Origin of the sequence: Polynucleobacter sp. MWH-Jannik1A5 (genome assembly GCF_018881795.1) — a bacterium.
Classification (GTDB): domain Bacteria; phylum Pseudomonadota; class Gammaproteobacteria; order Burkholderiales; family Burkholderiaceae; genus Polynucleobacter.
On sequence record NZ_JACVPQ010000001.1, the window covers coordinates 635,376 to 693,046 of the forward strand.

The 57,671-nt window shown below is 45.8% G+C and carries 55 protein-coding genes, 1 tRNA gene and 1 other RNA gene (1 of these 57 only partly in view); 26 read left to right on the forward strand and 31 right to left on the reverse strand.

Annotated elements, in window-relative coordinates; all coding sequences use genetic code 11:
• Positions 1-167 precede the first annotated feature (167 nt).
• Together ICN23_RS03120 and ICN23_RS03125 are read right to left on the reverse strand one after the other, a co-directional pair.
• Positions 168-244, reverse strand: a tRNA-Met gene (locus ICN23_RS03120).
• A 77-nt stretch (positions 245-321) separates the two neighbouring features.
• Positions 322-732, reverse strand: a complete 411-nt coding sequence (locus ICN23_RS03125; protein WP_216230866.1) for a hypothetical protein — start codon at positions 730-732, stop codon at positions 322-324.
• Between the two features lie 46 nt (positions 733-778).
• On the opposite strand from ICN23_RS03125, the gene ICN23_RS03130 reads away from it, so the two are divergent.
• The gene (locus ICN23_RS03130) at positions 779-1,390 is read left to right on the forward strand and encodes an MOSC domain-containing protein (RefSeq protein ID WP_216230867.1); all 612 of its coding nucleotides are present in this window, start codon (positions 779-781) and stop codon (positions 1,388-1,390) included.
• Between the two features lie 53 nt (positions 1,391-1,443).
• On the opposite strand, the gene ICN23_RS03135 is transcribed toward ICN23_RS03130, so the two are convergent.
• A complete protein-coding gene (locus ICN23_RS03135; protein WP_216230868.1) occupies positions 1,444-3,114 on the reverse strand; it encodes an MFS transporter in 1,671 nt (556 codons plus the stop codon).
• Positions 3,115-3,326: 212 nt separating this feature from the next.
• On the opposite strand from ICN23_RS03135, the gene ICN23_RS03140 reads away from it, so the two are divergent.
• The gene (locus tag ICN23_RS03140; protein ID WP_216230869.1) at positions 3,327-4,925 is read left to right on the forward strand and encodes a gamma-glutamyltransferase family protein; all 1,599 of its coding nucleotides are present in this window, start codon (positions 3,327-3,329) and stop codon (positions 4,923-4,925) included.
• Here ICN23_RS03140 and ICN23_RS03145 read toward each other — a convergent pair.
• Positions 4,912-5,541 carry a trimeric intracellular cation channel family protein gene (locus tag ICN23_RS03145; protein WP_216230870.1) on the reverse strand — a complete coding sequence of 210 codons (630 nt, stop codon included), beginning with the start codon at positions 5,539-5,541 and terminating at the stop codon, positions 4,912-4,914. The two genes, ICN23_RS03140 and ICN23_RS03145, sit on opposite strands and share 14 nt — an antisense overlap.
• Positions 5,542-5,639: 98 nt before the next feature.
• Here ICN23_RS03145 and maiA point away from each other — a divergent pair, with 98 nt between their 5' ends.
• The gene (maiA, locus tag ICN23_RS03150) at positions 5,640-6,320 is read left to right on the forward strand and encodes a maleylacetoacetate isomerase (protein WP_216230871.1); all 681 of its coding nucleotides are present in this window, start codon (positions 5,640-5,642) and stop codon (positions 6,318-6,320) included.
• Here maiA and ICN23_RS03155 read toward each other — a convergent pair.
• Genes ICN23_RS03155 through ICN23_RS03165 form a run of 3 tightly spaced genes read right to left on the reverse strand, consistent with a single transcriptional unit; the run spans position 6,291 to position 9,019 of the window.
• Positions 6,291-7,220, reverse strand: a complete 930-nt coding sequence (locus ICN23_RS03155; RefSeq protein ID WP_216230872.1) for an AEC family transporter — start codon at positions 7,218-7,220, stop codon at positions 6,291-6,293. The two genes, maiA and ICN23_RS03155, sit on opposite strands and share 30 nt — an antisense overlap.
• Positions 7,221-7,235: 15 nt before the next feature.
• Positions 7,236-7,760: a gamma carbonic anhydrase family protein gene (locus ICN23_RS03160; RefSeq protein WP_216230873.1), complete on the reverse strand. Its 525-nt coding sequence runs from the start codon at positions 7,758-7,760 to the stop codon at positions 7,236-7,238.
• 56 nt (positions 7,761-7,816) lie between these two features.
• The gene (locus ICN23_RS03165) at positions 7,817-9,019 is read right to left on the reverse strand and encodes an ammonium transporter (RefSeq protein WP_216230874.1); all 1,203 of its coding nucleotides are present in this window, start codon (positions 9,017-9,019) and stop codon (positions 7,817-7,819) included.
• Between the two features lie 137 nt (positions 9,020-9,156).
• Between ICN23_RS03165 and ICN23_RS03170 the strand changes: the two genes are divergently transcribed.
• Both ICN23_RS03170 and ICN23_RS03175 read left to right on the forward strand, forming a co-directional pair.
• On the forward strand, positions 9,157-9,519 hold the full coding sequence (locus ICN23_RS03170; RefSeq protein ID WP_216230875.1) for a Rap1a/Tai family immunity protein: 363 nt from the start codon (positions 9,157-9,159) through the stop codon (positions 9,517-9,519).
• 46 nt (positions 9,520-9,565) lie between these two features.
• Entirely contained in the window at positions 9,566-9,853 is a 288-nt protein-coding gene (locus tag ICN23_RS03175) for a glycine zipper domain-containing protein (RefSeq protein WP_216230876.1), read from the forward strand.
• A gap of 68 nt (positions 9,854-9,921) precedes the next feature.
• On the opposite strand, the gene ICN23_RS03180 is transcribed toward ICN23_RS03175, so the two are convergent.
• Positions 9,922-10,311 (reverse strand): OsmC family protein, encoded by a 390-nt coding sequence (locus ICN23_RS03180; protein ID WP_216230877.1) that lies wholly within the window; start codon positions 10,309-10,311, stop codon positions 9,922-9,924.
• Between the two features lie 46 nt (positions 10,312-10,357).
• A complete protein-coding gene (locus ICN23_RS03185) occupies positions 10,358-10,768 on the reverse strand; it encodes a rhodanese-like domain-containing protein (RefSeq protein WP_216230878.1) in 411 nt (136 codons plus the stop codon).
• A gap of 57 nt (positions 10,769-10,825) precedes the next feature.
• Here ICN23_RS03185 and ICN23_RS03190 point away from each other — a divergent pair, with 57 nt between their 5' ends.
• The 9 genes from ICN23_RS03190 (at position 10,826) to ICN23_RS03230 (ending at position 20,803) form a co-directional block, all read left to right on the forward strand.
• Positions 10,826-12,088 (forward strand): putative Na+/H+ antiporter, encoded by a 1,263-nt coding sequence (locus ICN23_RS03190; protein ID WP_216230879.1) that lies wholly within the window; start codon positions 10,826-10,828, stop codon positions 12,086-12,088.
• A 66-nt stretch (positions 12,089-12,154) separates the two neighbouring features.
• Positions 12,155-13,501, forward strand: coding sequence for a tRNA (N6-isopentenyl adenosine(37)-C2)-methylthiotransferase MiaB (miaB, locus tag ICN23_RS03195; RefSeq protein ID WP_216230880.1), 1,347 nt, complete (start codon positions 12,155-12,157; stop codon positions 13,499-13,501).
• Positions 13,491-13,961, forward strand: coding sequence for an rRNA maturation RNase YbeY (ybeY, locus tag ICN23_RS03200; RefSeq protein WP_216230881.1), 471 nt, complete (start codon positions 13,491-13,493; stop codon positions 13,959-13,961). The genes miaB and ybeY overlap by 11 nt, the downstream gene beginning before the upstream one ends.
• A 33-nt stretch (positions 13,962-13,994) precedes the next feature.
• Positions 13,995-14,834 carry an HlyC/CorC family transporter gene (locus ICN23_RS03205; RefSeq protein WP_216230882.1) on the forward strand — a complete coding sequence of 280 codons (840 nt, stop codon included), beginning with the start codon at positions 13,995-13,997 and terminating at the stop codon, positions 14,832-14,834.
• Between the two features lie 38 nt (positions 14,835-14,872).
• On the forward strand, positions 14,873-16,375 hold the full coding sequence (gene lnt, locus ICN23_RS03210) for an apolipoprotein N-acyltransferase (protein WP_216230883.1): 1,503 nt from the start codon (positions 14,873-14,875) through the stop codon (positions 16,373-16,375).
• A 59-nt stretch (positions 16,376-16,434) separates the two neighbouring features.
• A complete protein-coding gene (gene glyQ, locus ICN23_RS03215) occupies positions 16,435-17,325 on the forward strand; it encodes a glycine--tRNA ligase subunit alpha (protein ID WP_216230884.1) in 891 nt (296 codons plus the stop codon).
• 27 nt (positions 17,326-17,352) lie between these two features.
• Positions 17,353-19,491, forward strand: coding sequence for a glycine--tRNA ligase subunit beta (gene glyS / locus ICN23_RS03220; RefSeq protein WP_216230885.1), 2,139 nt, complete (start codon positions 17,353-17,355; stop codon positions 19,489-19,491).
• The gene (gmhB, locus tag ICN23_RS03225) at positions 19,488-20,054 is read left to right on the forward strand and encodes a D-glycero-beta-D-manno-heptose 1,7-bisphosphate 7-phosphatase (RefSeq protein ID WP_216230886.1); all 567 of its coding nucleotides are present in this window, start codon (positions 19,488-19,490) and stop codon (positions 20,052-20,054) included. Before glyS ends, gmhB begins: the two co-directional genes overlap by 4 nt.
• 14 nt (positions 20,055-20,068) lie before the next feature.
• Positions 20,069-20,803: a 1-acyl-sn-glycerol-3-phosphate acyltransferase gene (locus ICN23_RS03230; RefSeq protein WP_216230887.1), complete on the forward strand. Its 735-nt coding sequence runs from the start codon at positions 20,069-20,071 to the stop codon at positions 20,801-20,803.
• Between the two features lie 12 nt (positions 20,804-20,815).
• Here ICN23_RS03230 and rsmA read toward each other — a convergent pair whose 3' ends face one another.
• The 4 genes from rsmA to ICN23_RS03250 are packed head-to-tail and all read right to left on the reverse strand — an operon-like array spanning position 20,816 to position 26,554.
• Positions 20,816-21,592 carry a 16S rRNA (adenine(1518)-N(6)/adenine(1519)-N(6))-dimethyltransferase RsmA gene (rsmA, locus tag ICN23_RS03235; RefSeq protein ID WP_216230888.1) on the reverse strand — a complete coding sequence of 259 codons (777 nt, stop codon included), beginning with the start codon at positions 21,590-21,592 and terminating at the stop codon, positions 20,816-20,818.
• A 3-nt stretch (positions 21,593-21,595) separates the two neighbouring features.
• A complete protein-coding gene (gene pdxA, locus ICN23_RS03240; protein ID WP_216230889.1) occupies positions 21,596-22,603 on the reverse strand; it encodes a 4-hydroxythreonine-4-phosphate dehydrogenase PdxA in 1,008 nt (335 codons plus the stop codon).
• On the reverse strand, positions 22,578-24,023 hold the full coding sequence (locus ICN23_RS03245) for a peptidylprolyl isomerase (RefSeq protein WP_255532684.1): 1,446 nt from the start codon (positions 24,021-24,023) through the stop codon (positions 22,578-22,580). Before ICN23_RS03245 ends, pdxA begins: the two co-directional genes overlap by 26 nt.
• Before the next feature lie 8 nt (positions 24,024-24,031).
• Positions 24,032-26,554: an LPS-assembly protein LptD gene (locus ICN23_RS03250; protein WP_216230891.1), complete on the reverse strand. Its 2,523-nt coding sequence runs from the start codon at positions 26,552-26,554 to the stop codon at positions 24,032-24,034.
• Positions 26,555-26,587: 33 nt separating this feature from the next.
• Between ICN23_RS03250 and ICN23_RS03255 the strand changes: the two genes are divergently transcribed.
• The 10 genes from ICN23_RS03255 to ruvB all read left to right on the forward strand — a co-directional run bounded on the left by ICN23_RS03255 (position 26,588) and on the right by ruvB (position 36,190).
• Positions 26,588-27,589, forward strand: coding sequence for an aminoglycoside phosphotransferase family protein (locus tag ICN23_RS03255; RefSeq protein ID WP_216230892.1), 1,002 nt, complete (start codon positions 26,588-26,590; stop codon positions 27,587-27,589).
• A 13-nt stretch (positions 27,590-27,602) separates the two neighbouring features.
• Positions 27,603-28,319 carry an N-acetylmuramate alpha-1-phosphate uridylyltransferase MurU gene (murU, locus tag ICN23_RS03260; protein ID WP_216231892.1) on the forward strand — a complete coding sequence of 239 codons (717 nt, stop codon included), beginning with the start codon at positions 27,603-27,605 and terminating at the stop codon, positions 28,317-28,319.
• Complete coding sequence (locus tag ICN23_RS03265) at positions 28,312-29,679, forward strand: aminopeptidase P N-terminal domain-containing protein (RefSeq protein ID WP_255532685.1); 1,368 nt, start codon at positions 28,312-28,314, stop codon at positions 29,677-29,679. The genes murU and ICN23_RS03265 overlap by 8 nt, the downstream gene beginning before the upstream one ends.
• A 13-nt stretch (positions 29,680-29,692) precedes the next feature.
• Complete coding sequence (locus tag ICN23_RS03270) at positions 29,693-30,850, forward strand: FAD-dependent monooxygenase (RefSeq protein ID WP_216230894.1); 1,158 nt, start codon at positions 29,693-29,695, stop codon at positions 30,848-30,850.
• A gap of 129 nt (positions 30,851-30,979) precedes the next feature.
• A complete protein-coding gene (gene dusB / locus ICN23_RS03275; protein ID WP_216230895.1) occupies positions 30,980-31,996 on the forward strand; it encodes a tRNA dihydrouridine synthase DusB in 1,017 nt (338 codons plus the stop codon).
• A gap of 66 nt (positions 31,997-32,062) precedes the next feature.
• Positions 32,063-32,302 (forward strand): helix-turn-helix domain-containing protein, encoded by a 240-nt coding sequence (locus tag ICN23_RS03280; protein ID WP_216230896.1) that lies wholly within the window; start codon positions 32,063-32,065, stop codon positions 32,300-32,302.
• A gap of 46 nt (positions 32,303-32,348) precedes the next feature.
• Positions 32,349-33,929, forward strand: coding sequence for a bifunctional phosphoribosylaminoimidazolecarboxamide formyltransferase/IMP cyclohydrolase (gene purH, locus ICN23_RS03285; RefSeq protein WP_216230897.1), 1,581 nt, complete (start codon positions 32,349-32,351; stop codon positions 33,927-33,929).
• Between the two features lie 26 nt (positions 33,930-33,955).
• Positions 33,956-34,483 (forward strand): crossover junction endodeoxyribonuclease RuvC, encoded by a 528-nt coding sequence (gene ruvC, locus ICN23_RS03290; protein WP_216212680.1) that lies wholly within the window; start codon positions 33,956-33,958, stop codon positions 34,481-34,483.
• Between the two features lie 29 nt (positions 34,484-34,512).
• Positions 34,513-35,094 (forward strand): Holliday junction branch migration protein RuvA, encoded by a 582-nt coding sequence (ruvA, locus tag ICN23_RS03295; RefSeq protein ID WP_216212683.1) that lies wholly within the window; start codon positions 34,513-34,515, stop codon positions 35,092-35,094.
• Between the two features lie 25 nt (positions 35,095-35,119).
• Positions 35,120-36,190: a Holliday junction branch migration DNA helicase RuvB gene (gene ruvB, locus ICN23_RS03300; protein WP_216230898.1), complete on the forward strand. Its 1,071-nt coding sequence runs from the start codon at positions 35,120-35,122 to the stop codon at positions 36,188-36,190.
• On the opposite strand, the gene tyrS is transcribed toward ruvB, so the two are convergent.
• A complete protein-coding gene (tyrS, locus tag ICN23_RS03305; protein ID WP_216230899.1) occupies positions 36,187-37,419 on the reverse strand; it encodes a tyrosine--tRNA ligase in 1,233 nt (410 codons plus the stop codon). The two genes, ruvB and tyrS, sit on opposite strands and share 4 nt — an antisense overlap.
• A 76-nt stretch (positions 37,420-37,495) precedes the next feature.
• Between tyrS and ICN23_RS03310 the strand changes: the two genes are divergently transcribed.
• Positions 37,496-38,623: an anhydro-N-acetylmuramic acid kinase gene (locus tag ICN23_RS03310; protein WP_216230900.1), complete on the forward strand. Its 1,128-nt coding sequence runs from the start codon at positions 37,496-37,498 to the stop codon at positions 38,621-38,623.
• An 18-nt stretch (positions 38,624-38,641) separates the two neighbouring features.
• Here ICN23_RS03310 and erpA read toward each other — a convergent pair whose 3' ends face one another.
• From erpA to rplM, 4 genes are all read right to left on the reverse strand, one after another.
• Positions 38,642-39,016: an iron-sulfur cluster insertion protein ErpA gene (erpA, locus tag ICN23_RS03315; protein WP_088526457.1), complete on the reverse strand. Its 375-nt coding sequence runs from the start codon at positions 39,014-39,016 to the stop codon at positions 38,642-38,644.
• Between the two features lie 68 nt (positions 39,017-39,084).
• Positions 39,085-40,143, reverse strand: coding sequence for an N-acetyl-gamma-glutamyl-phosphate reductase (gene argC, locus ICN23_RS03320; RefSeq protein WP_216230901.1), 1,059 nt, complete (start codon positions 40,141-40,143; stop codon positions 39,085-39,087).
• Between the two features lie 112 nt (positions 40,144-40,255).
• On the reverse strand, positions 40,256-40,657 hold the full coding sequence (gene rpsI / locus ICN23_RS03325) for a 30S ribosomal protein S9 (RefSeq protein ID WP_011903720.1): 402 nt from the start codon (positions 40,655-40,657) through the stop codon (positions 40,256-40,258).
• A 9-nt stretch (positions 40,658-40,666) separates the two neighbouring features.
• Entirely contained in the window at positions 40,667-41,095 is a 429-nt protein-coding gene (gene rplM, locus ICN23_RS03330) for a 50S ribosomal protein L13 (protein WP_011903721.1), read from the reverse strand.
• A 421-nt stretch (positions 41,096-41,516) separates the two neighbouring features.
• Here rplM and ICN23_RS03335 point away from each other — a divergent pair, with 421 nt between their 5' ends.
• Positions 41,517-41,939, forward strand: a complete 423-nt coding sequence (locus ICN23_RS03335; RefSeq protein ID WP_216230902.1) for an OsmC family protein — start codon at positions 41,517-41,519, stop codon at positions 41,937-41,939.
• Here the strand turns inward: ICN23_RS03335 and rnpB are convergent.
• The 13 genes from rnpB to ICN23_RS03400 form a co-directional block, all read right to left on the reverse strand.
• An RNA gene (gene rnpB, locus ICN23_RS03340) (RNase P RNA component class A) lies at positions 41,940-42,246 on the reverse strand.
• 58 nt (positions 42,247-42,304) lie between these two features.
• Positions 42,305-43,363, reverse strand: coding sequence for a dihydroorotase (gene pyrC, locus ICN23_RS03345; RefSeq protein WP_216230903.1), 1,059 nt, complete (start codon positions 43,361-43,363; stop codon positions 42,305-42,307).
• Between the two features lies 1 nt (position 43,364).
• Complete coding sequence (locus ICN23_RS03350) at positions 43,365-44,717, reverse strand: glycerate kinase (protein ID WP_216230904.1); 1,353 nt, start codon at positions 44,715-44,717, stop codon at positions 43,365-43,367.
• 9 nt (positions 44,718-44,726) lie between these two features.
• The gene (locus ICN23_RS03355; protein ID WP_216230905.1) at positions 44,727-46,550 is read right to left on the reverse strand and encodes an ABC transporter ATP-binding protein/permease; all 1,824 of its coding nucleotides are present in this window, start codon (positions 46,548-46,550) and stop codon (positions 44,727-44,729) included.
• Positions 46,551-46,581: 31 nt separating this feature from the next.
• Positions 46,582-47,025, reverse strand: coding sequence for a dihydroneopterin triphosphate diphosphatase (gene nudB, locus ICN23_RS03360; RefSeq protein WP_216230906.1), 444 nt, complete (start codon positions 47,023-47,025; stop codon positions 46,582-46,584).
• Positions 47,026-47,046: 21 nt separating this feature from the next.
• Positions 47,047-48,846, reverse strand: coding sequence for an aspartate--tRNA ligase (gene aspS / locus ICN23_RS03365; RefSeq protein WP_216230907.1), 1,800 nt, complete (start codon positions 48,844-48,846; stop codon positions 47,047-47,049).
• 16 nt (positions 48,847-48,862) lie between these two features.
• Positions 48,863-49,516 (reverse strand): DUF502 domain-containing protein, encoded by a 654-nt coding sequence (locus tag ICN23_RS03370; protein ID WP_216230908.1) that lies wholly within the window; start codon positions 49,514-49,516, stop codon positions 48,863-48,865.
• 50 nt (positions 49,517-49,566) lie between these two features.
• Positions 49,567-51,153, reverse strand: a complete 1,587-nt coding sequence (ubiB, locus tag ICN23_RS03375; RefSeq protein WP_216230909.1) for a ubiquinone biosynthesis regulatory protein kinase UbiB — start codon at positions 51,151-51,153, stop codon at positions 49,567-49,569.
• Between the two features lie 2 nt (positions 51,154-51,155).
• Complete coding sequence (locus ICN23_RS03380) at positions 51,156-51,776, reverse strand: SCP2 domain-containing protein (protein WP_216230910.1); 621 nt, start codon at positions 51,774-51,776, stop codon at positions 51,156-51,158.
• A 53-nt stretch (positions 51,777-51,829) separates the two neighbouring features.
• Positions 51,830-52,741: a Tim44 domain-containing protein gene (locus ICN23_RS03385; RefSeq protein ID WP_216230911.1), complete on the reverse strand. Its 912-nt coding sequence runs from the start codon at positions 52,739-52,741 to the stop codon at positions 51,830-51,832.
• A 68-nt stretch (positions 52,742-52,809) separates the two neighbouring features.
• On the reverse strand, positions 52,810-53,553 hold the full coding sequence (ubiE, locus tag ICN23_RS03390; protein ID WP_216230912.1) for a bifunctional demethylmenaquinone methyltransferase/2-methoxy-6-polyprenyl-1,4-benzoquinol methylase UbiE: 744 nt from the start codon (positions 53,551-53,553) through the stop codon (positions 52,810-52,812).
• Positions 53,553-53,951 carry a gamma-butyrobetaine hydroxylase-like domain-containing protein gene (locus ICN23_RS03395; protein ID WP_216230913.1) on the reverse strand — a complete coding sequence of 133 codons (399 nt, stop codon included), beginning with the start codon at positions 53,949-53,951 and terminating at the stop codon, positions 53,553-53,555. The genes ubiE and ICN23_RS03395 overlap by 1 nt, the downstream gene beginning before the upstream one ends.
• Positions 53,951-57,671, reverse strand: partial view of an FAD/FMN-binding oxidoreductase gene (locus ICN23_RS03400; protein WP_216230914.1) — the 3' portion only. 119 nt of this gene lie beyond the right edge of the window; the window shows 3,721 of its 3,840 coding nt (coding positions 120-3,840); the start codon falls outside the window, past its right edge; its stop codon occupies positions 53,951-53,953. Before ICN23_RS03400 ends, ICN23_RS03395 begins: the two co-directional genes overlap by 1 nt.

Consider the following 57,671-nt stretch of genomic DNA (forward strand, 5'->3'; position numbering starts at 1 on the left):
AGGCAATATAAGCCAGAGTAGCAACTACCGCCCAAAATACTTGCTTGTTGGCCGCACCTAGTACGCAGGCAAACCAACCAAGCTGGAAGATAACGAAATTCCAAAATTTAGCCATACCCAGCATCCTAAGAAAAAGGCCACTGCCGAGGGGCAATGGCCTTTAGATTTGGTGGCGAATCAGGGATTTGAACCCCGGACCTGCGGATTATGATTCCGTCGCTCTAACCAGCTGAGCTAATTCGCCGAACTCGCTATTGTAAATGATCAGGGTTCATCTGTCTAAAGGAAGTGGTGGTGACTCCCCGAGCACCCATTTAGCCTTTATTTGATCTGAAACACGCTCACAGCCTCGTCTCGACCATACAAGACATTAAATTCGATCTTTTTTGCCAAAAAGAGCTTTTTCAGCACCTCATCCTTGTTGTCAAAAACAATGGCTGTTTGCTCGGGGTAGCGAGAAAAAGGGTCGCTGGTGACGTCCACCGCGACTCCATCAATCTTGATCTGTTTAATGGAGCGTTTGTAGAGCCTGTCAGGGCGAATAAAAATCAGGCGCTTTACATACTTATCCAACACAAGCTTTTGCCCCTGCTCATTCATCTTGTAGTAGTAGACCAACTCCTCTTTACCATTGGCGGTCATGTCACGCTCTTCATCCCATTTAGCAAAAGCAGCTTGACTGATGAATAGACTCAAAAATAGAGTGGAAACTACTTTATAAAAGTGCATCATTTACTTTCTTCAATAGATAACTTGATCTTATCAGTCATTTTTACTTATGCGTCTACTCACCATCTCCGCCGGCAAAGTCATGCCTTTGTTTGGCAATCATCACTCCGACTACAAATCCGTCGCTTCAGCAATTCGCAAGAAAGCGGTGAGTGCTTTAGACAACCCCGCTACCGTCGACATTACTACCCTTGGCGTTAAAGGCGATGAGCAGGCAGACCTATCAGTACACGGCGGTATTGAAAAAGCCATCTATGTTTATCCGGCAGAACACTACGCGTTTTGGAACGAACTATTGACTCGTGAGACTAAGCAGTCGGTTCATTTAGAACATGGAGCTATTGGCGAAAATTTCACAATAGAAGGCCTGTTAGAAACAGAGGTGTTTGTTGGTGATCGACTGCGGATTGGGGAATTGGAATTTGCAGTCGTCAAACTACGTGAACCCTGCTTTAAATTTAACGCCACAATGCGCTACAAAGGCGCCGCAAAGGCAATGCTGCAATCAGGCTTTAGTGGCTGGTATTTGCGGGTGATCAAAACCGGGGCGCTTACTGCTGGCGCTCAAATTGAACTCATTCCAGGATCAAGAGAAACCTCTATCGCCCAGCAAAATCACAAGCTCTTAAATAATCGCAATCAAAAAGATTTGTGGGAATAAAAAAACCCGACCATTTCTGATCGGGTTTTTTATTTGTTACAGACTAAAGAAGCTTAGTCACGTGCGTAGATATCTACGTCTTTGGTTTCTTTAACAAACAGTGTACCGATTACCAATGTCATCGCAGCGATGATGATTGGGTACCAGAGACCGTAGTAAATGTTACCGTTTTGCGCAACCAAGGCGAAGGAGATCGTTGGCAACAAGCCACCGAACCAACCGTTACCGATATGGTATGGCAATGACATAGAGGTGTAACGAATACGAGTTGGGAACATCTCAACAAGCATCGCAGCGATTGGGCCATAAACCATGGTTACCAAGATCACCAAGAACACCAACAAAGCCAATACAGCTACGTAGTTAATTTGTGAGGAATCAGCTTTAGCTGGGTAGCCAGCAGCATTCAACGCATCACGAATTTGCTTCTTGAACTCAGCATCCTTAGCTTTCAAATCTGCTGGAGCCATACCTTTTGCTGAGTAACCAGTGATTTCTGTATCACCGATCTTCACAACAGCTGTACCGCCGGCTGGGCCAGGGATTGTGCTGTAGCTTGCAGAGTTAGACGCCATCACTTGTTTTGCAATATCGCAAGAACTTGTGAACTTCGCTGTACCTGTTGGGTTGAACTGGAATGTACATTCATTGACATCAGCAGTAATCGTAGCTGGTGCAGTTGCCATCGCTTTTTCTAACGCTGGGTTAGCAAAGTGGGTCAAAGCATTAAATACGGAAACTGGTGTATTTGGGATGTAAGTAATGATTGCCAAGAGCAAGCCGCTCATGATGATTACTTTACGGCCAATCTTGTCAGACCATGCACCAAATACTACGAAGAACGGTGTGCCGATTACCAATGAAGCAGCAATCAACAAGTTCGCAGTCTTAGCATCTACCTTCAAAACTTGTGTGAGGTAGAACAAAGCGTAGAACTGGCCTGTGTACCAAACCACCGCTTGACCTGCAACCAGACCAAACAATGCCAAGATAACAATCTTCAAGTTCTTCCACTGGCCGAATGACTCGGACAAAGGAGCTTTTGACAACTTGCCTTCTTCTTTCATCTTCTTGAAAGCTGGAGACTCATTCATGGACAAACGAATCCATACAGAGATCGCCAACAATGCGATAGAAGCGATGAAAGGAATACGCCAGCCCCAAACATCAAAGTCTGGACCAGTGAATTCACGTGTGAACAAAATCACGAGCAAGGAGAGGAACAAACCTAAAGTAGCGGTTGTTTGAATCCAAGCTGTGTAGGCACCACGCTTACCGTGAGGAGCATGTTCTGCAACGTAAGTAGCAGCACCACCGTACTCACCGCCCAAAGCCAAACCTTGAAGCATACGCAATGCGATCAAGATAACTGGAGCAGCAACACCGATAGTTGCGTAGTTAGGCAGAATACCTACGATGAAGGTTGCGCCACCCATTAACAGGATGGTGACCAAGAACGTATATTTACGTCCGATCAAATCGCCTAAGCGACCGAACACCAACGCGCCGAATGGACGCACGATGAAACCAGCAGCAAACGCTAACAAAGCGAAAATGAAGGCAGAGCCAGCATCTAAGCCTGAGAAGAACTGCTTGGCGATAACGGCAGCCAAAGAACCGTAAAGATAAAAGTCGTACCACTCAAAAACCGTACCTAAAGATGATGCAAAAATAACTTTGCGTTCTTCAGCGGTCATTGGGGCTGCTTTAGTTGATGTTGACATCAGTAGCTCCTAACTATTTTTATTAAATAAAAAAACAACGGGTCGATTATGCTTTGAAAAAATTCAAAGAAATCCACTAGTTAGGGTAATTCCCCATCAAATAGGATCGGGGTTTTCCCGAGAAATCAGGAAACTAGAGGCAATTTCACAACAAGTACTAGCCTAGCGTCTAATGCATAGGCAGCAGTTTATATATTGGAGACACAATAACCATGCAACAAAAATGGGGAATTCGAGGAATGGCGGTAGCGCCACATTCACTCGCTTCTGAATCAGCCATAACAGTTCTGCGGGAAGGTGGTAACGCTTTAGAGGCAATGGTGGCGGCAGCCGCAACGATTGCAGTTGTCTATCCCCATATGAACTCAATAGGTGGCGACTCATTTTGGGTTGTTCACTCACCTGGCAAGGCTATGGGTGGCATCGATGCTTGCGGTGCTGCAGCTGGTTTAGCAACTAAGCAATGGTATGCGGAGCGAGGTATTACTAAAACCATTCCTTTTAGAGGGCCCGTTGCTGCAAATACAGTTGCCGGAACTATCTCTGGCTGGGGCGCCGCTCACAAACTCTCCAAACAAGGCTTGGGCGGCAAGATTCCCCTGTCTCGCTTATTGGCTGATGCCATTCATTACGCAGAAGCAGGTGTACCAGTTACTTATAGTCAATCCAGCTTGACTGCAAAGAAGCGTGAGGAGCTTAACTCCATCCCTGGATTTGCAAAAACTTTTTTAGTGGATGGCAAAGCACCTGCGGTTGGCAGCATCTTTAAACAAGAGCGCCTGGCAAAAACCTTGCGTCAAATTGCCACCAAGGGAACGGACGATTATTACCGCGGCGATCTTGCTGAACTCCTTGCAAAAGAGCTAATCAACATTGGCAGTCCATTGCGCCTCGATGATTTGCATCGTCATCACGCCAAACTCATTGATCCATTAGAGCTCAAGCATAGTCTGGGTAAGGTGTACAACATGATTCCACCTACTCAAGGTGTTGTGTCATTAATGATCATCGGGATCTTGGATCAGTTGAACTTAAAACGCTTTAAGGTCGATAGCGCTGAGTATGTACATCATTGTGTTGAGGCCACTAAGCAAGCATTCAAAATTCGCGATCAATTTGTCACTGATCCTGCGTACATGACAAAAAATGCACAGTCTTTCTTATCGCCTGCATTCTTAAAAAAACTTGCTAAGAATATTGACCCCAACAAAGCTTTACCTTGGGGCCAAGGCAAGGGACCGGCCGATACGATTTGGATGGGCGTCATTGATGGTGATGGCAATTGCGTCTCATTCATTCAAAGTATTTATCACGAGTTTGGCGCTGGCATTGTGCTGCCTAAATCTGGCGTGAACTGGCAAAACCGTGGCTGCAGTTTTTCACTTGACCCGAATACACTGAATCATCTTGAGCCCTATCGCAAACCATTCCACACATTGAATCCAGCGATGGCTTTATTCAAAGATGGGCGCTCGATGGTTTATGGAACGATGGGTGGTGATGGTCAACCGCAAACGCAATGCGCCGTCTTTACTCGCACTGCCACTTACGGCTTAGACCCACAAGATGTTATCAGCCGTCCACGCTGGTTGCTCGGTCGCACTTGGGGTCAAACAAGTGACAGCCTAAAACTCGAGTCCCGCTTTAGCCCTTGGGTAGCCAAAGAGCTTCATGCTTTAGGTCATGAGATAGAAATGCTCGATGCGTTTGATGAAACCGTAGGACATGCTGGCTGCATCATTCGTGATCCATCAGGCACATTGCGTGGCGGATGGGATCCTCGTAGCGATGGTGCGGTTAGCGCGTTTTAGTAATAAACATTTTAGGTACGCGCAGATCCCAATAAATGGCGGCTGCGCGTAGCCCAAAAATTCCGAACATACAAATCACAGATCCTTCAACCACATGCTGCGGCAAGAAGTTCAGCACCAAAACATAAGCAACACAACCCAAGGTCACCGGAATCGCATAAAGCTCATGGGACATGATTAGCGTTTTTCTGCCGGCAAGCACATCACGTAATAGGCCGCCACCGATCGCGGTAATTACACCTAAGATGACTGGTGCAACAGGCAAACCAAAATTCATATTCCATGCTTTATCAGCGCCCTGAATCGCAAATAGAGCAGCGCCAAAGCCATCGATATACAACATCCAACGATAAATTTGCGGTTGGGTAAAAAACGATTCTGCGAAAAATGTCAGCACGCTTGCGCCCAAGGCAAGCCATACATATATTTGATTGTCCGACCAGAAGGTGGGTACCTCCAAAATAATGTCGCGAATAGTACCGCCACCAATTGCGGTGATTAATCCGAGAACCAAAACACCAAATAGATCGACGCCACGATCTGCAATGGCCAATACTCCCGTCACAGCAAAGGCCATGGTTGCAATAATGCCGATCCAAAAATTAATATCTTCCATAGCAATGAGTCTAAAGCACTTTGCTTGAGTCCTATCTTGAATGGCCATTCTGAATATACTGTTAGTCATGAGTTCAGACATTCAGATAAGGCATTGATATGACCCCCAAGCTGTATAGCTTTTGGCGCAGCTCTGCTGCCTTTCGTGTGCGTATTGCCCTTAACCTAAAGGGCATGAAATTCGACACCATTCCAATCCACCTCAGTAAAAATGGTGGCGAGCAAATGAGTGAGGTATTTAGCAGCAAAAATCCCAATCGCTTAGTACCTCTTTTTGAGGAGGGTCAGAAAAGCATTCATCAATCCTTGGCAATTATTGAGTATCTTGATGAAATTCAGGCTGAGCCCGCACTATTGCCAAAAATTGCAATTGATCGAGCTTGGGTACGTTCAATAGCAATGGACATCACCAGCGACATTCATCCAATCAATAATGTTCGCGTACTCCGCTACCTCATCAAAAAACTCGGCCTTAGCAATGAAGCCAAGGATGAGTGGTACCAGCACTGGATCAGAGTTGGGCTCGAGAGCATTGAAAAACAATTAAGTCATGACACCAGAGTTGGAAGATTTGCTTATGGCGACAAGCCAAGCTTAATAGATGTCTGCTTGGTGCCTCAGCTATTTAACGCACTGAGCGCAAAAGTAGATGTGGAGCCCTACCCTACACTCATGAGCATTTTTCATGAGTGTATGAAGTTGCCTGCTTTTATTGATGCATCCTGGGAAAAACAAATAGATGCCGAAGGCTCAAACCCCGTTGCTCCACCACAGAAATAATGAGAGCGTGAACAAAGAGCTCACGGTAGTAATCAATACCACCCTAGAAATAATGCTGCCATCAGCTTTGTAATACTGAGCCAACATAAAAGGCCCAGTACCAGTGGGCAAGGCGCTCAAAATCACAATAGCACTTACCCATAAATCAGGTAAGCCCAAAATCGGACCCGCTATCATCCAAGCAATTAAGGGTTGCAGTATTAACTTTGCCAAACTAATACCCCATGCCCTCGATGGCGCGACAGCACTCTTTTGCATCAGAAATAAACCAATTGAAACTAAAGCGCATGGCGTAGAAGCAGCCGCTAAAAATGAAATCACTTGAGCAACCGGATCGTACAAAGTCAATTCACTAGAAGCCCATATCAAACCGGCGACTGGAGCTATGAGTAATGGATTGGTGCACAAGGATTTAATAACGCTTAAGACGATCTCATGAGACTTCTTATGCGACAAGATACCAATCTCAATAAATACTGTTGCCAATGCAAACATCACGAACACAATAAAAGTAGAAATAATGGCTGGAGCCAGCCCATCCTGACCAAGGGCAAGTGCGCACAATGGAATGCCCATGTATCCGGTATTTGAATAAGAAGCACTGAGGCCGTCAAAGCTGGCGGCAGCTAAGTCTCGATGACGTATCCAGCTCACTAGTAGCACTAAGGCAAAAACAATTAAGCAGCTCAGAAAAAAAGCGGTGATAAAACTGGGCTGCCACAGTGTTTGCCAGCCGCTATTGGCGGCGAAGTTAAATAGTTGCGCAGGCAAAGCCAACCAAACAACAAACCGGTTTAACTCAGTTGAGGCATTGATGCCTAGCTTACCAACGCGCCCGCCAACATACCCAATCAGTATGAGCAAGAAAACAGGTAGAACTACATTGAATACGTAGAGCAAAATTGATTGAGGGGGTTAGGCAATTTTTTTCAGCGTTTTGACATAACGCTGTGCATTTTTCACGTAACGTCCAGCGATGTCGTGAATCCCCGCTATTTGCTCTGCAGTCAATTCTTTTACCGCTTTTGCTGGGGTTCCCAAAATCATAGAGCCGTCCGGAAATTCTTTTCCCTCAGTCACCAGAGCGCCGGCACCCACCAAACAGTTTTTACCAATCTTGGCGCCATTCAAAATCACTGCACCAATACCAATCAAACTGCCGTCGCCAATCTGACAGCCGTGCAGCATCACTTGATGGCCAACAGTGACATGCTTACCAATCATGAGCGGATAACCGGGGTCGGTATGCAAAACAGATGCGTCTTGCACATTACTACCTTCGCCAATTTGAATGAGGTCGTTATCGCCACGGATCACGACTTTAGGCCAGATGCTTGCATCCTGATGAAGCTCTACTTTGCCGATCACTTCTGCACTCTCAGCAACCCAAGCGCCCTCAGCTAAGTGAGGAGCATTTCCGTCTAGTTCAAATATAGCCATGACTCATTATAGGTATGAATCAGGCTATAGATGAACGACTATGCACTAAAAGTGAATTACCAGTTAGGCTCGCGATCAGGTGTTGAAGAAATGCGGTGCACACTTAAATCGGCGCCTTCGAACTCTTCTTCTTGAGACATGCGAATACCTAAGGTCGCCTTCAGGGCGCCGTATACGACAAAACCACCGATCAGTGCGATACCTACACCTAAGGCGCTACCAATTAGTTGACCGGTAAAAGTAATGCCGCCGAGACCACCAAAAGCTTTGGTACCAAAAATACCGGCGGCTAGCCCACCCCAAAGACCGCATAGTCCATGCAGTGGCCAAACACCGAGAACATCATCTAATTTCCAGCGGTTTTGAACCAAGGTAAACATATATACAAACAGTCCGCCAGCAACTAAACCAACAAATAAAGCGCCAAGAGGATGCATTAAATCTGAGCCGGCACAAACTGCGACTAAACCAGCGAGTGGCCCGTTATAGGTAAAGCCCGGGTCATTACGGCCAACCACCCAAGCAGCCAATGTGCCACCAACCATCGCCATCAAGGAATTCATTGCAACCAATCCACTGATCTTGTCGATCGTTTGTGCACTCATCACATTAAAACCAAACCAACCTACCGCCAAAATCCATGCACCCAATGCCAAGAAAGGAATGCTTGATGGTGGATGAGCGGAGATTTGACCTTCTTTGGTGTAACGACCACGACGTGCACCTAGCAGAATGACTGCAGGCAAGGCAATCCATCCGCCCACGGCATGGACTACAACTGAACCAGCAAAGTCATGGAACTCTTCACCAGTTAAGCCTTTAATCCAAGCCTGAATACCGTAATGTTGATTCCAGGCAATACCTTCGAAGAAGGGGTAAATAAAACCCACCAAGATAAAGGTAGCAATAAGTTGAGGATTAAATTTTGCGCGCTCTGCTATGCCGCCTGAAATAATGGCAGGGATTGCAGCAGCAAAGGTGAGCAAGAAGAAAAACTTCACTAATTCGTAACCATTCTTCTCAGCGAGCAACTCGGCGCCAGAGAAAAAGTTCACACCATAAGCAATGCTGTAACCAATAAAGAAATACGCAATAGTTGAGACTGCAAAGTCCACCAAGATTTTTACCAACGCATTGACTTGGTTTTTCTTGCGAACAGTCCCCAGCTCCAAGAACGCAAAGCCCGCATGCATGGCAAGAACCATGATTGCACCGAGCAAGATGAATAAAGCATCGCTACCTGTTTTCAAAGTTTCCATGAAATTTCCCCTCGTATTTTTTGCATCATTATGGGGAATATAAAAACCCAAAGAAGTGCGAGCTGCACCCATTTAGTGCATTAAGTACCCATATTTATGGTTTATCATCGTTTTTACATACACCTAAGGGAGAACCCATGAAGAAATTCCTCATTGCATTGGCCGCTTTAGCCGCTTTTTCAGGCTTTGCACAAGCACAAGAAACCATCAAAGTATTAAGCACACAAGAACTTGCTAATGTTTGCAAACTCCCTGCAAGCCCAGAATCACGCAGCTTCTGTATCGGCTTTACCACTTCTGTTTATGAAACTTATTTAGCCACTCGCCATCCACAACGTGCAAAGCCATTTATTTGCGTTAAGCAACCAGCTCCATCACGTGATGAAGTGATTGGTGATTTTGTAAAGTTTGCGCAAAGCAATCCACAAGTAGCTGACAAACCAGCTGCCGGTGTTTTCTTGGGCTTCTTAGCTTCACGCTTCCCTTGCGCTAGAAAATAATTTCAGCGACTAGCCAAACTAATACACTTTTAAAGGATCAGTTGATATGAAAAAAATTATCGCGATTACCGCAGCAACTCTAGCAATCGCCGGTTGCTCAAATATGAGCAATACTGAGCAACGTACACTCTCAGGCGCGAGCATTGGCGCAGCAGCTGGTGCCGTTGGCACTGCAATCTTCCACGGCAATCCTATCTGGGGTGCAGTTGGTGGTGCAGCCGTTGGCGCAGCTTCTGGTTATGTATACGACGCTTATAAGAAAAATGAAGGTGCCAATTACAATGCTGGCTATAACGCAGGTAAAAATAACCAGCCAGCTAAGGCGCCTAATTAAGTCGACCTACTAAGCTTTAAAGCCCGGCCCATTCAGGCCTAAGCGCAGTAAAACAAACCCAGCTCGTATTAATTTACCAGCTGGGTTTTTATTTGGATCTGCCCAGCCAATGCTTTATGAATAGGGCACTTATCTGCAATCTCCATTAAGCGCTCTTTTTCTTCTGAGCTTAAGTTTCCTTGTAACTGAATCTCACGTGAAAATGTTTCAACATCATTTGTGCGTTCGATATCTACCGTCACAATGGCATTTTCTAAATTCATTGCTTTGCGACCAGCATACATTTTTAAAGTCATCGATGTACAAGCCGCTAAGGCAGCGCCAAGATATTCGTGAGGACTTGGCCCTGTTCCGGAGCCTCCTTTAGCGGTTTCTGCGTCAGACAAAAAATGCAATTCGCCAGCAGTCAATTTTTGCTGCAGAGGGCCTTCGCCAAACTGTGAGACAACTTTTCTCATAAAGATCCTAAAAAAATAATGGGTCGAAACATCATTAAGAGTGACTTTAACCGGAATGAGGCTTGCTTGCCCTTTCCATAGTCGGTAGTTGCGCTTTCTTCCAGGCACTAAAACCACCCTCTAAATGACAAATGTTTGGCACACCCATTTTCTGCAGCATCTGCGTAGATAGAGCAGAACGCCAAGCAGAGGCGCAATACAAGACTAGCTGCTTGCCTTCGCCAAAGATCGGCTTGTAATAGGGGCTATCAGGATCAACCCAAAACTCCAGCATCCCCCGAGGGGCGTGAAACGCATTGGGGATCATGCCCTCGCGTTCTAATTCACGGACATCGCGAATATCGATGAACACCACATTAGGGTCCACTAACAATTGCTGCGCTTTTTCCAAGGAAAGAGTCTCGATTTCAGCCATGGCGCTCTGAATGAGCTCTTGATATCCAATCTTTAATTTCACGAAATCTCCTAAATTAACAATATCTCATTCATACCAAGCACCTGCTACCATTCTGCTATGAACTTTACCCCCACTGAACTTGGTGCAAGCATTATTTTTGCAATCGCAGTTTTGCATACTTTTTGTACCGGCTATTTTGAATCTATTGCTAAAAAGTCTCCGCGTCATGCCGGCCTTTGGCATCTTCTGGGTGAAGTTGAAATTGTCTTTGGTTTTTGGGCGGCCATCCTGGTTATTTTCATTTCGCTAGATGACGGTTTAAGTACTGCTAAAGATTTTTTAAATAAACGCAATTTCACAGAACCGCTCTTTGTTTTTGCCATCATGATTGTCGCTGGCACAAAACCTATCTTGTATTTTGCAACGAAAATACTGCATGTTTTAGCGATGGCACTGCAATATCTATTGCGCATCAGAAGTGCTCCTGCTTTATATTTTTTAACTCTGGCGATCACCCCACTTCTAGGCTCAGTCATCACCGAGCCAGCTGCTATGACCCTGGCGGCCTTCTTACTGCGTGATTTGGTCTATCGCCATAAATGCTCGACAGCCCTCCTATTTGGAACGCTTGGTGTTCTCTTCGTCAATATCTCCATTGGCGGAACACTCACCAACTTTGCTGCACCACCAGTACTGATGGTGGCCTCTACTTGGAGTTGGAGTTCAGCATTTATGTTTGCTAACTTTGGCATAGAGTCTTGTATTGCCATTTTTATTAACGCTCTAGTAGTCACACTTTTATTTCATCGCCAACTCATTGAGCCTGATACAGAAAAGAAAGAAGTCCAAATTCCATTGGCCGTAATTTTGATGCATCTGCTCTTTTTATTTGGTGTAGTCGTATTTGCGCATGATCCAATTATTTTTACTTGGATTCTGTTGTTCTTTATTGGCTACACCACGGCTTATCCAAAACATCAAAGCCCACTGATTCTGAAAGAAGCCTTACTGGTCGGTTTTTTCTTAGGCGGCTTAGTCGTACTAGGTTCACTACAGGGTTGGTGGCTACAGCCTATTCTAGAAATGATGAGTCCTACTGCAGTCTTTTATGGCAGCCTAGTGTTAACCGCTTTCACCGATAATGCAGCGCTTACCTATCTAGGCTCCTTAGTGACTGGGACATCTCCAGAATTCAAGCTGGCTTTGGTGGGAGGCGCTGTTGCAGGCGGCGGTCTTACCGTCATTGCCAATGCGCCTAACCCAGCAGGTATCGCTATCCTGCGGCAGCACTTTCCAAATGGCGCAGTCTCAGCACTCTATTTACTAATTGCTGCAATTCCGCCCACGCTAGTGGCCGTTCTAGCTTATCGACTCATCTAGGGCCTAAGTCAGGCTTAGGCGGTAAAATCTGAGCTTCGCCCCCAGTTATAAACCTGAGAACGGCATATGAAAAAGCTCTATATCAAAACCTTCGGCTGTCAAATGAACGAGTATGACTCGGGCAAGATGGCCGACCTATTACATGCCGATGAAGGCATGGTTATGACAGATCGACCAGAAGATGCTGATGTTGTTCTTCTGAATACTTGCTCCATTCGAGAAAAAGCTGAAGATAAAGTCTTTTCAGATTTAGGTCGACTTCGCGAGCTCAAGAAAACCAAGCCCAACCTATTGATTGGTGTTGGTGGTTGCGTGGCAAGCCAAGAAGGTCAGCAAATTGTTAGTCGAGCACCCTACGTGGATGTGGTCTTTGGCCCCCAAACATTGCATCGTCTATCCGACCTCATTGCAGAGCGCCGTAAAACTGGGATCTCTCAAGTAGACATTTCCTTTCCGGAGATTGAAAAGTTTGATCATCTTCCGGCATCACGCCAAACTCGTGGCTCAGCCTATGTATCAATCATGGAGGGCTGCTCCAAATATTGCAGCTACTGCGTTGTACCCTATACACGTGGCGAGGAAGTCTCCAGGCCTTTTGATGATGTACTCACTGAAGTAGCTGGACTTGCCAGTAAGGGCGTCAAAGAAATTGTGCTTCTTGGTCAAAACGTCAATGCGTATTTAGGCAAGATGGGTGATACCGAAGAAATCGCTGACTTTGCTCTGCTTATTGAATACATTGCGGAAATTCCTGGGGTTGAACGGATCCGATTTACCACCAGCCACCCTAAAGAATTTACACAACGTCTCATTGATGTATATGCAAAAGTACCTAAGCTGGTGAGTCACCTGCATCTACCCGTACAACATGGATCTGATGCCATGTTGTCAGCAATGAAACGTGGGTACACCGCACTAGAGTTCAAAAGCATTATTCGCAAAATGCGAGCCGCTCGTCCTGACCTCACGCTATCAAGCGACTTCATTGTGGGGTTTCCAGGTGAGACTGAAGCAGACTTTGAGAAATTACTCAAGATGGTCAAAGAGTTAAATTTTGACAACAGCTTTTGCTTTATCTTTAGCCCACGCCCAGGCACACCAGCCGCCAACCTGCACGATGACACGCCTTACGAAGTCAAACTAAAGCGCCTTCAAACATTGTTGGCCCTTGTAGAGGGACAGGCTAATCAAATTAGTCAGCAAATGCTGGGCAATACTGAGCGAGTATTAATTGAGGGACTTGCTAAAGATGGCATCAATTTGCAAGGACGTGCTGAAAATAATCGTGTAATTCATTTCACAGCGCCCGATCAAGACATCGAGAATCTGATTGGTCAAATAGTAGACATTCGTATTACCGAAGTTCTTAACTACACCCTAAGAGGGGAATTGGTGGAAGCGCATGTTAGTTAAGAAAAAAGTTGCTTCACCCAAGCTGGCAATTGATCTGCAATTCGCTAGCCCAGCAATTGAATCCACTCTTGGAAAAATTGCTTCACCTACTTTGATAAAAAAATGGGTTAAAAGCGCAACACCGCTTGGCGGTCTGATCACTCTTCGCTTTGTTAATGCTACAGAGGGTAAAAAGTTGAACATGGCTTTTCGTCAAAAAGATTACGCAACCAATGTATTAACTTTTCCTTACGATCTTTCAAAAAATGAGCTAGTTGCAGATATTATTTTTTGTCTTCCCGTCTTACAGAAAGAAGCGAAAGAGCAGGGTAAGTTGCTGAATGCCCATTTGGCACATTTGATTGTGCATGGCTGCCTCCATGCCCAAGGCCATGATCATGAAGTGATGAAGGATGCCAAGAAGATGGAAGCATTAGAAATCCAGATTCTCGAAAAATTGGGTTTTGCCAACCCCTACTAATGGTTTGACTTATTTCTACGCTATTCTTGCTATATGCCTGACCCCAATAAATCCTTTTTAGACCGTTTAGCCGATTTTTTAACTCCTCAGCCAACGGAGCCCAGCGAACGTCGTCAAGAGTTGATCGAAACTCTGCGTGAAGCTCAAGTCGAAGGCCTAATCGATGCCGATGCACTCTCCATGATTGAGGGCGTCTTTCAGGTTGGTCAGTTATGCGCACGCGATATTCTTGTACCCCGCGCCCAAATTGATTGGATCGATATCAACCAAGCGCTACCTGAGATTATCAAGAGCGTGATCGAAGCAGCTCACTCACGTTTTCCTGTATTTGAAGGTAGTCGAGACAACGTTATCGGCATATTGCTCGCTAAAGATTTATTGCGTCATGCAACAGAAAAAGACTTTCAAGTTCGAGACTGGTTGCGTCCAGCAGTCTTTATTCCGGAATCTAAGCGCCTCAGCGTGTTATTACGCGACTTTAAAGACAATCGCAATCACTTAGCGATTGTGGTTGATGAATATAGTGGCGTAGCAGGAATTATTACGATTGAGGACGTCCTTGAGCAAATCGTTGGTGATATTGAAGATGAGCATGATGTTGATGAAGAGGCAGATAATCTCATTCCCCTAGATAACGGCGACATCCGCGTCAAAGGCATTACTGAGCTTGAGCAATTCAATGAAGCACTGGGCACCCACTTCGAGCTTGAAGATATTGAGACGGTAGCTGGATTGGTTATTCAACATCTTGGCCGGGTACCCAAGATAGGTGAGCTCATTGAAATCGATGGTATTGAATTTGAAGTACAGCGTGCCGACCCAAGACAAATTCATATTCTTCTTGCACGACAAACCAATAAAAAACCTGACTGAGATTCGCCTTGCTTGATCAGCACCCTTATCAACAGCGCATGAGTGTCAAAATATTTTCACCAATTACTTTGTTGTTATTAGGTGCGGCACTTGCACTAGCTGCCGAACTTCCCTACGGTGGCTGGATTCAGATTCCTCTTTTAAGCATTCTTTGGTGGCGACTAGATCCACAATCTCATAACTCATTTAAAAAACAATTCGCCTTGGGCCTCACTTTTGGAATTGGCTATTTTGTTGTGGGTCTATGGTGGCTTTACATTAGCCTGCATGATGTTGGCGGCATGAATGCATTGCTCGCTGGTATGGGGGTATTTCTACTATCAGCCTATGTAGCTATTTACTTTGCTATGGCCACGCTGGCAATTACTGTATTTAAAAAGAATCGGCTCGCCGGCTTATTTCTTGCGGCAAGCTGGGTGCTTGCGGAGTTTCTGCGCGGCTATATCTTCACTGGATTTCCTTGGATGGGTCTTGCTGAAACCCAATTCAATGGCCCCTTCGCTCTTATCGCGCCTCTCTTTGGCGGTCTAGCCTGCACCTTCTTGATGGTTTGGGCCTCCTGGGAGCTTTATCAAATTCGCAAACATTCGATCTCCAGTGCAATTCTCATCATGGCTGCAATTGGAATCGCTCAAGTCGCTGGTGCATTTACTTTCACTAAACCTATTGGAGAACCCATTAGCATTCGACTGATTCAGGGTAACTTTGAGCAAAGTCTGAAATTTAATCCTCAGGCCATCAGCCGACAAATTGATTTTTATGCTGGCGAAATAACCAAGCAAGCGGCTAATCTCATCATCATTCCTGAAACTGCATTCCCGTGGCCAATTCCTAATTTACCAATCGGTCTTGTGAATTATCTTCAAGATTTTTCTAATAATAGTAATAGCAATCTTCTGCTTGGATTGATTGGCGAGGTACCCGGTACAAATGGCATGCAATATTCGAATCGTGCCACCGGCCTCTCCCCAAATACTTCAGCCTATCAATACGATAAAGCTCATCTTGTTCCCTTCGGAGAATTTATTCCTCCCGGATTTCAGTGGTTCGTCAATGCTTTTCATGTGCCGATGAGTGACTTTGCTAGAGGTAAATTAGATCAATCACCTTTTGCGATTGTGCGTAAAGGTCAAGAAGATATTTATGCGGCGATTACGATTTGCTATGAAGATGTTTTTGGGGGTGAGCTTGCCTCTCGTATTCAACATAGTGATAAGCCAGTCAATCTACTAATCAATATGACCAATCTTGCTTGGTTTGGAGAATCGCAGGCGTCCACTCAGCAACTTAGACTCTCGCAGTTGCGCTCTTTAGAGACCGGTCTTCCCGCCTTACGCGCTACCAATACGGGCATTACCGCCGTCTTAGGCCCTGATGGCAAAGTATTAAAAGCGCTTCCGGAATTTACTCAAGGCACCCTAAGCACCCAAGTCCAGGCTTATTCCGGAAAAACGCCATATGTTATTTGGGGCAATTTACCGATTTTGGGTATTTCTTGCCTACTGCTGGTCTGGGGCTTGATTAGTCATAGGCGTTTTTAGGTATTTTTAACTCCTAAGCCCTCTAGCCATGTAAAATCAATGGCTTAGCCAGGTTAATCATGCTTACTTTTCAGCAAATCATTCTCAAACTTCAAGATTATTGGGACCAACAAGGTTGTGCCCTATTGCAACCCATCGACCTCGAGGTTGGTGCCGGTACATCTCATACTGCAACCTTCTTACGGGCCATCGGTCCAGAGCCTTGGAAAGCTGCGTACGTTCAGCCATCACGGAGACCAAAAGATGGTCGTTACGGTGAGAACCCGAATCGCCTGCAGCACTACTATCAATACCAAGTGGTACTTAAGCCTGCGCCTGAAAATATTCTCGATCTGTATTTGGGCTCTCTTGCTGCACTAGGTTTAGATCTTAAAGAGAATGATGTTCGCTTTGTAGAGGATGACTGGGAGAACCCAACGCTTGGCGCTTGGGGGCTAGGCTGGGAAGTTTGGCTTAATGGCATGGAAGTGACGCAATTTACTTATTTCCAGCAAGTGGGTGGCTTAGATTGCAAACCTGTTCTTGGCGAGATCACTTATGGTATCGAACGTTTGGCAATGTATATCCAGAACTGCTCTAAAGTATACGACCTAGTATGGGCTGACGGCATCTCTTATGGTGACGTGTATCACCAAAATGAAGTTGAACAATCTTGTTATAACTTTGAACACTCCAATACCGATTTACTCTTTGCCAACTTCACAAATTATGAAAGCGAAGCAAAGCGTTTGATGGAGGTACCACTAGCGCTTCCTGCTTATGAAATGGTTTTAAAAGCAGCGCATACCTTTAATTTGCTGGATGCTCGCGGCGCCATCTCTGTTACTGAACGTGCGGCCTATATTGGACGCATTCGCAATCTTTCACGCGCTGTTGCTCAAGCCTACTTTGAGTCCAGAGAAAAGCTGGGCTTCCCAATGTGTCAACGTCAAGCTAAAGCTAAAGCTTAAGCGCATCGAGATTTCTGCATTCCATCTATGAGCACATCAAATTTCAAACCTCAATCAGCCACTTTATTGATTGAGGTATTTACTGAAGAACTTCCACCCAAATCTTTGCGTCGCTTAGGCGATGCATTTAGCGAAGGTATCTTTGCGGCACTTCAGTCAGCTGGTTTAGCGACTGAATCCTCTAAGATCACTGGCTTTGCAACACCACGCCGCTTGGCGGTTCAGGTTACTAACGTTCTAAATCAAGCCCCAGACTATCCAGTACGTGAAAAACTATTGCCTACGAGCATTGCATTTGATGCTGAAGGTAAAGCAACAGCGCCCTTGCTGAAAAAATTAGGTGCACTTGGATACGCAGATATTGATCTTGCAACATTAGAAAAATCTGGCGAAGGCAAAAATGAAGCACTCTATCTCAATGTCGTCGCTAAAGGTGCTGCGCTTGAGCAAACCGCTCAAACTGCACTTGAGCAAACATTAAGCAAGTTGCCGATTGCTAAAATGATGCACTATCAAGTGCTGCAAAAAGATGGTCAATTAGCGGATGTGCAATTTGCCCGCCCAGCACACCGCATCATTGCACTGCATGGAAATGCAGTTTTGAATATCAGTGCGTTAGGTATTGATGCGAGCAATGAAACTGAAGGACATCGCTTCTTGGCACCCGGCAATGTAACGATTGCTAGCGCAGATCAATATGAAGTGGATCTGCAATCCAAGGCAAAGATTATCCCGAGCTTTAATCAGCGTCGTGCGCAAATTGAGGCTGCACTATTAAAAGCTGCTGGTGATGATTTGGTTTTGATGCCAGACAGTCTTTTGGATGAAGTAACAGCCTTAGTTGAATGGCCAGCGATTTACGAGTGTCATTTTGATCAAGAGTTCTTGGAAGTGCCACAAGAATGCTTGATTTTGACAATGCAAACCAATCAAAAGTACTTTGCATTAACCGACAAGCATGGCAAATTACGCAATCGCTTTTTGATTGTTTCTAATATTGAAACAGATAAGCCTCATGCGATTATTTCTGGCAACGAACGTGTTGTGCGTCCTCGCTTATCAGATGCTCGTTTCTTTTTCCAGCAGGATCAAAAACGTCCTTTAGCTTCCCGTGTAGCCGACCTAGGCAAGGTGGTTTATCACAATCAATTGGGCAACCAGTTAGACCGTACCAAGCGCGTTCAAGGTCTTGCTGTAGGCATTGCCAAAAAACTGGGTGCTGATGAAAAGCTCGCCTCCCGTGCCGCTGAAATTGCTAAAACTGATCTGCTAACCGATATGGTTGGTGAGTTTCCAGAACTCCAGGGAGTTATGGGTAGCTACTACGCTACAAATGATGGTGAGAATGCTGATGTTGCTAGCGCTTGTAGCGAGCACTATATGCCACGCTTTGCTGGAGATACATTGCCTCAAAGCCAAACCGGAACCATCTTGGCTATTGCTGACAAACTAGAAACTCTAGTGGGTATATGGGGTGTAGGACTAGCGCCAACGGGCGATAAAGACCCTTATGCATTGCGCCGCCATGCTCTGGGTATTTGCCGTTTGCTTTTAGAGAAAAATCTTTCACTCAATTTACCTGAACTCATTGAGTTGGCACGTGCGCAATTTCCACAAGCCGATGTACAAGAAAAAGCTAAAGCTGCCGATATCTATGCTTTCATCATTGATCGTCTTCGCGCATATTTGCGCGACCAGTCCGTTGCTGGCAAGGCATTTACTAGTGCAGAAATTGATGCCGTTTTGAGTCAGGACCCAGCGCAAATCAATGACCTGATTCAACGCTTAACTGCGTTGCGCGAATTTAATGTTCTTGCAGAAGCCACTCAACTCGCAGCTGCCAATAAACGTATCAGCAATATCCTAAAGAAAACTACCACCACAATTCCGGCGGCCTGCTCAGAAAAATTGCTACAAATCCCAGCGGAGGCTGCATTATATGCAGCATTAGAAGCCGCTACTCCGAAGCTGAATGCAGCTTACGAGCAACGTCAATTTGTAGAAGTCTTAAGGTCACTCGTGGCTTTAAGCGGTCCAATTGATCAGTTCTTTGCAGATGTAATGGTTATGGATCCAAATCCAGATCTACGCGACAACCGCTTAGCTCTCCTGCAACAACTTCACCAGAAAATGAATCTCGTTGCCGATCTCGGCAAATTAGCATGAGCACCAGCTCTTCTAAACTCATTATTTTGGATCGCGATGGCGTGATCAATGAAGATCGCGACGATTACGTGAAGTCAGTGGATGAGTGGGTTCCACTTCCAGGCAGTCTAGAAGCAATTGCCCTCCTCAATCAAGCGGGCTATCAAATTGCTATAGCCACCAATCAATCCGGTCTTTCAAGGGGCTACTTCACCATCAATGATTTGCATGCAATGCATAGCAAGATGGAGAACTTACTCAAACCGCTAGGCGGGCATATTGATAGCATCTTTTTTTGCCCCCATCAGGATTCACATCAATGCGATTGCCGTAAACCCGCACCTGGGCTTATGAAAGAAATAGCTTTGCGTTATAAAAAAATGGGTAGTGCAACACCACTTGCTGGCACTCCCATTGTGGGAGACTCCTTACGCGATCTAGAGGCGGGCATTGCTTTGGGCGCATCGCCCCATTTAGTGCTCACCGGCAAGGGTGAAAAGACACTTGCAAAAGGTAATCTTCCAGAGGGGACGCAAATACATGCGGATCTCCTGGCATTTGCCAACGTGCTTTTAGAAAAATAAGGTTTACACACAGCATGAAATTGATTCGCTCTACCCTGTTTGCCCTATTTTTATTGGTTTTCACGCCAATTTGGTCGGTGCTTTGTATGCTGACTTTTCCATTTCTGAGCCCTGAAAATCGCTACTCTTTTATTGGACTTTGGAACAAAGTAGTTATTGCCTTATTAAAACCACTCTGTGGCATTCATTACGAAATCCGCGGTATGGAAAATATGCAGGCCGTACTAAACGAACGCGTCATCATTCTCAGCAAGCACCAGTCGGCTTACGAAACTATCGCTTACATCGCCTTGCTCCCAAAACAACTTTGCTTTGTCTTTAAACGGGAGTTGCTCTGGATTCCATTTTTTGGCTGGGCGTTAGCTTTGTTAAAAATGATTCACATTAATCGCTCCAATAAACAGGGTGCAGCTCTATCTGTAGCTACTCAAGGGCGAAAACGCCTAAGTGAAGGCAAGTGGATCATGCTTTTTCCAGAGGGCACCAGAACTGCCACTGGATCTACCAAGCCTTACCGCAAGGGCGGCACTCGTCTTGCGAGTGCAACTGATGCTTTAGTTATTCCCATTGCGCATAATGCTGGACGCTGCTGGCCAAAAAATAGCTTTATTAAAAATCCTGGGACAGTTATTTTTTCTATTGGCCCCGCAATTAGCTCAGCAAATAAATCCGCTGATCAACTTCAGCAAGAAGTTGAAGGATGGATTGAAGCTGAAATGCGCGTCATTGACCCAAGCGCATATAAATAAAATAGTGGGGGCTTAAGAGGCGAGGATCTTAGCCCACTGGATATACCGATCAACCGAAATATCCTGTGCTCTTGCCTTCAGCTCAATCTCAGTCAAACTGAGTCTATCTGCAAAAGCTTGTAAATTGGTACGCAGCATTTTTCTTCTCTGAGAAAAAGCTGCAGCAACTACCTTTTCTAAGGCGCTCCATTGAGCATGACTTAAAGCAAAATCTCTCCGGGGAATCATTCGCACCACAGCAGAATTCACCTTAGGCTGCGGATCAAAGGCCTCTGGTGGCACCTCTAGCACCAATTCCATATCGTAGCGAGCTTGCAGCATGACCGAAAGACGGCTGAAGTCTGAACTCCCCTCTTTAGCAACCATTCGCTCTACAACCTCAGCCTGCAACATAAATACCTGCTCATCAATTGAGTCGGCAGCAGACACTAAATGAAACAATAAAGGCGAGGAGATGTTGTACGGCAGATTACCAACTACTTTACATAAGCCTTGTTTAGTCGAGCGACTTTGTGCCCATGCCAAAAAATCAAACTTGAGGGCATCACCCTCAATGACCGTTAGATCCTGAAGATTTTTTTCATTCCAAAAGGCGACCAAATCTCGATCAATCTCTAAGAGGTCCAGATGATCAAGATTTTCCAATAGAGGCAAGGTTAATGCGCCAAGGCCAGGGCCAATCTCAATCACATGCATGTCAGCACTAGGAGTAATTAGCGCGACAATAGAATAGATAATTCCGTTATCTTGTAAAAAGTTTTGTCCAAATCGTTTGCGTGCGCGATGCATATCTTAGGATTGCTTTCTTTGGTTTGCAGCCAATTGATACGCCAAACGCATAGCCTCAAGCATGCTACCGGCATCAGCAATTCCCTTACCAGCGATATCCAAAGCGGTACCGTGATCTACTGAGGTGCGGATGATCGGCAGCCCTAAAGTCACATTCACCCCATTACCAAAGGTAACAAATTTAAAAGGGGCCAAGCCCTGATCGTGATACATCGCAATAAAAGCATCAACCTGCGTAATAGAAGCAGCATCAAACATCGTATCGCCTGGATAGGGGCCTGATATCTGAACACCCATTTTTTTTGCCGCCTCAATTGCCGGCGAGATTATCTCAATCTCTTCTTGCCCTAAATATCCAGACTCTCCCGCATGAGGGTTTAGACCAGCTATGCGAATCATCGGCTTTGAAATACCAAATTTTTTCTGCAAATCTTGGTTAACAATTTGAATCGTATCTAGAACCAGTTCATAACTTAAAGCTAGTGGCACCTCTTTAAGAGGCAAATGGGTGGTCACCAATGCAACTCGTAAACTTCTTGGAGACTGAAGCTCTAAAAACCCTATAGGTAATGACGCACACAACATCATTACCACGTGAGAAGCATGACAACATTCTGCAAGATACTCCGTATGCCCTGTAAATGTCGTACCAGCGTCATTGATGATACTTTTTTGAAGTGGTGCAGTTACCATAGCATCAAACTGACCTTGAAGACAGCCATCAATCGCTTGATCTAAAAGATGAATGACATACTGCGCATTCTCAGGATTTAGAGTCCCCTGCAAAACAGGAACCTTCAACTCAATATTTTGAATCCGCAGCCGACTCACTAACTCAGGACTAATATTTTTAGGAATAGGTAATAATTTGCTATCGCCCAGCAAGGTAATTGCAACGTTATCTTGCTCACGCAAGAACTCTAGTGCAGCAATAAGCGAGACCTCAGGCCCAATACCAGCCGGTTCGCCAGTACTTACAACGAGATTAACGAGGGGTGCTACTTGCCGCATCTTCCACGTTCAAAATTTTGACAGTAGCGTTATCACGTAGTTCGCGTATCCACTCCTGATAGGCTTGATCTAGTTTTCTTTCGCGAATCGCTGCGCGTGCAAATTGACGTTGTTTCTCGACAGTGAGCTGACCTTCACGACGATCTAATACTTGTATCAAATGCCAACCGAATTCAGTTTTGACTGGGTTTCCTACTTCACCAATTTGCAAACGATTCATAGCCTGCTCAAACTCGGGAACCAAGTCTCCGGGGCTCATCCAGCCAAGATCGCCGCCATTAGATGCAGAGCCATCCTCTGAATATTTTTTTGCCAACTCAGAAAAGTCTGCCGTCTTAGTTCTGATCTGATCACGAAATCCCTGCAAGCGTCTCTCGGCATCTTGGTCAGACAAACCCGCTCGACTGCGCAACAAAATATGGCGAGATAAAGTTTGAGTGATAGGAATATTTTGAGGCGTAGTTTGAGCAGGTTCCGGAGCAACCGCTTGCTGAGAAGGCGCATTAGCCATCAGTGCACGTCGATCTAATACTTTAAGAACATGATAGCCCGCAGGGCTTTTCACTACAGCGTTAGCCACCTGACCACTACCAGTATTTCGAATTGCTTCATAAAACAACTGCGGCAAACGATCAGGGGTGCGGTAGCCTAATTCCTGAAACTTGATCTTGGGATTATCTTTTGCGGCCATAGAACCCAATTGCATAAAATCAACATCCCCACGTGCCTCACGTAACAAGATATCGGCTTTCTTTTTAGCGTCAGCTTGAGCACCGGCACCAGCAGCGGCATCTACAGGAATAAAAATCTGAGCTACATCAATTTCCTCAGGACCTCCATTTACTGCTGGTGCAGACCGGGAGGGCGTACCGGCCTTCATGGCCCTTGTTCGCTCTAAAATAAAGTTATCAATTTCAGCATCAGAAATTTTGATTTTGGCCTCAACTTCTCGCTCACGATAGCGCGTCATTGAAATATCATCGCGAAGCATTTGCCTATATCGCTCAAAGGTAGTTCCAGAGGCATTTACCCTAGCCTTTAATTCGGCGAGCGTCAGCTTATTTTTTGCTGCAATCTCACCGATGTACTTATCCAATTCCTTATTACTAATTCCCACGCCCTCTTGCTCAGCATTTTGAATCTGAATTTTTTCAATAATGAGTCGATCTAATATCGTTTTTCGCGCTGACCCATCATCAGGCAACTTAGCGCCCTGCTTTTTTAGCGCCGCAATGCGATCATCGATTTCTTTTCGTGTTACGTAACCAGTATTTACTACAGCGGCGACACCATCAATATTTCGAATCTTGCTTTCTGTAGCAGCATTCGTCTTAGCGGCGTCTTGTGCGAACAAGGTAGTTGTAAACATGGCCACAGCAATAAAAGTGGCAACGTTAGCAATTTGTCTCAAGCGGTTCATAAAAAGCATTATTGATAGTTCTCGTATATTGAGGGGGGTATTGGCTTAGAGGTAGGCATATATCCAGGAACGTTAAGCTTCATGATATCAACTGGATTACTTCCTGCACTACCAAAACCCTTAAATTCAATCTGAAACAGTATTGAGGTAGTGGTTATTTGGGAGGTATTCAAAACCTGAGAATAGGCACTTCGGAAAGTCCAGCAATCTTTAGTCCACTCCAGGGCCACCAAGCTATTTAATGTTTTTGTACTTAAAGCATCATAGCCCCAGCGCCCCAAAACAGAAACCTCTCGCGTAATTGGCCATTGACCTGAGACGTTATATTGATCAGTAGTAGTTGATGAGGGTACAAAGGCTTGATTATTTTGAATAGATGCCTGCACCGGCGGAGACCAAACGTTACGGTATCCAAAATTTAAACTTCTACCCTGTGTGGGACGCCAACTACCCCCCACCGTCGTCTGTACAAAACGATTTAATTGGGTGTTGTACTGACCAAATAAGTCTGCACTGAAGTTACCAAGCAAACGCACCGAACCAGATCCCAAGGTATCGGAGTAGGTAGTGGGATTAACAATGTTGCCATTCAAGCCCACACGTTGGCCAGTGAACTGCTGCTTTTGCGCAATTGTCACGTTAGCGCGTTCTGCACCAGTATTCGCCTCAATCATGCGACTAGTAAGACCGAGCGTGGCTGCATTATTGTCAGCAATACGGTCATTACCAATAAAAGTATTTTCATTAAAAATTTGAGAGACGCCAAAGCCAGCATCAGCAGTATCAAAAATCGGGGTCTGCGCCTGACTTTGATAAGGGGTATAAACATAAAAGGCGCGTGGCTCCATTGTGAGCAACATATCGCGACCAAAAAATCCTTTCAATCCTGCGGCATCTCTTTCGAATGCCAAAGCAGAATCTAAACTAAAAGTGGGGATGGTAAATCCCTGAGCAACTGGTGCTCCATTAGCTACAAACGGAGTAGCGTTATAAGTGTTTGACTGAAAACTTATTTTTGGAGTGATGTAATAGCCTGGCGTGACTTGCGGCAAAGCCAGCGCACCCTTCACTACAGTTCGATCGGCCTGGCTATACACACCCGGGGCGGTAGCAGCCAAATTGCCTCCAATGTTGTATGCAAATCTAGTGTAGTCCGTAGAAAAAGTGGTTGCAGGACCGGTTGGCAAGGTGACATATTTTCCACTTGCATCGGCTACCGCAGGGGTCAAACGATTGTTATAGGAGGCAGTAATGTTTGGCAGAATGTTATATGGCGCCTGAACTGTAGTGGTGGGATCCGGCTGCAAAGTTTGAAAAGTCAACGCTCTTGCAGAGACATTCCAATTACTCAAACTACCAGTCAATCCTTTAGTAGTGCCAACCTCCTGCCGGAACTGACTAGTGATTGCTCCAGCAATACTCTGAGAGAAATCTGTAGGGTACAGATTATCTGAAACCCGAGACATATTGGCATACCCAGTCCATGAACCAGGCAATGGAATTCCACCAGGGGCAGCACCGCCACTAAATACTTGTCGCTGCTGCCAGTCATACTTCCAGCGATCAGTACCAGTTTTTTTATCGTAAGGCATATATTCACCCATGACGGTGCCGGAATACTTGGTATCTAAGAATCGATACTGTGCACCCAGCATTGCACCTCGCTGATTCATATAGCGAGGCAACAAAAGTAAGTCACGATTAGGCGCGATATTTACGTAATAAGGCTGTGTAATATCTAGGCCATTATTTGAGTTGTAACCAGCAACTGGCGCAAGAATGCCAGAGCGGCGTTGACCACCAGTCGGAGCGGTAAAGTAAGGGATATAAGCTATTGGTACATCGAAGAAGCGCATGACCCCATGCGTACCAACCATTTCCTTTTCTTCGTTATCTATTTCCATAGTGCTAGCTGTGAAATACCAATCTAGATTTTCTGGAGTGCACGTAGAGTAGGTTGCTTTATCAAATACAAAAACATCAGCACTTTGTACTGTTAATTTTTTAGCCTTGCCATTGCCACCGTTATCGCGTAATTCATATATTGGTGACTCCATTGAGCCTTCACGTACATCTACCTTAAATTGCCCCTTGGGTCCTTTAAAAGTAACGTTCCCTTTTGATAACTCAACATTCCCATTTAAATCTGCAATATCAGTATCAGGGTTATAGGTAATTTCATCCGCCTTCATCATTGCTCCATTACGACGGATTTGCGCACGACCTATTAAATGCATGTCACGCTCAACAACACCTGAAATCGTGTCACTCGAAGTAAAGGTCAGCGCCTGCCCATCATCAATCGGCTTTCCAACTCTCAGCTGATCATCCAACTTTAAGACAGTGACATTACCGCGATCTGGCAGTAAAACTGTATTGCTGCCAGACTGAGAACTTGAAGGTAAAGGGGCGGGGGCCTGAGCATGCCCCGGCAGGGCAAATTGAACCAATGTCACCCCCGTCATTACGCGCAGGGTTACATGCAAAAAAAGAGGGGCGCAAAGGCCGGCGCGACGGCGATAATGACTCATAGATCCAGACCCGCCTTATTATACGAATCGACCATGACTGACTCACGCTTAAACACCCTCCGAAACTGGCTAAAGGCCCTAGAAGCTAGCTGGCAATTAGATCTTGACTCATTGGTGCCAGCCTCGGCTGATGCCAGCTTTCGACGCTATTTCAGAATTGCGTCCAAAAACCCTAATTTTGGGAGTTTGATCGTGATGGATGCGCCACCCCAACACGAGCCTTTGGATGCCTTCATTAAGGTTGATTTATTGCTTTCAGGGGCCGGTTTGAATGTGCCAAAAATTCTCGAGCAAAATCTCGCAGAAGGCTTCTTACTCTTAAATGATTTAGGCACAAAAACTTACCTGGCTGAACTCAATGGTGAGACAGCAGATCACCTATACCAAGACGCAACTAATGCACTAGTTTTAATGCAGTTAGCAAGCAAACCTGATGTCTTGCCAAATTATGATGCAGCACTTCTTCAGCGAGAGCTTGATTTATTTCCAGAATGGTATTTAAAAAAACATCTGAAGACTGAACTTAACGCGCAACAAACAGAACAATTAAAAAAATCCTTTGAGCTCATCATTGAAAATAATTTAGCGCAAGCAAAGGTGTATGTTCATCGCGATTATCACTCTCGTAATTTGATGGTGACCGAAAAAAATAATCCTGGAGTGATTGATTTTCAGGATGCAGTTTATGGCCCTATTACCTATGACGCCTCCTCGCTTTGGCGTGATGCCTACATTGCATGGCCAGAAGAGCGTGTAATTGATTGGGTTATTAAATTTTGGGAAGCGGGTCGCAAAGCGAGCTTACCAATGCCAAATGATTTTGGTCAGTTCTATCGTGATTTTGAGTGGATGGGTTTGCAACGCCATCTCAAAGTCTTGGGTATTTTTGCAAGGCTATTCCATCGCGACGGCAAGGACGGCTATCTCAAAGATATTCCACTCGTGCTTGAGTATGCAATTGCAACAGCCAATCGTTATATTGAACTAAAGCCTTTGGCTCGCATTCTGGAATCGACTCGCATTCATAAAGACTAACTAGATATACATGATGAATAAGAGCAATCTCATTCCTTGTTTTTTACTTGCTGCCGGCAGAGGTGAGCGTATGCGCCCTCTCACAGACACTCTTCCCAAACCCTTGTTGAAGATTCAGAATAAATCGTTACTGGCATGGCACCTTGAAGCATTAGCAAAAGCAAATATTCAAGAGGTGGTTATTAACCACGCCTGGTTAGGAGAACAAATTGAATCGACACTTGGCAATGGTCAGCAATTTGGGCTCCACATTCAATACTCCCCGGAGGGGAGCGCACTAGAAACCGCTGGCGGCATTTGCAAAGCATTGCCCATCATCGCGCCCGACGATTACTTTTTAGTCATCAATGGGGATGTATTTAGCCCAAACCTACCTGTAGCTCAACTTTTAGCAACGGCCTCCAAAATGCGCGCGGATCCCAATAAGCCTTTAGCGCACTTATTCATGGTTCCCAATCCAGTCCAGCATCCAGAGGGTGACTTTTACCTTCGAGACTCCGTCGTGAGCAACTCCAAATCTACTGGCACAGAAAAGCTCACCTTCTCAGGTATCGGCATTTATCACAAAGACCTCTTTAAAGACCTGGAATTTGGAGCGCCTGCCAAACTAGCGCCCTTGCTGAGAGCTGCTATGGAGCACAATAAAGTGACTGGTGAAAAATATAGCGGTCCGTGGCACGATGTAGGTACACCACAACGCTTACAAGAGCTCAATGCAGCATATGAATAAAACGAATATTTATCAACTGCGTAGAAATGAATTAGCAAAACACATATTTGCTAAAACAGGCGGGGGTATTGCCGTTATTTCTACTGCACCTGAACTGACCCGTAACCGCGATAGTGACTTTCCTTATCGACACGATAGTGACTTTTATTACCTAACGGGCTTTGAAGAGCCAGGTGCCACACTCGTGATGAAGGTTGATCGAAATGGGGGAAATTTCCAACTTCAATCCCACTTATTTTGTAGGCCAAAAGACCTTGAACGAGAAATTTGGGATGGCATTCGCCTTGGTCCCGAAGCAGCACCTGAAATTTTGGGTATTGAATACGCGCATAGCAACCAAGAATTAGATCGAGTGCTCAGTGAATTACTGGCTGACCAAGATGCAATCTATATTCGCCTTGCCGAGAGTGCTGAAGCGGATAGACGCTTGCGTCATTGGATGAAAAAAGTCCGAGGGCAAGCTCGCTCTGGGATCAATCCTCCTTCTGAATTTCATGATGTCGAAGTACTTCTTCATGAGATGCGCTTATTTAAAGACGCGCATGAGATTAATACTATGCGTCGTGCTGCAGCTATTTCTGCTCGTGCGCACATCCGCGCTATGCAGATTTGTAAGCCGGGTATGCGTGAATATCAACTCGAAGCGGAATTGCTTCATGAGTTCCGCAATAGTGGCGCACAAAGCGTTGCATACAACAGCATTGTTGCTGGTGGCGCCAACTCTTGCATCCTGCACTATCGTGCAGGCTCAACTGAATTACGTAGTGGTGAGCTTTGTCTCATTGATGCTGGTTGTGAACTCGATGGTTATGCATCTGATATCACTCGGACATTCCCAGTAGACGGGAAATTCACCGGTCCACAACGCGCCCTCTATGACATTACCTTGGCAGCACAAGAAGCCGCAATTGCCATGACAAAACCGGGCAACACATTCATGCAGCCGCATGAGGCGGCGCTAAAAGTACTGACCCAGGGTTTGCTAGATGAAAAGCTCATCAAACTATCAGAAGTTGGATCATTAGAAAATGCTATAGAAGTAGGGGCCTATCGCCGCTTCTATATGCACCGTACCTCACACTGGCTAGGAATGGATGTGCATGACGTAGGTTCATACCGTGAAATGGGTCAAGAATCAGCCAGTGAAGATAAGCCATGGCGCATCCTGAAAAGCGGCATGGTAATTACGATTGAGCCTGGTCTCTATATCAGACCAGCAGACGATCTAAATGAGAAGTTTTGGAATATTGGCATCCGTATCGAAGACGATGCAGTTCTCAATAATTCTGGCTGCGAGCTCATTTCGCGTGACGTCCCTGTTAAAGCGGAAGAAATTGAATCGCTTATGAAAAACGCGTAAAGATGTTCAACAAATGAGTGCTTCTAATTACGATATTTTGATTCAAGGCGGTGGTCCAGTTGGGCTAGCATGTGCCGCCTGGGTATTGCAAAAATTTCCTGATGCAAAGCTCACACTAATAGATCGCAATCCAGAAAAGGATGATGATTTAGTAAATGCAGATAGCAGAGGCATAGCCCTATCGCATGGTAGTAAGTTATTACTAGATACGATTCAGGCATGGCCAAAAGAGTCTGCTCAAATACATCGTGTACACGTTTCACAAGCTGGGCGCTTTGGCCGAGCACTGATGACGCGTGAAGAACTCAATCAGGATGCGCTGGGCCATATTATTCGATATCGTGATATTCACATGACGCTTCGTCAAGCCTTGAGAGCCATTCAGGTAAAATGCAATAACTTTGTTTGGAAGCATATTAGTAAAGATATTGAAGAAGCCAGTCTACAAGCCAAATGCACCGTGCATGCTGAAGGCGGTCTATTTAAAACACAAGATTGGGTAGAGTCTGGTCGCGACTATGGTCAGTCTGCTTTAGTCGGCTTGGTTGAAGTAGAAAATGCTGCCCCCCATCACGCATGGGAGCGCTTCACTGCAGAGGGCCCACTAGCGGTTCTGCCTAGCCACTATGGCTCCAATGCTTTGAATCTAGTGTGGTGTGGCTCGCCAGAATCCTCACAATATCGCTTACAACTTAGTGATCAAGATTTTTTAATTGCACTCCAAAAAGAGTTTGGGTCGCGCATTGGACGCTTTCTAAAAATTCAAGATCGTCGTCTATATGAATTAGGACTGAACTATCGCAAAGAGATTGCCAAAGACAATGAAGTGTGGATTGGTAACGCTGCACAAACCTTGCACCCAGTTGCAGGCCAAGGCTTGAACTTAGGGTTGCGAGATGCTTTTTTATTGGCAGAAAAATTAGTTGGCGTATTTTCTGGGTCAGCAGAAGATCAATCTCCAGCAGATATCCAAAATGCGCTGCAAAGCTATGCTCAAAGCCGTAAAATTGACAGAACAACTACGATTGGCCTAACGGACTTTATGGCCAGGGTATTTACCTCTAATCTTGCTCCAGTAGCGTTAGCCAGAGGACTGGCTTTAAGCGCCCTTCAGTGGCTTCCGCCAGTAAAGACAGCCTTAGCCCGCCAGATGATGTTTGGTAGGCGCTAAAGGGCTTAAATCGCCCCCAAATATAAGCATTCCTGATTTGATCTGTAACAAGGAATCTGCCTAAAAAATAGGCAGATTTGGGGTCGAATGTGCTAAAGTGTCATGCTTTCCGCCCAAGCCCCCTTTTAGATGAACATTGGCCCTCACACCCTCGCAAATAAGCTATTTGTAGCCCCTATGGCTGGGGTAACAGATCGCCCTTTTAGGCAGCTTTGCAAGAAATTGGGTGCAGGTTATGCGGTTTCTGAAATGGTGGCATCCAATGCCCTACTTTGGAAAAGCGAAAAAACACAACGTCGCGCAAATCACATTGGCGAGTTCAAACCTATCGCAGTACAAATTGCCGGTGCCGATCCAGCAATGATGGCGGCGGCTGCAAAAATCAACGTTGATCATGGCGCGCAAATTATTGATATCAATATGGGTTGTCCAGCAAAGAAAGTATGCAACGTAGCAGCAGGTTCTGCATTGTTGCGTGACGAGCCTTTAGTTCAAAAAATTCTAGAGGCAGTTGTCAATGCGGTTGGTGTGGGTCCAGATGCAGTACCAGTGACATTAAAGATTCGCACTGGATGGGATCGTCAAAATAAAAACGCGATTGAAATTGCACGTCTTGCAGAAAAATCAGGCATCTCCATGCTGACGGTTCATGGTCGCACTCGAGCCGACCTGTATCACGGAGAAGCAGAGTACGAAACTATTACTGCAGTCAAAAGTAACGTAGGTATTCCGGTGGTTGCAAATGGCGACATTACTAGCCCTGAGAAAGCGGAGCAAGTTTTAAAGATCACCGGGGCTGATGCCATCATGATCGGACGTGCGGCACAAGGTCGCCCTTGGATCTTCCGCGAGATCAATCATTACCTTGAAACTGGTGGCAAGTTACCAACGCCTGAGATCAATGAGATTCAGGCGATTATGAATGCCCACTTATTAGATCATTACGAGTTTTACGGTGAACATATCGGCCTTCGCACAGCTCGCAAGCATATCGGCTGGTATTGCAAAGGTTTACGTGACTCACATGCATTCCGTCAGCGCATGAATACTGCAGATGATTGCAAAACCCAATTACAAATGGTGAATGATTATTTTAATGAGATGAAATTGCATTCTGAACGCTTACTATTTTTAGAGGCAGCTTAATTCCTACCGAATCCATGTTGTATTTTTTGTTTTTTATTTTCTTGTTTTTTGTATTGATAGACTGTTATGACCAATAAGCACCCAATTACCGAATGTATTGAAACCCAATTACAGGGTTACCTAAATGACCTTAAAGGAACGGCACCAACTGATATCTATCAGATGGTTTTGGCTGTTGTAGAAAAGCCGATGTTGGAATTAGTCATGCAGTATGCGAAGCATAATCAATCCTTAGCTGCTCAATATCTTGGTATTAACCGCAACACACTTCACAAGAAGCTTGTTGAACATCAGTTGCTCAAATAAACCAATAGCACTCTACTTTTACCCCTCAATTAGACCCTCCGAAAATATGATCCGTACAGCCCTTCTCTCCGTCTCCGATAAAAATGGCATCGTGCCCTTTGCAAAATCCCTTCATGAACAAGGTATTAAGCTCATCTCTACTGGAGGTACTGCAAAGCTTCTGGCAGAAAATAATCTGCCTGTTGTTGAAGTTTTTTCCTTGACGAAATTCCCCGAGATGCTAGATGGTCGCGTAAAAACTTTGCACCCGATGGTGCATGGCGGTCTTCTGGCTCGCAGGGACTTCCCAGAGCACATGGCTGCCTTAAAAGAACATGGAATCGACACTATCGATATGCTCGTCATCAACCTATACCCATTTAATGAGACGGTAGCTAAAGACAGCTGTTCATTCGAAGACGCGGTAGAAAATATTGATATCGGTGGCCCAGCAATGTTGCGCGCAGCAGCTAAGAACCATCAAGATGTGACTGTATTGATCTCTCCAGAAGATTACGCCCCTGTATTGGCAGAAATGAAGGCCAACAACAATACTGTTTCTTATAAGACAAATTTAGCTTTAGCCAAAAAAGTATTTGCACATACTGCTCAGTATGACGGCGCTATTGCCAATTACCTGTCTGCTTTGGGTGATGACTTGGATCACAAAGCGCGTTCTGCTTACCCAGAAACTTTGCATCTTGCTTTTGAAAAAGTGCAAGAGATGCGTTACGGTGAGAATCCACACCAATCTGCAGCCTTCTATAAAGATATTTACCCTGTTGATGGCGCGCTAGCTAATTACAAACAGTTACAAGGCAAAGAACTTTCCTACAACAATATTGCGGATGCTGACTCTGCCTGGGAATGCGTGAAGAGCTTTACCGGTAACGCCGGTGGCGCTGCCGCTTGCGTCATTATTAAACACGCCAATCCTTGTGGCGTAGCTGTTGGAGCTAGCGCTCTTGAAGCCTATCAAAAAGCATTTAAGACCGATCCAAGCTCAGCCTTTGGCGGCATCATCGCCTTTAACGTTCCTTGCGATGGTGCAGCAGCAGAAGCGATCTCCAAGCAATTTGTAGAGGTGTTGATTGCTCCTAGCTTTAGTGATGAGGCAAAGGCAATTTTTGCTACCAAACAAAATGTACGTCTTTTAGAGATCTCATTGGGCACTGCATTTAATACGTTTGATTTCAAACGCGTGGGTGGTGGCTTGCTCGTACAGTCACCTGATGCCAAAAACGTTCTAGAAAATGAAATGCGTGTTGTTAGCAAACGTCTGCCAACTCCAAGCGAAATGCATGACATGATGTTTGCATGGCGCGTTGCTAAATTCGTGAAGTCCAATGCGATCGTCTATTGTGCAAACGGCATGACTCTTGGTATTGGCGCAGGCCAAATGAGTCGTGTAGATTCTGCACGCATGGCCAGCATCAAAGCTGAGAACGCTGGCTTAAGCCTAAAAGGCTCTGCTGTAGCAAGCGATGCCTTTTTTCCATTCCGTGATGGCTTAGATGTCGTTGTTAACGGTGGCGCAAGCTGTGCGATTCAACCAGGTGGCAGCATGCGTGACGATGAAATCATTGCAGCCGCAAATGAACATGGTATTGCCATGATCTTTACTGGCACACGTCACTTCCGTCACTAAGCAAACAGGAAGTAATAAACAAACTTATGCGCTGGATAGGAATCGACCCAGGTTTACGTACTACTGGTTTTGGCGTCATTGATGTCGACGGCCAAAAGCTGACCTACGTAGCCTCTGGGACGATCGAAAGCGGTGATCCAGCCAAGGGCTTACCGGAACGGTTGGGCGCTCTCTATGCGGGTCTTAAAGAAGTTTTAGAGACATATCAACCTGAGTCTGCTGCGATTGAAGAGGTTTTCTTAAATGTGAATCCTCGTTCAACACTAATGCTAGGTCAAGCAAGGGGTGCCGTGATTGCCGCCCTCGTATCTGAAAAACTCCCGGTAGCTGAGTACAGCGCACTCCGAGTCAAGCAAGCCATCGTAGGCACTGGTCGTGCTGCTAAGCCACAAGTTCAAGAAATGGTGAAGCGTCTTTTAAGACTAAATCGCGCCCCAGGGACGGATGCTTCTGATGCATTAGGTGTTGCTATCTGCGCCGCTCATCATGCGCAAATACCAAAAGCAATAACTGCAGCTACCGCCGCATTAGCGCCCAAGAAACGTAGCAAGTAAAAATACACATCACAGGTTAAGATCTCTACATGATTGGTCGCATTCAAGGTACTCTCGTTTCAGTTCATCCTCCTCGCCTCTTGGTCGATTGCCAAGGCATTGGTTACGAGGTTGATGTACCCATGAGCACCCTGTATCAACTTCCTCAAGCTGGTCAAAAAATTACGCTCCTTACGCACTTTCAAGTTCGTGAAGATGCGCAGCAACTTTTTGGCTTTGCTACCGAGACAGAGCGTGAGGCATTTAGACAGCTGATTAAGATTAGCGGCGTTGGCTCCCGGACCGCACTGGCAGTTCTCTCTGGCATGAGTGTCAATGAGTTAGCCCAAGCAATTGCTCTTCAAGAAGCTGGACGCCTCACTCAAGTACCAGGCATTGGCAAGAAAACCGCTGAACGTCTTTGCCTGGAGCTCAAAGGTAAGTTAGCTCCCGATCTCGGTATTACAGGTGGCAAACCACAGGCGATTGAAGCTAGCAGCGAAGTCTTGCAAGCACTCTTGGCATTGGGCTACTCAGAAAAAGAAGCTCTTTTAGCTCTCAAGCAAATCCCGCCAGAGACAAATGTATCGGATGGTATCCGTATGGGCTTGAAGTATTTATCTAAAGCCTAATGCCAAACGGAACTAAACTCTAAACATGGCAATTCATACAGACGACCTAAGCTCCATCCCCGAAGATTTACCGGAAGGTAATGACCGCATTGTGAGCGGCTCAGCCGGCAATGCTGAAGCCGTCTTTGAGAGAGCGCTACGCCCAAAACAACTCGATGAGTATGTTGGTCAAACTAAAGCACGCGCCCAACTAGAGATTTTCATCAGTGCCACAAGAGCACGTCAAGAAGCTTTAGATCACGTTCTCTTGTTTGGGCCCCCTGGCCTTGGTAAAACCACCTTGGCCCACATCATTGCCAGAGAGCTTGGCGTTAACTTGCGCCAAACCAGCGGCCCCGTACTTGATAGGCCCGGTGATCTTGCTGCCCTTCTTACTAATCTAGAAGAAAACGATGTTCTCTTTATTGATGAGATTCATCGCCTCTCTCCAGTGGTGGAGGAAATTCTGTACCCAGCACTAGAAGATTACAGCCTTGACATCATGATTGGCGAAGGCCCTGCAGCACGCAGTGTGAAGATTGATCTCAAGCCATTCACATTGATTGGCGCAACTACTCGTGCCGGCATGCTGACCAATCCACTACGTGATCGCTTTGGTATTGTGGCCAGACTTGAGTTCTACACCACTGAAGAACTCACTAAAATTATTAATCGCTCAGCCAGTCTGCTCAAAGCTGACATAGATCCAGATGGCTCAATAGAAATTGCTAAGCGTGCACGTGGCACTCCGCGTATCGCAAACCGATTGCTACGTCGTGTACGTGACTACGCTGAAGTTAAAGGCACAGGCACGATTACCAAAGCTATGGCCGATGCAGCACTCAAGATGCTTGATGTTGATCCGAGCGGCTTTGACGTAATGGATAGAAAATTACTAGAAGCCATCTTGCACAAGTTTGATGGTGGCCCAGTCGGTATCGATAACCTTGCAGCGGCTATTGGCGAAGAACGCGACACGATTGAAGATGTGCTTGAGCCCTATTTAATACAGCAAGGCTACTTACAGAGAACCTCGCGTGGCCGAGTAGCCACTCGTCAGGCTTATGAGCACTTTGGACTCACGCCACCCAGTGGCAGTGCCAGCTTAGATATTTAAGCTAGCGTTACTTTTGCAAACTTCCGTTTGCCAACCTGCACCACGTAAGTTCCAGCATCAACTTTAAGTTGTTTATCAGTAATTGTTGTGCCATCAATCTTCACACCGTTTTGCTCGATATTGCGATTGGCTTCTGATGTTGATGGAGCTAAACCAGCAGCCTTCAGAAGATTAGCGATTTGCATTGGAGCGCCAGAGAGATTGACCTCTGGAATGTCATCCGGTACCCCACCTTTAGCGCGGTGATTAAAGTCTTCTAATGCTTTTTCTGCCGCAGCCTGTGAGTGAAAACGTGCAACAATTTCTTGTGCGAGCAGCACTTTGCAATCCTTTGGATTTCTACCAGCAGCAACTTCTTGCTTCATCAAGTCGATTTCAGCCATTGGGCGGAAAGAAAGCAATGTGAAGTAATCCCACATCAAATCATCTGAGATGCTCAAAAGCTTGCCAAACATTTCGCCCGCCGGCTCGCTGATGCCAATGTAATTACCTTTGGACTTACTCATCTTATCCACGCCATCTAAACCAACCAGCAGAGGCATTGTCAAAATACATTGAGGCTCTTGGCCATATTCACGCTGGAGCTCGCGCCCAACTAAGAGATTAAATTTCTGATCAGTACCACCAAGCTCTAAGTCGCTCTTCAAGGCAACAGAGTCGTAGCCTTGCATCAATGGATACAGGAACTCATGTACCGAGATAGGTACGCCACTACGGTAGCGCTTTGTAAAGTCATCGCGCTCTAACATCTGCGCAACGGTATATCTCGCTGCTAACTGAATCATGCCGCGGGCGCCTAACGGGTCACACCATTCACTGTTGTAACGCACCTCAGTTTTTGCAGGGTCAAGCACCATGCTCGCTTGACGATAGTAAGTCTCGGCATTCACCGCAATTTCTTCTGCAGTTAATGGTGGGCGAGTAGCATTACGTCCAGATGGGTCACCAATCATGCTGGTGAAGTCGCCGATCAAGAAAATAACGGTATGACCTAAATCTTGTAATTGACGCAATTTATTCAAAACAACCGTATGCCCCAGGTGAATATCAGGCGCCGTTGGATCTAAACCTAATTTGATTCTGAGCGGGGTCTTGGTAGCCTGACTACGTGCCAGTTTTTGAACCCAATCTGCCTCAACCAATAACTCATCACAGCCACGCTTTGTGACTTCAAGTGCCGCATAGACTTCGGGAGTCAAAGGATATTTTTGTTCTGGTTTGGCCGTCATGCTGATTCGGATTGCTGATTCAGTTAAATTAGTAGTTAAATTGCTAAAGCATAATTGTCGCATTCCTGAGAGCACTATGAACAAACCTCAATCCCTCTACATCGGCCTCATGTCTGGCACTAGCCTAGATGGGATAGATGCTGTGCTGGCCAAGATTGGGCCTAACGGTGAGGCATGCGCTCAAGATGCTGTAAGCACCCCCTTTAGCCCCGAGCTCCGTAAAGCCCTATTTGAACTCCAGAGCCCCGGTCCTAATGAGCTCCATCGGGAGAAACAGGCAGGCAATGCCTTGGCCTTAGCTTATGCAGAAGCAGTGGAGCAACTGCTTAAAAAAGCGAATCTACTGCCATCAGATATCACTGCGATCGGCGCGCATGGCCAGACCATTCGCCACCAACCACATCTTGGTGATATGGCTTATACCCACCAAACGCTCAATCCTGCCCTCTTGGCAGAAAAAACAGGCATCGATGTCATTGCGGATTTTAGAAGTCGTGATTTGGCTGCCGGTGGACATGGCGCACCTTTGGTCCCAGCGTTTCATGCGCAGCAATTTTCAGAAGATAAAAATTTAGCCATTCTCAATATTGGCGGTATTGCCAACCTCACGCTACTCCCTAAAAATGGGCAAGTGACTGGCTTTGATTGTGGCCCAGGCAATATGTTGATGGATGCGTGGATACAAGAGCACCAAGGTAATACATATGATGAGAATGGTAGCTGGGCATTGCAAGGAAAAGTCAACGAAGCGCTTCTCGTAAAAATGTTAGCAGATGGTTTCTTTAAAAAAGCTCCGCCCAAGAGCACTGGCAGAGACGACTTTCATCTGGATTGGTTGCAAGAAAAATTGAGTGGTGAAAATTTTCTTTGCGAGGATGTGCAGATGACCCTGCTTCATTTAACAGCGCACTCTGCCCTAGAGTCTCTAGCGTCCCATGCCCCGCAAACCCAGAAGCTGATTGTCTGCGGTGGTGGCGCCCGAAATAATGCTTTGATGAATTTACTGAAAGTTAAAGCGCAGCATTTCTTCAAACAACCCCTAGAAATTACAACGAGTGATTCTTCTGGGATTGATCCACAATTAGTTGAGGGCCTTGCTTTTGCATGGCTTGCGTGGGCACACAAAGAAAAACGGCCAGCAAATTTGCCGGCCGTTACGGGAGCGAAGGGTCCTAGAATTCTAGGTGCTTGCTATCCTGCGTAATTAAATTGCTTTCTCTCTTTAAGCAGAGAAAGAAGATCCGCAGCCACAAGTTGTTTGCGCATTTGGATTCTTAATCACAAACTGTGAGCCGTTGATGTCTTCTTTGTAGTCGATCTCAGCGCCAACCAAATATTGGAAGCTCATTGAATCTACTAACAAAGTAACGCCATTCTTTTCAAATAGCGTGTCATCTTCATTAACAGCATCATCAAATGTGAAACCATACTGAAAGCCTGAGCAACCACCACCTTGTACGAATACGCGGAGCTTTAACTCTGGATTGCCTTCTTCAGCAATCAAGTCAGCCACTTTTGCAGCAGCGCTATCTGTAAAAACCAACGGGGTTGGTGGTTCAGCTAAATCTTGTGCGGTTTGCGTAGCTAATTCGGTCATGATTCACTCCTAATTCAAAAGGGTATGTCTTATTTTAGGCTTTTAATGCCCAGTTTGCTGAAGGGTCATTACGGGGATACAGCTATCTGGGTGAGCCCCGTAGTCTCTGGCAAGCCAAACATGAGGTTTAAACACTGAACCCCCTGTCCTGAGGCCCCTTTTACTAAATTGTCCTCAACCACCAAAATGACCAAAGTATCACCACCACCTGGACGATGGATCGCAATGCGAATGCCATTGCTTCCACGTACTGAACGTGTTTCTGGATGACTGCCTGCAGGCATCACATCAACAAATGGCTCGTCTTTATAGAAAGTCTCATACAGCTTTTGGTAGTCAATATCTTTACCAGCATCAGTCAAACGCACATATAGCGTTGAATGAATACCTCTAATCATCGGCGTTAAATGCGGCACAAAGGTCAGGCCAATTTGATCGTGACCAGCAATCGCTTTTAAGCCTTGCTCGATCTCTGGAAGATGACGGTGGCCTTTTACGCTATATGCTTTGAAGTTATCGCTAGCTTCAGACAATAATGTGCCGATCTCTGCTTTACGCCCAGCGCCAGAGGTGCCCGACTTGGAATCAGAAATAATATGAGTGCCATCGATCAAGTGTTTCCCACCAGTCGATTTTGGTGACAGCAAAGGCGCGAGACCAAGCTGGACAGATGTTGGGTAGCAACCAGCCAAACCCACTACGCGTGCTTTTTTAATTGCTTCACGATTAATCTCTGGCAAACCATAAACAGCCTCAGCCAAAATTTCTGGGCAGCCATGCTCCATGCCATACCACTTAGCAAATTCTTTAACGTCCTTCAAACGAAAGTCTGCAGCAAGATCCAAAACCTTGACATTATTCGCAAGCAATTCTTTTGCTTGCGCCATGGCAACGCCATGTGGAGTTGCAAAGAACACAACATCACATTCGTTTAATTTAGCTTCGTCGGGTGTTGTGAATTTCAGATCAACACGGCCACGTAAAGATGGGAACATCTCAGCCACAGACATACCCGCTTCTGTACGAGAAGTAATTGCAGTCAGTTTTACCTCGGGATGCTGCGCTAATAAACGCAATAATTCCACTCCGGTATAACCAGTGCCACCTACGATGCCAACTTTAATCATGCCATTCTCCAAAATACCGACTGATGAATTTTATTTCTTTAATACCTAGATTGTAGAAACAAAAAGGGCCGCTTGCGCGACCCTTTCGATAAAACTTGAGCGACTGAAAGAATTAGCGCTTGCTGAACTGCTTACGACGACGCGCGCCGTGCAGACCAACTTTTTTACGCTCAACTTCACGAGCATCGCGAGTTACCAAACCTGCTTTAGACAGAGTTGGCTTCAAAGCGTTGTCGTAGTCGATCAATGCACGAGTAACGCCGTGACGAACTGCACCAGCTTGGCCAGTTTCACCGCCACCAGAAACGTTTACTTTGATATCAAAGGTCGTTAAGTGGGCTGTGAGAGCCAAAGGCTGACGAGCGATCATGCGTGATGTTTCACGAGCAAAATAAGCATCGATAGGCTTACCATTAACAATGATGTCGCCTTTGCCAGATTTAATGAATACGCGCGCAACAGAACTCTTGCGGCGACCAGTACCGTAATTCCAATTTCCGTAATTAATAGCCATTTGGTTTCCTTAAATCTCTAACGCTTTTGGCTGTTGAGCCGCATGCGGATGATTGGCGTCGCCGTAGACTTTTAATTTCTTAATCATGGCATAGCCTAGTGGGCCTTTTGGCAACATACCCTTCACAGCCTTCTCCAAAGCGCGACCTGGGAAACGGTCTTGCATCTTGTCGAAGTTAGTCGAGCTAATACCACCTGGGTATCCGCTGTGACGGTAATAAATTTTGTTCAAGCCTTTTGTGCCTGTGACACGGAGCTTAGAAGAATTGATAACGACAATAAAGTCGCCAGTATCAACGTGTGGGGTGTATTCAGGCTTGTGCTTGCCGCGTAGACGGAGTGCCACTTCACTGGCGACACGACCGAGGACTTTGTCCGTAGCGTCAATCACGAACCATTCATGCACTACCTCATGGGATTTTGCAGAAAAAGTTTTCATGATTTCTCAAATTGTTATGGTCAATAAAAAATTACTCCAACCAAACTACGTCCACCTTGGCCCTGCTTATGTTTGCAAGCTCGCAGATTCTGCAATTTAACTGGTACAACAAATTACCGCTGACCGGCTCGGTAATTCAGTAAAGCCTTGAATTGTAACCTAAAAAAAACCCAGGAACGAGTCCTGGGTTGGAATCCACCTATGTTTGGGTGGAGGAGACACTGGGAGGTAAGTCGCAGTCTTATACAAGACTGACTACCAATATGGTTATTCTACACAAGGAATATGGTGCAACGCAAGAATATTGACCAAAATCAATTTTATGATGCTTTTAAGCTATTTTTGGCAGAAAACATCATGACTTAAAAATTGGTAAACTGTTGATAATATTGATTAATTTAGTAAGTTAGGGGTCACTACGATGGATTGTCGAGTATCTTGGTTGGGTAATGGTGGCATGGCTTTTTCAGCTGAAACTGGCAGTGGCCACCTCGTCAACATGGATGGAGCCCCAGAAGCGGGTGGCAGAAACCTAGCTCCAAGGCCAATGGAGCTTCTTTTAGCTGGCGCAGGCGGCTGCTCTGCATTTGATGTGGTTTTAATCCTACAAAGGGCCCGTCAGGCCATTAGCGGCTGCGAAGTGAACCTCAAGGCAGAGCGCGCTACAGAAGACCCTAAAGTATTCACTAGGATCAATTTGCACTTTACGGTCAAAGGAAAAGAACTTGATCAGGCCAAAGTAGAACGTGCGGTCAAGCTGTCACACGAGAAGTACTGTTCAGCCACCACCATGTTGGCCAAAACTGCAGAACTGACTTATAGCGTAGAAATCGTTTCAGAATAAGTGCAGAGTCAATCGATAAGCCGGATTCTGTCGCCTAGATTTGCATCTAGGGGCAATCATTCCTCTAGGCCGGCAGTTACCTGACGGCTCAAGCTCCCTACCCGCAGACTCAGCGGGACGCCTCATCGCCTGCTTACTTGGGATTGCTCCAGGTGGAGGTTACCGCGTTTCACCGTAACTAAATACGCTCGTCTCTGTGGCCCTATTCCTCACGTCACCGTGGATGGCCGTTAGCCATCACCCTTCCCTATGGAGTCCGGACTTTCCTCCCCCTCAATAAAGAGGCGGCGATTGCCCAATTGACTCTGCGCCTGCAGTCTAACGCAGTCAGAGCAATTTAGCTAAAAAGTACTAAGTCTTGTTTTTTAAACGAGTGACCAAGCAATCGTTTCGCCAGCACGCAGTGGCACGATAGTGTCATCACCTAAAGGCAATTCAGCAGGGATGTTTTGGGCTTGCTTTGCCAAAGTAATTGTTTTGCTATTACGCGGCAAAGAATAAAAATCGGGCCCAAAGAAACTAGCGAAGCCTTCTAACTTGTCCAATTTCCCGACACCTTCAAAAGCTTCGGCATATAAACCCAACGCATTAAAGGCGCTGTAGCAACCAGCACAACCACAGGCAGCTTCTTTAGCACCCTTTGCGTGCGGCGCACTATCAGTTCCCAAGAAGAAGCGAGAGTTACCACTTGTGGCAACCTCTAAAAGCGCAACTCGATGCTCTTCACGCTTCAGAACCGGCAAGCAATAATTGTGTGGACGAATGCCGCCCGCAAAAATCGCATTGCGATTCATGAGCAAATGTTGCGGGGTAATGGTTGCTGCAATCGTATTTTTTTCGCCAGTCACTGCGTCACGAACATAATGAGCAGCTTGCTTAGTGGTGATGTGTTCAAACACAATCTTGAGATCAGGAAATTTTTTTCGTAATGGCTCTAATACTGTATCGATGAAGACCGCTTCCCGATCAAAGATATCAATGTCAGCACTGGTGACTTCACCATGCACTAGTAGTGGCATACCAACAGCCTGCATTGCCTCTAGAGCAGCGTGACAATGTTTAAGGTCACTAACACCAGCATCGCTATTGGTAGTTGCTCCCGCAGGGTATAGCTTGAATCCCACAATACCAGCAGCCTTGGCCTTACGAACCTCATCAGCAGAGGTGTTATCAGTCAGGTATAAAGTCATCAATGGTGTGAAATCGCTCGCTCCCAAAGACTTTAAATTCGATTCAATACGAGATTGATACGCTTTTGCTAAATCTACGGTAGTGACCGGCGGCTTCAAGTTGGGCATGATGATGGCGCGAGCAAATTGACGCACAGTATCCGCCAACACATCCTTCATGACTTCACCATCCCGAATATGCAAATGCCAATCATCCGGCTGAATCAATTGAATTTGTGTTGAAGTATTAGACATATTATTTATTAAGCAAGATGATGCGGAAGTCATTCACATTCGTAAGTGTAGGGCCAGTTTCCACTAAAGCGCCCAATTCTGCAAAGAAGCCATAACAATCGTGTGCCAATAGGAATTTTTCTGATTGCAGACCGGAGCTTAAGCTAGCCTGCCGAATGCTCTCATCAAACCATGCCCCTGCATTCTTTTCGCTACCATCAATGCCATCGGTATCAGCAGCCAAAGCAGCAATATTCGGCGCATCGGAACTGGCAGCAAATAGAGAGAGTAGATATTCACTACAACGACCACCACGGCCTTTGACTCCAGCTGGGATAGTCACAGTGCATTCACCGCCAGAAATCAGAGCAAGCGGTTGATCAAACCCCTTGGCTATATAGTCACGCACTAAAGCAGCCTGTGCAATACCAACTTCTTGAGCTTCGCCAGTAATCGTGTCACCCAAAATAATTGGCTCGTATCCTTGGTGGCGAACATACTCTGCAGCAGCTTCTAGACTTTTATAAGCAGTTGCAATGACATGATTCGAAACTTGACCGTCCACCAAATCAACATCTTTTAAGGTCTCAGGGATCTCTCCTGCTAAACCTCGCTTGAGATGAGCAAGAACAGATATCGGGATAGTAGGTGTATCTAAATCGTATTTTTGCAAAATATTGAGTGCATCCAAATAGGTGGAGTAATCCGCAGCACAAGGACCGCTAGCAATATCCGCAGGCGAATCACCTGTGACGTCAGAAATCAATAAAGCTTCCACTCTTGCGCCACATGCAATCGCAACTCTAGCTAAGTTACCACCCAAAATTGCAGATAGGTGTTTGCGCACCACATTCATTTCTTCAATCGGGGCGCCACTTCGCAAAAGCGCTTCTGTGGTCTTGCGCATGTCATCAATAGAAATGCCTTCTTGAGGCAAAGTCAAAAGGCTTGAGCCTCCCCCAGATACCAAAGCAATCAATACATCGCCTTGCTCCAATTGCTTTGCTAATGCCAATACTTCCTTGGCCCCATCCATGCCAGCTTGATCGGGCACTGGATGCCCGGCCTCAACAATCTTAATATGGCTTGTTGGTGAGTTGTGGCCGTAACGCGTCAGCACAACGCCTTCCAATTTCGCCTGCGGCCAATTCGCTTTTGCGTAAGACTCAAATGCGCTAGCCATAGATGCACTAGCTTTACCGGCACCCACAACTAAACAGCGCCCTTTAGGTTCTTGACCCTTTGGAAATATCTGCGCCAAATACTGCGGAACAATCACTTGTGGATCAGCAACTGCCACAGCAGCGGCAAAAGCATTTTTTAAGACTGCTTCGGTGCTTTTGGCGATTGGGGTCGAAGATTTGTTTAGAGTCATAAAGCTATTCTAATCAAGAGTGGCGCGCTCTTGCATCTGCCACATCTCAGCATATTTCCCATTTACTGCAAGCAACTCCTCGTGAGTGCCATGCTCCACAATTTGTCCATGATCCATTACCAAAATTTGATCAGCATGAATGATGGTTGAAAGGCGATGGGCAATGATGAGTGTTGTTCGGTTCTTGGCTAGGCAGAGAAGCTCCTCTTGAAAAGCACGTTCGGTTTTAGAGTCGAGCGCTGAAGTAGCTTCATCAAAAATAAGCATGGCAGGTTTCTTTAAGAGTGTTCTTGCAATAGCAACCCTTTGCTTTTCACCACCCGATAACTTAAGACCCCGCTCACCAACTTGAGTGTCATAACCCTCAGGCAAGCGCTTAATAAAGCTATCAATTTGCGCAGCCCTGGCTGCCTCCTGCACCTCTTCAATAGTTGCAGAGGGATTGCCATAGGCTATGTTGTATCCAATCGTGTCATTAAATAAGACTGTATCTTGCGGCACGATACCAATAGCTTTGCGCAAACTAGCCTGAGTGACATCCTGAATATTTTGACCATCAATCAAAATCTTTCCTGATTGAACATCATAGAAACGAAAGAGTAATCTTGCGAGAGTGCTCTTTCCGGCGCCACTTTGACCAACCACTGCTGTAATCGTCCCAGCAGGAATATTGAAGCTCACATCGCGGAGAATTTCACGCTTAGCATCATAGTGAAACGATACGTGCTCAAACCGCACGTCTGGGCCACGATCATGATTTTCAATTTGGAGTGTCTTAGCATCCGGTGAATCCGCTATCTCTTTATCAGTATTGAGCAAAGAAAACATACGATCCATGTCAGTCAATGATTGCTTAATCTCTCGATAAATCACGCCCAAGAAGTTCAGGGGGATATAGAGCTGAATCATTAAGGTATTCACCAAGACCAAATCGCCCAAAGTCATGGTGCCATTGACTACGCCAACCGTAGCGCGCCAAAGGATCAGCATTAAGCCAACTGCAATAATGATTTGCTGACCTAGATTCAATACCGCCAAAGTCTTTTGTGACTTCACCGCAGCCGATTGATAGCGCAGAAGATTTTCATCGTAACGACTGGCTTCAAAGGCCTCGTTACCAAAGTACTTCACTGTCTCAAAATTTAATAAGGAATCAATCGCCTTTTGATTGGCTTTCGAATCCATATCATTCATCGTGCGGCGGAAATGCGTGCGCCACTCAGTAACCACAACTGTGAAAACAATGTAAAGAACTAAGGCAACTAAAGTGATCGCAGCAAACCAAATATCGTAGGAATAGGCGAGGTAGCCCAAGACCAAGCAAAACTCAATGAGCGTTGGCAGAATGCTATAGAGAGAATAAGAAATCAGTGACTGTATGCCACGTGTGCCGCGCTCAATATCTCGACTGACGCCACCAGTCTGACGGGCAAGATGAAAGCTCAGCGCCAAAGAGTGCAAATGCTCAAAAACTTGAAGCGCTACTTTACGGACCGCGTTCTGGGTGACCTTAGCAAATAATGCTTCACGAAGTTCTGTAAATACGGATGCAAAAATTCGTAAAAGGCCATAAGCAACAATAATGCCTAAGGGAACGACCAGAACTGCTTGTGGTGAATTGACATTGATATTTAAAGAATCAATTAAGTCTTTCAGCACAATTGGTATACCAAGATTGGTAACCTTGGCGGCAATCAAACAGCTAAGGGCAATCAAGACCCTAAAGCGATACTCCAAAAGATAAGGGAGCAGGTCGCGAATAACGCGCCAGTCACCGCGCCCCGCTGTTTTTGAATCTGCGCTACCGTGATGATTTCCCGATGAATGTCTCATCGCTCTATCTTATTCCTTATTCGTGCGGGCTTTAGTCTGCTGAAAATAATTTGAGAATGGCCTCACCATTGCTGCGAGAGAAACATTTTTTTGCTGCGTCTGCGTAAGGCAGCCACTCATAGGCCACATGCTCTCTAGGGGCTAACTTTATTTCAGTATTTTCTGGAACCTCTAGTGAGAACCAGTGCTCAGTATTGCGAGTGACGCCAGGCGCATATCGAAAACGCCACTCCGGATAAATTTCGTATTCAATCTGATGGTGCATATTTTGTAACGCAGCTTTTGGCAAGAGATCTACGGCAACGCCCGTCTCTTCAAAAACCTCGCGGGCAGCTGCTAATGCAAGATTCTCTTCGGGCGCATCAAGACTTCCAGTAACGGATTGCCAAAATCCAACGCGATCTGCTCGCTCTATCAACAAAACATCCCTATTTGATTTGTAGATAACTACTAAAACCGAAATAGGGATTTTCAAGAGAGCACTACTTAAATTGTTTTAAGCAGTCGGCGCTGCTTGGCGCAAACGAATGTGTAACTCACGTAACTGACGCTCATCAACTGGACTAGGGGCTTGAGTTAATAAGCACTGCGCACGCTGAGTCTTAGGGAAAGCAATCACATCACGAATGGATTCTGCGCCAGTCATCATGGTCACAATACGATCCAAACCAAATGCAATACCGCCGTGTGGAGGAGCACCATACTGGAGAGCATCCAACAAGAAGCCAAACTTAGCTTGAGCTTCTTCCGCATCAATCTTCAATGCACGGAATACCTGGCTTTGAACAGCCTCTTGGTGAATACGTACAGAACCACCACCAATTTCGCTACCGTTCAACACCATGTCATAAGCCTTAGCTAAGCACTTACCTGGATCAGACTCCAAGTACTTCATATGCTCATCTTTAGGGCTGGTGAACGGATGATGGCAAGCAACCCAGCGCGCTTCACCTTCATCGTAATCAAACATTGGGAAATCCACTACCCACAATGGCTTCCAACCTTCAGTAAATAGTCCATGCGCTTTACCCCAAGCAGATTGCCCAATACGCAGACGTAAATTACCGATTGCATCGTTTACTACTTTTTCTTTATCGGCACCGAAGAAAATGATATCGCCGTCTTTTGCGCCAGTGCGCTTCAAGATGCCTTCAATCGCTGCATCGTGCAAATTCTTGACGATTGGAGATTGCAAACCGTTGCGGCCCTCAGCAACAGAATTGACCTTAATCCATGCCAAGCCTTTAGCGCCGTAGATGCTCACGAACTGGGTGTAGTCATCAATTTCACTACGGCTAATTTCAGCACCGCCAGGAACACACAAGCCCACTACGCGGCCGCCAACCTGGTTCGCTGCGCCTGAGAACACTTTGAAATCAACGTCTTTCATCAAATCCGTCATTTCAGTGAACTCAAAGTTCACACGCAAATCCGGCTTATCGGAGCCAAAACGCGCCATACCTTCTGAATAAGGCATTGTTGGGAATGGGTTCGGCAACTCGACATTCATTGTCTTCTTGAAAATATGACGAATCATGTTTTCAAACAAATCACGAATTTCTAACTCGCTCAAGAAAGCAGTTTCACAGTCGATCTGTGTAAATTCAGGCTGACGATCTGCGCGTAAGTCTTCATCACGGAAGCACTTTGTAATTTGATAGTAACGATCAAAGCCAGCCACCATTAACAACTGCTTAAACAATTGAGGAGACTGTGGCAATGCAAAGAACTGACCATCATGTACACGTGATGGAACTAAATAATCACGCGCGCCTTCTGGTGTGCTCTTAGTCAGCATTGGTGTTTCGATATCGATGAATCCTGCGTCATCCAAATAACGACGGCACTCCATCGCAACGTTGTAACGCAAACGCAAATTCTTTTGCATTTGTGGGCGACGCAAATCCAATACACGATGAGTCAATCGAGTTGTCTCAGATAAATTCTCATCATCGATCTGGAATGGTGGTGTTACAGAAGCATTCAAAATTACCAGGCTATGGCAAAGGATTTCTACTTTTCCACTTACCAAATCTACATTCTCAGTACCTGCAGGACGTGCACGTACAAGGCCTTTAATTTGAATACAGAACTCGCTACGCACTTGCTCAGCAAGCGCAAACATCTCTGGGCGGTCTGGATCGCAAACTACTTGCACAAAACCCTCGCGGTCACGCAAGTCAATAAAGATCACGCCTCCGTGGTCACGGCGACGATTCACCCAACCAGAAAGAGTGACTTCTTGACCAATAAGTGAATCGGTTACCTGGCCGCAGGTATGGCTTCGCATCGACATAACAATTTCCTATAAATCAAAAATGGTGTGGCAACTGGGTTGCAGTTAAGCCACTTGAACTATTGGGGGGAACCGAACCCATTGAAACAATATGTTTCAATGCCTCTTCCACACTCATCTCCAATTCAATCGTTTGTGCTCGAGGCACGATCATGAAAAAACCAGAGGTAGGGTTAGGGGTTGTTGGTAAAAATACGTTGACGTAATCTTCACCTAATTTTGCAGTCACTTCCTTTGCAGGAGTGCCTGTTTGAAAAGCAATCACCCACGAATCTGCATGGGGATAACGAATTAAGAGCGCCTTACTAAAAGCCTGGCCACTCCCTGAAAACAAAGTAGAGGAAACCTGTTGAACGCTTGAGTAAATAGAACGAACAATTGGAATGCGATTGATCTGCTTGTTCCACATCCGAATCCACCACTGACCAGCAAAACTAATTGCCAGTAGACCAGTGGCCATAATCACTGCGATCACAATCAAAATACCAACACCAGGCAATTCGCGGAAATGTTGCAAATCTCCGGCAAATTGACGTGGGAATACGGCAATGATGGCGTGCATGACGGAACCGAATACGCCGTCGAGCAGACCCAAGCCCCAAGCAATCACCCAGATGGTGATCGACAATGGTGCCCAAACGAGGATGCCTGCGATAAAGTATTTTTTCATGTTCTGCCTAACCCGCTATTTTAGCGGGTTAGCAGCCGATGATGGGTAGACTAATAAAAGCCTAGGCTGATGATCAAAATTCCGGCTAAAAAGCCGCCGGCAAAGAGCAAAGCGCCTGCCAGCAGGCGATGGGTGCGCCTTTCTTCAAGTAAAAGGGCCTTTAAAACCTCAATTTCGCCATTTTGGTCTTTTGCAGGAACCCGAGCCTGAGCCAAGCTATCCGCTATCAAGCGAGGCAATGTAGGCAAAATTTTGGCCCAAGTAGGCGCTTCTTCCTTCAATCCATCTAACAAACCACGCCATCCCAATTGTTTACTAACCCATTTCTCCAGAATCGGCTTGGCTGTTTTCCAAAGGTCTAGGTCTGGGTCAAGTTGGCGGGCCAACCCCTCCACATTCAAGAGCGTTTTTTGCAATAAGGTGAGTTGCGGCTGAATTTCCACTTTAAAGCGGCGTGATGTTTGGAACAAACGCATCAACACAATGCCCAAGGAAATTTCTTTTAGCGGACGATCAAAGTATGGCTCACATACAGAACGAACCGCGCCCTCTAACTCTTCAACGCGAGTATTAGCAGGAACCCAACCCGACTCAATATGCAACTCAGCAACACGTCGGTAGTCGCGATTAAAGAATGCCAAGAAGTTAAGTGCTAAATAATTTTTATCGGATTCGCTTAGAGCGCCAACAATTCCAAAATCAAGCGAAATGAAGCGGCCAAATGTTTCTGGCTCCAAGCTAATCATGATGTTGCCAGGGTGCATATCTGCATGGAAGAATCCATACTCAAATACTTGAGTAAAGAATATCTCTACGCCATCGGACGCCAGCTTTTTAAAGTCAACACCAGCCTCTTGGAGTGCTGTAGTTTTTCCAATGGAGATGCCATACATTCTCTCCATCACAATGACATTGGTATGACAAAGATCCCAATACATCTCAGGAATCATCAGCTTTTGAGAATCTGCAAACTGTCTACGTAACTGGCTCGCATTGGCCGCCTCACGCATGAGATCTAGCTCATCATGCAAATACGTATCAAACTCTGCCACATTCTCACGCGGCTTTAAACGACGACCATCTTCAGAACTTTTTTCAATGACCTTGGCAAGGTCGTACATTAAGGCTAGATCACCATTAATCACCGGCAAGATACCAGGGCGAAGTACTTTAATAGCTACCGCACGACCTTCCCACTCAGGATGTTTTTCTGTGCCACGTAATATCCCAAAGTGCACTTGCGCCACTGAGGCACTGGCAACTGGAGTTGCATCAAAACTAATAAATACTTCCTCAATCGGCTGACCTAAATCTTTCTCAATTAAGCGACGAGATTCTTCATTAGAAAAAGGTGGAACTTGATCTTGCAGCTTAGCTAACTCATTAGCAATATCTTCCGGCAAAAGATCACGACGTGTAGAAAGCACTTGACCAAACTTCACAAATATTGGGCCTAGTGCTTCTAGCGTTAATCGGATACGTTCACCTCTAGGCAAATGCGTACCGGGAGAAATCCAACAAAGCATGGTTAAGAAACCACGACGAATACCTGGCCGCAAAAGATCACGGAGTAGAGGCAATAAGCCATAGCGCCAAGCGGTAAAAAAGATGAAGTAAAGACGAGCAATGCGACGCACGATTATTTTGCCTTTTGCTCTAAGAGTTGAATGCGCTTTTCCATGCGATCTACAGATTCGCGTAATTCACTTAATTCAGATTTACGAACCATAAAGTCTCGTTTATTTAAAAGCACTTTTTTTTCTTCACTAACATACTCCACCATATTGTCCAGCAAGTCGCCGGCTGCAGAGCGGGTGGCAGAAACAAACTTTTTGCCTTGTCTAACTGCAAAGTTTGCTGGGGCATCACCCACCAAACGTGCCAAATCTTCCTCGTATTCCCAACGCAACTGCCCAGCAAGACGGCCCAATAATTGGGCTAAGTCAGCATCACCGGTAATTTTGACCGCCTTAAAAGCCTGCTCTCGCAAGGAACCAGTGCTGCCAGTTAAATCGCTCAATGCCTTCGAGGAAACCTCTAAGGTAAGCGCTGGAACATCAATCTCTTTTAAGCTAGTCAGCAATCCATCTGGCTTTATCTCAAAACACAGGTCACCCAGTGGAAGCTGCAACAAAATAGTTTTATTGGCATGGCGGGCCAACTCAGCGCTAGCCCAAGGCTCACTTCCTAAAACATGGTTTATTCCTCGGCAGGCAGCGCCAGAGGCAATCGTGTGGGTAGTTGAGAAATGTGTGTTCATAAGTGTAAAAAACCCGCACAAGTGCGGGTTTTCCGACGGCGAGTACCTAAAGCTTAAACTAACTGAGAGATGCCCGCTAGTACCCATCCGCCAGGACCCTCTACTGGCTTACTTAAATTCCAAATTTCCGAGAAGTCACTCGCTGGCGCGCCCTGTTGCTCACGAATCATGCCGCTGAACTGCACGCTACAGAAATAATGACCGTCGGCTGTCTCAATTCCCAGCAATTGGGCATTGATCGTTACGACATCTGTTTGATTGCTTGCGTCAGTGCGGCCCGCTAAATCCTGTTGAATAGTGGCAAACATTTCTGGAGTAGTAAATTCGCGCAAAGAAGCAAGATCACCTTGATCCCATGCTTTTTGCAAGGTTGCAAAATATTGTTTTGCATTCTCCAAGAATGTTTGTTGATCAAACCCAGGAGGCAAAGTTGATTGAAATGGCTCAGGCTCAACGCTAACGCCGCCAAAAGCATTTGCAGCAGGAGTAAAAGCTGGCTCCTGTCTTGGCGTCTGATCTAGACCAGTACGCTGCATTCCATTAGAGGAAAGATTAGGGCTTTGACCTGCACTAGACATTTTTGGCATGAGCTTGCGCATTACAAACATAATCGCAAAGCCTGCCAAAACAGCAATCAGCAAACCAGTGATTAAAGAAGAAGCCGCCTCACCCAAACCAAAATGTGACAAAAGGTAACCAATACCCAAACCTGCAGCTAAGCCACCCAAAATGCCACCCATGCCACCAAAACGACTAGGCGCAGGAGCTTGTGGAGCTGGGGCAGGTGCAGCAGGCTGCGCTTGCTGTGCAGGTTTTTGTACTGGCGCAGCTTGCTTTTGAATTGGCGCACTTGGGGCTCTGCCTACGCTCTTGCCGCCACCTAAACGAGCGGCATCCACATGACCCACTGTTGCGAAAATTAAAGTCAGACTTAATAGAGTTGCTTTAAAAAAATGTTTATTCATTACTTTGTACTCCCTCTTATAACCGCTAAATTTCTTTAGTTTTTAAGACTTTAAAAACTATACAACCATCAGTATTTAATACCAATATGTAGGGCAACGATACCCCCAGTCATCCTATGGGTTTCCACTTCATCAAAACCCACTCCTAACATCATTTCTTTGAGGGTTTGGGCATCTGGATGCATGCGAATGGATTCCGCCAAATAGCGATAGCTCTCTGAATCTTGAGCAATCTTCTCACCCAACCATGGCAAAACCTTAAAAGAATAGGTGTCATATACCGGCTGCAAAAAGGCATCTGGCTTAGAAAACTCCAATACCAATACACGGCCACCCGGCTTTATTACCCGATGCATTTCACCCAATGCAACTTCCTTATGCGTCATATTGCGCAAACCAAAGGCGACAGTCACCACATCAAAATGATTATTGGGAAATGGAATCTTTTCCGCATCAAACTGCACACAAGGCAAAGCCATTCCGCGATCCAGGAGTCGATCGCGACCAACTCCTAACATAGAGGCATTAATGTCGCTTAGCCAAACTTGAGCATCGGGGTTGCGACCCCAGTCAGCTGCTTTTGCAAATGCAGCAGCTAAGTCGCCAGTACCGCCAGCGATATCTAGCACTTTTTGACCAGGACGAATATTTGCCCTGGCAATCGTTATTTTTTTCCAAACACGATGTAAACCGAATGACATGAGGTCATTCATCACATCGTATTTACTAGCTACCGAATGAAATACTTCAGCGACCTTACCGGCCTTTTCGGCTTCGTCAACGCTTTGATAACCAAAATGCGTTTTACTCATTAATGACTTCCACAAGAATGGCCGCCTGCCTGACCAGCTTGCGCCATAGGCGCATCACGATCAAGACCTGCAGCAGCCAATTTACCCAAATGCTCTTTCCATAATTGCTCTTGGTTTTCGCACAAGAAATATAAAAAATCCCATGAATACAAACCTGAGTCATGCCCATCAGAAAAACTCGGCTTGAGGGCGTAGTGACCAACGGGCTCGATGTTTGCAATCAATACGTCACGCTTTCCAGTCTGCAATGTTTCTTGTCCAGGCCCATGACCTTGAACCTCAGCAGAGGGGGATAGCACTCTTAGAAACTCAAAAGGTAGTTTGTAGATCTGGCCGTTCTCGTACGAGAGCTCTAATACTTTGGACTGTTGATGCACAACAATATTACTTGGAATCATTAAACGAGCACCCTCTCAATACCGCCTTGATTAGCTTTAGTTACGTAATCCTGCATCCAATCTTTACCCAATAATTTCTGAGCCATTTCTACTACGATGTAATCCGCTGTCGTATCGCTATCCGCATCAAAACGCGTTAGGCCTTGCAAACAGGATGGGCAGCTGGTCAACACTTTAACTTCACCAGTGAAATCATCTTTACGTAAATCATTAGCGCCCTTTTCCATTTCAATCTGCTTACGGAAACGAACTTGCGTAGAAATATCGGGGCGAGTCACGGCCAAAGTTCCGGACTCACCGCAGCAACGATCATTTTTAGCAATGGCTTTGCCATCTTCTAACTGAATGAGCTCGTTTACTGTCTTCAAAGGATCTTGCAACTTCATTGGAGAGTGGCAAGGATCGTGATACATATACTTCACACCAGTAACTCCAGAGAGCTTCACGCCCTTCTCGGCCAAGAACTCATGAATATCAATAATTCGGCAGCCCGGGAAAATCTGTTCGAACTGATAGCCGGCCAACTGGTCATAACAAGTGCCACATGACACAACAACCGTCTTGATATCTAAGTAATTCAAAGTATTGGCAACGCGATGGAATAACACGCGGTTATCCGTAATCATCTTCTCGGCTTTATCAAAGTCGCCATTGCCACGTTGTGGATAACCACAACATAGGTAGCCCGGAGGTAAAACCGTTTGCACACCTACATTCCACAACATAGCCTGGGTAGCTAGACCAACTTGTGAGAACAAACGCTCAGATCCACATCCTGGGAAATAAAACACTGCCTCAGTATCTGCAGAAGTCGTTTTAGGATCGCGAATAATGGGCACGTAGTTAGCATCTTCAATATCCAATAATGCACGAGCGGTTTTCTTGGGTAAATTGCCTGGCATCTTCTTATTCACAAAGAAGATCACCTGCTCTTTAACGCTCGGCTTACCTACCGTTGCAGGAGGATGGGCTGTTTGCTGCTTGGCAAACTTACGCAAGACATCATTACCCAAGCGCTGTAACTTATAACCCCAGCCAATCATCGTCTTGCGGGCAAGATGGATGCTTTCTGGGCTAGTAGCATTGAGAAAGAACATGGATGCGGCGGTGCCTGGATTGAAGCGTTGCTGACCCATCTTGCGCAATAAATTACGCATATTCATGGTTACATCACCAAAATCAATCTTCACTGGGCAAGGCGTTAAGCACTTATGACATACCGTGCAATGTGCAGCTACATCGTCAAACATTTCCCAATGACGAATCGAAACGCCACGACGTGTCTGCTCTTCGTACAAGAAGGCCTCAATTAATAATGAGGTTGCCAGAATCTTATCGCGTGGACTGTAGAGCAGGTTTGCACGTGGCACATGTGTAGAGCACACGGGCTTGCACTTGCCGCAACGTAAACAATCTTTCACGCTATCTGCAATGGCGCCAATATCGCTTTGCTGCATGATGATTGACTCATGACCCATCAAACCAAAGCTTGGTGTGTAGGCCATGCTCAGATCAGCATGTGGCATCAATTTGCCTTTGTTAAAGCGGCCTTCTGGATCAACGCGATTCTTATAACTACGGAAGTCTTTGAGCTCGGCTTCAGTTAAATATTCCAGCTTGGTGATACCAATGCCATGCTCACCTGAAATCACACCGTCCAAAGAGCGCGCTAACTTCATGATGCGATCAACAGCGCGATGTGCATCTTGCAACATCTCGTAGTCATCAGAGTTCACGGGAATATTGGTGTGAACGTTACCGTCACCAGCATGCATATGCAATGCTACAAATACCCGCTTACGCAAAATGTTTTTATGAATGGCTTCCAACTCAGTGAGAATAGGCTCAAACGCCAGACCACCAAAGATGATGCGTAACTCTGAACGGACTTCCTCTTTCCATGAGGTACGCAAACTGTAATTTTGTAGTTGCGGAAAATACGTATCCATCTGCGTGAGCCAATCAGCCCAACGGGTACGTACCTTAGCAATTAATTCCAAAGCTTGCTGAACACGATCGCCCAAGATTTCTGCTGTTGGAATCTCATACTCAGCATCACTCTTACCAAGTGGTAAGGCGCTCTTTTTCAAGAACGCTTCAAGGCCATCGAGTACTTGCAGCTTGTTTTTAAGTGAGAGTTCAATATTGATGCGATCAATGCCATCGGTGTATTCGCCCATACGTGGCAGAGGAATTACGACGTCTTCATTAATCTTAAATGCGTTGGTGTGGCGGGCAATCGCTGCTGTACGAGCGCGATCTAGCCAAAACTTCTTACGTGCTTCTGCGCTAACGGCAACAAAGCCCTCGCCAACCCTTAAGTTGGCCATACGCACCACTTCACTCGTTGCAGCGGCAACAGCCTCTTCGTCATCGCCAGCAATGTCGCCAATCAATACCATCTTCGGCAAGCTATTGCGCTTTGATTTGGTCGAATAACCAACCGCTCTTAAATAGCGGTCATCCAAATGCTCAAGACCAGCCAGAATTGGGCCACCTTGCTTGCTTAAACCATCTAAGTAAGCTTTGATTTCTACAATACTCGGAATGGCTTCGCGGGCTTGGCCAAAGAACTCCAAGCAAACAGTGCGCATGAATTTTGGCATGCGATGTAATACCCAAGTCGCACTTGTGATCAAACCATCGCAACCTTCTTTTTGCACGCCAGGCAATCCTGATAAAAATTTATCAGTAACGTCTTTTCCTAAACCTTCTTTACGAAAACGTTTGCCCTCAACTTCTAATAATTCTTTTTTGAGAATGCGCTGACCAGGCTCACTGTTTCCATCAGACCACGTCAATTGGAAACGCACCATTGCCACATCATGAATCTTGCCCATGTTGTGATCAAGACGCTCAACATCCAACCAGTTACCTTGAGGATCAACCATGCGCCAGCTAGCGAGGTTATCTAAAGCAGTGCCCCAGAGAACTGCTTTTTTACCGCCTGCATTCATCGCGATATTGCCGCCAATACAGCTAGCATCCGCAGAGGTAGGATCAACTGCAAACACAAGACCAGCATGCTCTGCTGCGTCTGAGACACGACGGGTAACGACCCCAGCACCAGTAAAGATTGTGGATACTTCACGGTCAAGGCCAGGAAGCTTTTGCGCTTTGACGCCACCAATATCTTGTAATTTCTCAGTGTTAATTACCGCAGACATTGCATACAGTGGAATAGCGCCGCCGGTATAACCAGTGCCACCCCCACGAGGAATAATGGTCAAGCCCAATTCAACGCAAGCTTTTACTAAACCCGGAATTTCGGATTCGTAATCAGGCTTTAAGACAACTAGCGGGAACTCAACACGCCAATCGGTCGCATCAGTAACGTGAGCAGCACGCGATACGCCATCAAAACAAATATTGTCAGAAGCGGTATGACGGCCCAACTCTTTGCGAGCACGCTTACGAATGACTTCAACTTCTTTAAATCCGTTTTCAAAATTTTCAATTGCGCGATAGGCGGCAGTTAATAAAATTTCTACTTGATCAGCAGAATCACCGCTGTTGCGCTTCTTAACTTCGCCCAAGCGATGCCAGAGAGCATCAATTAATTGCTTGCGACGATTTGGACTATCGAGCAAGTCGTCTTGCAAGAATGGGTTACGCTGAACAACCCAGATATCGCCCAGAATTTCAAATAACATCCGTGCAGAACGACCGGTACGGCGAACGCCACGCAAGTCATTGAGAACGCGCCATGACTCCTCGCCC

Coding starts and splice junctions, on each gene's coding strand:
- ICN23_RS03230 (WP_216230887.1), top strand. CDS start 20,069: ATGAAATTGATTCGCTCTACCCTGTTTGCCCTATTTTTATTGGTTTTC.
- ICN23_RS03140 (WP_216230869.1), top strand. CDS start 3,327: ATGCAACAAAAATGGGGAATTCGAGGAATGGCGGTAGCGCCACATTCA.
- rsmA (WP_216230888.1), bottom strand. CDS start 21,592: ATGCATCGCGCACGCAAACGATTTGGACAAAACTTTTTACAAGATAAC.
- ICN23_RS03380 (WP_216230910.1), bottom strand. CDS start 51,776: ATGAACACACATTTCTCAACTACCCACACGATTGCCTCTGGCGCTGCC.
- pyrC (WP_216230903.1), bottom strand. CDS start 43,363: ATGTCTAATACTTCAACACAAATTCAATTGATTCAGCCGGATGATTGG.
- ruvB (WP_216230898.1), top strand. CDS start 35,120: ATGGCAATTCATACAGACGACCTAAGCTCCATCCCCGAAGATTTACCG.
- ICN23_RS03385 (WP_216230911.1), bottom strand. CDS start 52,741: ATGAATAAACATTTTTTTAAAGCAACTCTATTAAGTCTGACTTTAATT.
- ICN23_RS03280 (WP_216230896.1), top strand. CDS start 32,063: ATGACCAATAAGCACCCAATTACCGAATGTATTGAAACCCAATTACAG.
- ICN23_RS03145 (WP_216230870.1), bottom strand. CDS start 5,541: ATGGAAGATATTAATTTTTGGATCGGCATTATTGCAACCATGGCCTTT.
- ICN23_RS03165 (WP_216230874.1), bottom strand. CDS start 9,019: ATGGAAACTTTGAAAACAGGTAGCGATGCTTTATTCATCTTGCTCGGT.
- ICN23_RS03250 (WP_216230891.1), bottom strand. CDS start 26,554: ATGAGTCATTATCGCCGTCGCGCCGGCCTTTGCGCCCCTCTTTTTTTG.
- ruvA (WP_216212683.1), top strand. CDS start 34,513: ATGATTGGTCGCATTCAAGGTACTCTCGTTTCAGTTCATCCTCCTCGC.
- ICN23_RS03160 (WP_216230873.1), bottom strand. CDS start 7,760: ATGGCTATATTTGAACTAGACGGAAATGCTCCTCACTTAGCTGAGGGC.
- ICN23_RS03125 (WP_216230866.1), bottom strand. CDS start 732: ATGATGCACTTTTATAAAGTAGTTTCCACTCTATTTTTGAGTCTATTC.
- dusB (WP_216230895.1), top strand. CDS start 30,980: ATGAACATTGGCCCTCACACCCTCGCAAATAAGCTATTTGTAGCCCCT.
- ICN23_RS03170 (WP_216230875.1), top strand. CDS start 9,157: ATGAAGAAATTCCTCATTGCATTGGCCGCTTTAGCCGCTTTTTCAGGC.
- ICN23_RS03370 (WP_216230908.1), bottom strand. CDS start 49,516: ATGAAAAAATACTTTATCGCAGGCATCCTCGTTTGGGCACCATTGTCG.
- pdxA (WP_216230889.1), bottom strand. CDS start 22,603: ATGCGGCAAGTAGCACCCCTCGTTAATCTCGTTGTAAGTACTGGCGAA.
- ICN23_RS03205 (WP_216230882.1), top strand. CDS start 13,995: ATGCCTGACCCCAATAAATCCTTTTTAGACCGTTTAGCCGATTTTTTA.
- ICN23_RS03335 (WP_216230902.1), top strand. CDS start 41,517: ATGGATTGTCGAGTATCTTGGTTGGGTAATGGTGGCATGGCTTTTTCA.
- ubiE (WP_216230912.1), bottom strand. CDS start 53,553: ATGAGTAAAACGCATTTTGGTTATCAAAGCGTTGACGAAGCCGAAAAG.
- gmhB (WP_216230886.1), top strand. CDS start 19,488: ATGAGCACCAGCTCTTCTAAACTCATTATTTTGGATCGCGATGGCGTG.
- ICN23_RS03395 (WP_216230913.1), bottom strand. CDS start 53,951: ATGATTCCAAGTAATATTGTTGTGCATCAACAGTCCAAAGTATTAGAG.
- ICN23_RS03270 (WP_216230894.1), top strand. CDS start 29,693: ATGAGTGCTTCTAATTACGATATTTTGATTCAAGGCGGTGGTCCAGTT.
- argC (WP_216230901.1), bottom strand. CDS start 40,143: ATGATTAAAGTTGGCATCGTAGGTGGCACTGGTTATACCGGAGTGGAA.
- ICN23_RS03245 (WP_255532684.1), bottom strand. CDS start 24,023: ATGAACCGCTTGAGACAAATTGCTAACGTTGCCACTTTTATTGCTGTG.
- ICN23_RS03190 (WP_216230879.1), top strand. CDS start 10,826: ATGAACTTTACCCCCACTGAACTTGGTGCAAGCATTATTTTTGCAATC.
- ICN23_RS03265 (WP_255532685.1), top strand. CDS start 28,312: ATGAATAAAACGAATATTTATCAACTGCGTAGAAATGAATTAGCAAAA.
- ICN23_RS03310 (WP_216230900.1), top strand. CDS start 37,496: ATGAACAAACCTCAATCCCTCTACATCGGCCTCATGTCTGGCACTAGC.
- rplM (WP_011903721.1), bottom strand. CDS start 41,095: ATGAAAACTTTTTCTGCAAAATCCCATGAGGTAGTGCATGAATGGTTC.
- murU (WP_216231892.1), top strand. CDS start 27,603: ATGAATAAGAGCAATCTCATTCCTTGTTTTTTACTTGCTGCCGGCAGA.
- ICN23_RS03135 (WP_216230868.1), bottom strand. CDS start 3,114: ATGTCAACATCAACTAAAGCAGCCCCAATGACCGCTGAAGAACGCAAA.
- maiA (WP_216230871.1), top strand. CDS start 5,640: ATGACCCCCAAGCTGTATAGCTTTTGGCGCAGCTCTGCTGCCTTTCGT.
- miaB (WP_216230880.1), top strand. CDS start 12,155: ATGAAAAAGCTCTATATCAAAACCTTCGGCTGTCAAATGAACGAGTAT.
- rpsI (WP_011903720.1), bottom strand. CDS start 40,657: ATGGCTATTAATTACGGAAATTGGAATTACGGTACTGGTCGCCGCAAG.
- erpA (WP_088526457.1), bottom strand. CDS start 39,016: ATGACCGAATTAGCTACGCAAACCGCACAAGATTTAGCTGAACCACCA.
- purH (WP_216230897.1), top strand. CDS start 32,349: ATGATCCGTACAGCCCTTCTCTCCGTCTCCGATAAAAATGGCATCGTG.
- ICN23_RS03130 (WP_216230867.1), top strand. CDS start 779: ATGCGTCTACTCACCATCTCCGCCGGCAAAGTCATGCCTTTGTTTGGC.
- ICN23_RS03350 (WP_216230904.1), bottom strand. CDS start 44,717: ATGACTCTAAACAAATCTTCGACCCCAATCGCCAAAAGCACCGAAGCA.
- ICN23_RS03180 (WP_216230877.1), bottom strand. CDS start 10,311: ATGAGAAAAGTTGTCTCACAGTTTGGCGAAGGCCCTCTGCAGCAAAAA.
- ruvC (WP_216212680.1), top strand. CDS start 33,956: ATGCGCTGGATAGGAATCGACCCAGGTTTACGTACTACTGGTTTTGGC.
- ICN23_RS03355 (WP_216230905.1), bottom strand. CDS start 46,550: ATGAGACATTCATCGGGAAATCATCACGGTAGCGCAGATTCAAAAACA.
- glyQ (WP_216230884.1), top strand. CDS start 16,435: ATGCTTACTTTTCAGCAAATCATTCTCAAACTTCAAGATTATTGGGAC.
- ICN23_RS03175 (WP_216230876.1), top strand. CDS start 9,566: ATGAAAAAAATTATCGCGATTACCGCAGCAACTCTAGCAATCGCCGGT.
- tyrS (WP_216230899.1), bottom strand. CDS start 37,419: ATGACGGCCAAACCAGAACAAAAATATCCTTTGACTCCCGAAGTCTAT.
- ybeY (WP_216230881.1), top strand. CDS start 13,491: ATGTTAGTTAAGAAAAAAGTTGCTTCACCCAAGCTGGCAATTGATCTG.
- aspS (WP_216230907.1), bottom strand. CDS start 48,846: ATGTCGATGCGAAGCCATACCTGCGGCCAGGTAACCGATTCACTTATT.
- glyS (WP_216230885.1), top strand. CDS start 17,353: ATGAGCACATCAAATTTCAAACCTCAATCAGCCACTTTATTGATTGAG.
- ICN23_RS03255 (WP_216230892.1), top strand. CDS start 26,588: ATGACTGACTCACGCTTAAACACCCTCCGAAACTGGCTAAAGGCCCTA.
- lnt (WP_216230883.1), top strand. CDS start 14,873: ATGAGTGTCAAAATATTTTCACCAATTACTTTGTTGTTATTAGGTGCG.